The sequence below is a fragment of the Vogesella fluminis genome (assembly GCF_014652335.1).
GTDB classification, from domain to species: domain Bacteria; phylum Pseudomonadota; class Gammaproteobacteria; order Burkholderiales; family Chromobacteriaceae; genus Vogesella; species Vogesella fluminis.
Genome location: NZ_BMYP01000012.1, coordinates 55,690 through 96,162, shown reverse-complemented (window position 1 = coordinate 96,162; position 40,473 = coordinate 55,690). Strand labels below are relative to the sequence as shown.

General features: G+C 66.9%; 39 protein-coding genes and 1 pseudogene (1 of these 40 only partly in view). 24 read left to right on the top strand and 16 right to left on the bottom strand.

Annotation, left to right across the window (positions count from 1 at the left end):
• Positions 1–128 precede the first annotated feature (128 nt).
• Positions 129–1,388, bottom strand: coding sequence for a glutamate-5-semialdehyde dehydrogenase (locus tag IE083_RS06650; RefSeq protein ID WP_189352833.1), 1,260 nt, complete (start codon positions 1,386–1,388; stop codon positions 129–131).
• On the opposite strand from IE083_RS06650, the gene IE083_RS06645 reads away from it, so the two are divergent.
• Both IE083_RS06645 and IE083_RS06640 read left to right on the top strand, forming a co-directional pair.
• Positions 1,374–3,578 (top strand): propionate--CoA ligase, encoded by a 2,205-nt coding sequence (locus tag IE083_RS06645; RefSeq protein WP_268245117.1) that lies wholly within the window; start codon positions 1,374–1,376, stop codon positions 3,576–3,578. The genes IE083_RS06650 and IE083_RS06645 overlap by 15 nt on opposite strands.
• A gap of 306 nt (positions 3,579–3,884) precedes the next feature.
• Positions 3,885–4,619, top strand: a complete 735-nt coding sequence (locus tag IE083_RS06640; protein ID WP_189352831.1) for a pseudouridine synthase — start codon at positions 3,885–3,887, stop codon at positions 4,617–4,619.
• A 138-nt stretch (positions 4,620–4,757) separates the two neighbouring features.
• Here the strand turns inward: IE083_RS06640 and IE083_RS06635 are convergent, their stop codons facing one another.
• From IE083_RS06635 to IE083_RS06620, 4 genes are all read right to left on the bottom strand, one after another.
• The gene (locus IE083_RS06635) at positions 4,758–5,138 is read right to left on the bottom strand and encodes a cupin domain-containing protein (protein WP_189352830.1); all 381 of its coding nucleotides are present in this window, start codon (positions 5,136–5,138) and stop codon (positions 4,758–4,760) included.
• Positions 5,139–5,256: 118 nt separating this feature from the next.
• Positions 5,257–7,137 (bottom strand): MFS transporter, encoded by a 1,881-nt coding sequence (locus tag IE083_RS06630; RefSeq protein ID WP_189352829.1) that lies wholly within the window; start codon positions 7,135–7,137, stop codon positions 5,257–5,259.
• A gap of 88 nt (positions 7,138–7,225) precedes the next feature.
• Positions 7,226–8,482: a D-amino acid dehydrogenase gene (locus IE083_RS06625; RefSeq protein ID WP_189352828.1), complete on the bottom strand. Its 1,257-nt coding sequence runs from the start codon at positions 8,480–8,482 to the stop codon at positions 7,226–7,228.
• A gap of 274 nt (positions 8,483–8,756) precedes the next feature.
• Positions 8,757–10,793, bottom strand: a complete 2,037-nt coding sequence (locus IE083_RS06620) for a prolyl oligopeptidase family serine peptidase (protein WP_189352827.1) — start codon at positions 10,791–10,793, stop codon at positions 8,757–8,759.
• A gap of 188 nt (positions 10,794–10,981) precedes the next feature.
• On the opposite strand from IE083_RS06620, the gene IE083_RS06615 reads away from it, so the two are divergent.
• A complete protein-coding gene (locus IE083_RS06615; RefSeq protein ID WP_189352826.1) occupies positions 10,982–12,598 on the top strand; it encodes a methyl-accepting chemotaxis protein in 1,617 nt (538 codons plus the stop codon).
• Positions 12,599–12,660: 62 nt separating this feature from the next.
• On the opposite strand, the gene IE083_RS15955 is transcribed toward IE083_RS06615, so the two are convergent.
• On the bottom strand, positions 12,661–13,032 hold the full coding sequence (locus IE083_RS15955) for a LysR substrate-binding domain-containing protein (protein WP_268245118.1): 372 nt from the start codon (positions 13,030–13,032) through the stop codon (positions 12,661–12,663).
• An 80-nt stretch (positions 13,033–13,112) separates the two neighbouring features.
• Positions 13,113–13,601: pseudogene (locus IE083_RS15950) on the bottom strand (LysR family transcriptional regulator); the annotation flags it as partial.
• 120 nt (positions 13,602–13,721) lie between these two features.
• Here IE083_RS15950 and IE083_RS06605 point away from each other — a divergent pair.
• Positions 13,722–14,417 (top strand): carboxymuconolactone decarboxylase family protein, encoded by a 696-nt coding sequence (locus IE083_RS06605; protein ID WP_189352825.1) that lies wholly within the window; start codon positions 13,722–13,724, stop codon positions 14,415–14,417.
• A gap of 27 nt (positions 14,418–14,444) precedes the next feature.
• Here IE083_RS06605 and IE083_RS06600 read toward each other — a convergent pair whose 3' ends face one another.
• The 3 genes from IE083_RS06600 to IE083_RS06590 form a co-directional block, all read right to left on the bottom strand.
• Positions 14,445–15,203, bottom strand: coding sequence for a sulfite exporter TauE/SafE family protein (locus IE083_RS06600; RefSeq protein ID WP_189352824.1), 759 nt, complete (start codon positions 15,201–15,203; stop codon positions 14,445–14,447).
• Complete coding sequence (gene ltaE / locus IE083_RS06595; RefSeq protein WP_189352823.1) at positions 15,200–16,228, bottom strand: low-specificity L-threonine aldolase; 1,029 nt, start codon at positions 16,226–16,228, stop codon at positions 15,200–15,202. The genes IE083_RS06600 and ltaE overlap by 4 nt, the downstream gene beginning before the upstream one ends.
• Before the next feature lie 127 nt (positions 16,229–16,355).
• Entirely contained in the window at positions 16,356–16,580 is a 225-nt protein-coding gene (locus IE083_RS06590) for a hypothetical protein (protein ID WP_189352822.1), read from the bottom strand.
• Positions 16,581–16,751: 171 nt separating this feature from the next.
• Here IE083_RS06590 and tcdA point away from each other — a divergent pair, with 171 nt between their 5' ends.
• The gene (gene tcdA / locus IE083_RS06585; protein WP_189352821.1) at positions 16,752–17,528 is read left to right on the top strand and encodes a tRNA cyclic N6-threonylcarbamoyladenosine(37) synthase TcdA; all 777 of its coding nucleotides are present in this window, start codon (positions 16,752–16,754) and stop codon (positions 17,526–17,528) included.
• On the opposite strand, the gene IE083_RS06580 is transcribed toward tcdA, so the two are convergent.
• Positions 17,525–18,295, bottom strand: a complete 771-nt coding sequence (locus IE083_RS06580; protein ID WP_189352820.1) for a substrate-binding periplasmic protein — start codon at positions 18,293–18,295, stop codon at positions 17,525–17,527. The genes tcdA and IE083_RS06580 overlap by 4 nt on opposite strands.
• Before the next feature lie 142 nt (positions 18,296–18,437).
• Between IE083_RS06580 and IE083_RS06575 the strand changes: the two genes are divergently transcribed.
• From IE083_RS06575 to IE083_RS06485, 19 genes are all read left to right on the top strand, one after another.
• On the top strand, positions 18,438–19,034 hold the full coding sequence (locus tag IE083_RS06575; RefSeq protein WP_189352819.1) for a Maf family protein: 597 nt from the start codon (positions 18,438–18,440) through the stop codon (positions 19,032–19,034).
• Positions 19,035–19,049: 15 nt separating this feature from the next.
• Entirely contained in the window at positions 19,050–20,546 is a 1,497-nt protein-coding gene (gene rng / locus IE083_RS06570; protein WP_189352818.1) for a ribonuclease G, read from the top strand.
• A 44-nt stretch (positions 20,547–20,590) separates the two neighbouring features.
• Positions 20,591–21,373: a serine O-acetyltransferase gene (gene cysE / locus IE083_RS06565; protein WP_189352817.1), complete on the top strand. Its 783-nt coding sequence runs from the start codon at positions 20,591–20,593 to the stop codon at positions 21,371–21,373.
• Between the two features lie 200 nt (positions 21,374–21,573).
• Positions 21,574–21,804: a DUF2061 domain-containing protein gene (locus IE083_RS06560; protein WP_189352816.1), complete on the top strand. Its 231-nt coding sequence runs from the start codon at positions 21,574–21,576 to the stop codon at positions 21,802–21,804.
• Positions 21,805–21,910: 106 nt separating this feature from the next.
• On the top strand, positions 21,911–24,064 hold the full coding sequence (locus IE083_RS06555; protein WP_189352815.1) for a UvrD-helicase domain-containing protein: 2,154 nt from the start codon (positions 21,911–21,913) through the stop codon (positions 24,062–24,064).
• A 37-nt stretch (positions 24,065–24,101) separates the two neighbouring features.
• Positions 24,102–25,808, top strand: coding sequence for a tetratricopeptide repeat protein (locus tag IE083_RS06550; RefSeq protein WP_189352814.1), 1,707 nt, complete (start codon positions 24,102–24,104; stop codon positions 25,806–25,808).
• Positions 25,760–26,647 carry a hypothetical protein gene (locus IE083_RS06545; protein WP_189352813.1) on the top strand — a complete coding sequence of 296 codons (888 nt, stop codon included), beginning with the start codon at positions 25,760–25,762 and terminating at the stop codon, positions 26,645–26,647. The genes IE083_RS06550 and IE083_RS06545 overlap by 49 nt, the downstream gene beginning before the upstream one ends.
• A 52-nt stretch (positions 26,648–26,699) precedes the next feature.
• Positions 26,700–26,879 carry a DUF3460 family protein gene (locus IE083_RS06540; RefSeq protein WP_189352812.1) on the top strand — a complete coding sequence of 60 codons (180 nt, stop codon included), beginning with the start codon at positions 26,700–26,702 and terminating at the stop codon, positions 26,877–26,879.
• Positions 26,880–26,941: 62 nt separating this feature from the next.
• Complete coding sequence (locus tag IE083_RS06535; RefSeq protein ID WP_189352811.1) at positions 26,942–27,607, top strand: class I SAM-dependent methyltransferase; 666 nt, start codon at positions 26,942–26,944, stop codon at positions 27,605–27,607.
• A 103-nt stretch (positions 27,608–27,710) separates the two neighbouring features.
• On the top strand, positions 27,711–28,115 hold the full coding sequence (locus tag IE083_RS06530) for an ExbD/TolR family protein (RefSeq protein ID WP_189352810.1): 405 nt from the start codon (positions 27,711–27,713) through the stop codon (positions 28,113–28,115).
• The gene (gene tolA, locus IE083_RS06525) at positions 28,115–28,963 is read left to right on the top strand and encodes a cell envelope integrity protein TolA (protein ID WP_189352809.1); all 849 of its coding nucleotides are present in this window, start codon (positions 28,115–28,117) and stop codon (positions 28,961–28,963) included. The genes IE083_RS06530 and tolA overlap by 1 nt, the downstream gene beginning before the upstream one ends.
• A gap of 4 nt (positions 28,964–28,967) precedes the next feature.
• Positions 28,968–30,266: a Tol-Pal system beta propeller repeat protein TolB gene (gene tolB / locus IE083_RS06520; protein ID WP_229799637.1), complete on the top strand. Its 1,299-nt coding sequence runs from the start codon at positions 28,968–28,970 to the stop codon at positions 30,264–30,266.
• Positions 30,267–30,332: 66 nt separating this feature from the next.
• Entirely contained in the window at positions 30,333–30,896 is a 564-nt protein-coding gene (locus IE083_RS06515; RefSeq protein ID WP_189352808.1) for an OmpA family protein, read from the top strand.
• A gap of 60 nt (positions 30,897–30,956) precedes the next feature.
• The gene (locus IE083_RS06510; protein WP_189352807.1) at positions 30,957–31,709 is read left to right on the top strand and encodes a YbgF trimerization domain-containing protein; all 753 of its coding nucleotides are present in this window, start codon (positions 30,957–30,959) and stop codon (positions 31,707–31,709) included.
• Between the two features lie 156 nt (positions 31,710–31,865).
• Positions 31,866–32,354, top strand: coding sequence for a 5-(carboxyamino)imidazole ribonucleotide mutase (purE, locus tag IE083_RS06505; protein WP_189352806.1), 489 nt, complete (start codon positions 31,866–31,868; stop codon positions 32,352–32,354).
• The gene (locus IE083_RS06500) at positions 32,354–33,484 is read left to right on the top strand and encodes a 5-(carboxyamino)imidazole ribonucleotide synthase (RefSeq protein WP_189352805.1); all 1,131 of its coding nucleotides are present in this window, start codon (positions 32,354–32,356) and stop codon (positions 33,482–33,484) included. The genes purE and IE083_RS06500 overlap by 1 nt, the downstream gene beginning before the upstream one ends.
• Positions 33,485–33,537: 53 nt before the next feature.
• Positions 33,538–34,407 (top strand): phosphoribosylaminoimidazolesuccinocarboxamide synthase, encoded by an 870-nt coding sequence (locus IE083_RS06495; RefSeq protein ID WP_189352804.1) that lies wholly within the window; start codon positions 33,538–33,540, stop codon positions 34,405–34,407.
• A gap of 162 nt (positions 34,408–34,569) precedes the next feature.
• Entirely contained in the window at positions 34,570–35,151 is a 582-nt protein-coding gene (locus IE083_RS06490; RefSeq protein WP_189352803.1) for a GNAT family N-acetyltransferase, read from the top strand.
• 207 nt (positions 35,152–35,358) lie between these two features.
• Positions 35,359–36,231 (top strand): alpha/beta hydrolase, encoded by an 873-nt coding sequence (locus tag IE083_RS06485; protein ID WP_229799636.1) that lies wholly within the window; start codon positions 35,359–35,361, stop codon positions 36,229–36,231.
• On the opposite strand, the gene IE083_RS06480 is transcribed toward IE083_RS06485, so the two are convergent.
• The 5 genes from IE083_RS06480 to IE083_RS06460 form a co-directional block, all read right to left on the bottom strand.
• Positions 36,220–36,603 carry a diacylglycerol kinase gene (locus IE083_RS06480; protein ID WP_189352801.1) on the bottom strand — a complete coding sequence of 128 codons (384 nt, stop codon included), beginning with the start codon at positions 36,601–36,603 and terminating at the stop codon, positions 36,220–36,222. The genes IE083_RS06485 and IE083_RS06480 overlap by 12 nt on opposite strands.
• Positions 36,600–37,619 (bottom strand): FAD:protein FMN transferase, encoded by a 1,020-nt coding sequence (locus tag IE083_RS06475; RefSeq protein ID WP_229799635.1) that lies wholly within the window; start codon positions 37,617–37,619, stop codon positions 36,600–36,602. The genes IE083_RS06480 and IE083_RS06475 overlap by 4 nt, the downstream gene beginning before the upstream one ends.
• A 47-nt stretch (positions 37,620–37,666) precedes the next feature.
• On the bottom strand, positions 37,667–38,620 hold the full coding sequence (gene gshB / locus IE083_RS06470; RefSeq protein WP_189352799.1) for a glutathione synthase: 954 nt from the start codon (positions 38,618–38,620) through the stop codon (positions 37,667–37,669).
• Positions 38,621–38,627: 7 nt separating this feature from the next.
• Positions 38,628–39,911, bottom strand: coding sequence for a glutamate--cysteine ligase (gene gshA, locus IE083_RS06465; RefSeq protein WP_189352798.1), 1,284 nt, complete (start codon positions 39,909–39,911; stop codon positions 38,628–38,630).
• 174 nt (positions 39,912–40,085) lie between these two features.
• Positions 40,086–40,473: the 3' end of a carbohydrate kinase family protein gene (locus IE083_RS06460; protein ID WP_189352797.1), read on the bottom strand. It continues 557 nt past the right edge of the window; only the last 388 of its 945 coding nucleotides appear in the window; the start codon falls outside the window, past its right edge; its stop codon occupies positions 40,086–40,088.

Genomic DNA, 40,473 nt, shown 5'->3' with positions numbered 1-40,473 from the left:
CCTGGAAAACCGGACCGGAGTTCGGCCCTGAAATTTACACCACCTTGACGGACGCTATCGCGTGGGCGGCAAGACAATGCGCCGCGGGCAGGGCTGCCGGCGGCGCATCGGGGAGGGTAGGCCAGGGTTTACTGGCGGATCTGGCCGTCGCCGAGCACGATCCACTTCTGACTGGTGAGGCCGGTGAGCCCCACCGGGCCGCGGGCGTGGATCTTGTCGGTGGAGATGCCGATCTCGGCGCCGAGGCCGTACTCGAAGCCGTCGGCAAAGCGGGTGCTGGCGTTGACCATCACGCTGGCGGAATCCACCTCGCGCAGGAAGCGGCGCGCACGGCCGTAGTCGTCGGTGACGATGGCGTCGGTGTGGTGGCTGCCGTAGTGGTTGATGTGCTCGATGGCGTCGTCGATGCCGCCGACTACCTTGATCGCCAGGATAGGCGCCAGGTATTCGGTTTCCCAGTCGGCCTCGGTGGCGGCGACCACCTTGTCACCGAGGATGCCCTGGGTACGTTCGCAGCCGCGCAGCTCGACGCCTTTTTCCCAGTATGCCGCGGCCAACCTTGGCAGGATGAAACCGGCAAAGGCGGTGTGCACCAGCAGGGTTTCCATGGTGTTGCAGGTGCCGTAGCGGTGGGTCTTGGCGTTCAGCGCGATGTTGAACGCCTTGTCCGGGTTGGCGGTGTCGTCGATGTAGACGTGGCAGTTGCCGTCCAGATGCTTGATCACCGGCACCCGCGCCTCGCGGCTGATGCGCTCGATCAGGCCCTTGCCGCCGCGCGGCACGATCACGTCGACGAACTCGCTCATGGTGATCAGCTCGCCCACCGCGGCGCGGTCGGTGGTTTCCAGCACCTGCACCGCGTGCAGCGGCAGGTCGGCCACGCGCAGGCCCTCGTGCACGCAGGCGGCGATGGCCTGGTTGCTGTTGAACGCTTCCGAGCCGCCGCGCAGGATCACCGCGTTGCCCGATTTCAGGCACAGGCCGGCGGCGTCGGCGGTCACGTTCGGCCGCGCCTCGTAGATGATGCCGACCACGCCCAGCGGCACGCGCATCTTGCCCAGCTGGATGCCGGACGGGCGGTAGCTGAAGTCGTCCATTTCGCCAACCGGGTCCGGCAGCGCCGCGATCTGGCGCAGGCCGTCGGCCATGCCGTGCACGGTTTTTTCCGACAGCGTCAGGCGGTCGATCAGCGCTTCTTCCAGACCGTTCTGGCGCGCGTTTTCCAGATCCACCATGTTGGCCGCAACCAGTTGTTCCAGGTCGCGCTCGATCGCGTCGGCGATGGCCAGCAGCGCCTTGTTCTTCTGGTTGGTGTCGGCGCGGGCGATGGCGCGGCTGGCCTTGCGCGCGGCCTGGCCGACGACGTTCATGTAGTGTTTGATGTCCATGGCTTTGTCCTGTCCTGCGGGCGTTTTCCTATCGTGACAGCGTACCGCACTGCCCGGCTTTCGACCAGTGTCGCGCAAGGCCGGATAGCGCCGTGGCGGCAGGGAACGGGGCGGGCAGCGGCGCCGGCTCGGCATTTCCGCAACGTCCAATTTCACGACCACCGCCGGCAGCGGGCGTGCGCATTGACCTTGTCCGGCAAAGGGCTTAATTTGTCTGACAAGCAACCGCTTGGTTGTTTGGAAGCAGACCGCGCGCCAGATGCGGCAGACACAAGAGAGACCCCCGACATGACCTCGTACCATGACTTCTACCGTCGCTCCATCGATGACCCGGCCGGCTTCTGGGCAGAGCAGGCGCAACGCATCCACTGGCACAAGCCCTTCGATAAGGCGCTGCAGTACGACCAGCCGCCGTTCCGCGACTGGTTCGCCGGCGGCGAGACCAACCTCTGCTACAACGCCGTCGACCGCCACCTGGCCGCGCGCGGCGAGCAGCCGGCGCTGGCCTACGTGTCCAGCGAGACCGGCATCGAAACCAGCTACAGCTACCGCGAGCTGCACGCCGAAGTGACGCGCTTCGCCGCCATCCTGCAGGCGCAGGGCGTGGTCAAGGGCGACCGGGTGCTGATCTACATGCCGATGATCCCGGAGGCGGTGTTCGCGATGCTGGCCACGGTGCGCCTGGGCGCCATCCACTCGGTGGTGTTCGGCGGCTTCGCCTCCGCCAGCCTCGCCACCCGTATCGAGGACGCCACGCCCAAGGTGATGGTCACCGCCGACGCCGGCATTCGCGGCGGCAAGGTGATCGCCTACAAGCCGCTGGTGGACGAGGCACTGACGCTGGCCGGCAGCTGTGCGCCGGGCAAGGTGATCGTGGTCAACCGCGGTCTGACGGAAGCGCCGATGATGAAGCCGGGGCGCGATCTCGACTACGCCGCGCTGGTTGATGCGCACCGGGACGAGCGCGCCGAGGTGACGTGGGTGGAATCCAACCATCCCAGCTACATCCTGTACACCTCCGGCACCACCGGCAAACCGAAAGGCGTGCAGCGCGATACCGGCGGCTACGCGGTGGCGCTGGCGGCGAGCATGGACTACATCTATGGCGGCCAGCCGGGCGAATGCTACTTTTCCACCTCCGACATCGGCTGGGTGGTCGGCCACTCCTACATCGTGTACGGCCCGCTGCTGAACGGCATGACCACGCTGGTGTACGAAGGGCTGCCGATTCGCCCCGACGCCGGCATCTGGTGGCAGCTGGTGGAAAAATACAAGGTCACGGTGATGTTCTCGGCGCCGACCGCCATCCGTGTGCTGAAGAAGCAGGACCCGGCCTGGCTGCACAAGTACGACCTCTCCAGCCTGCGCGCGCTGTTCCTGGCGGGCGAGCCGCTGGACGAGCCGACCGCCAGCTGGATCGCCGCCGAATTGCAGGTGCCGGTGCTGGACAACTACTGGCAGACCGAGACCGGCTGGCCGATGCTGACGCTGTGCAACGGCGTGGAGCCGAAGGCGGTGAAGTACGGCAGTCCCGGCCTGCCGGTGTACGGCTTCAACGTCAAGCTGTTCAACGAGGCCACCGGCGAGGAAGTCGGCCCCGGCGAGAAGGGCGTGATCGGGGTGATCCCGCCGCTGCCGCCGGGCTGCATGAGCACCATCTGGCAGCAGGACCAGCGCTTTGTCGACACCTACTTCAGCCTGTTCCCGGACAAGCTGGTGTACTCCAGCTTCGACTGGGGCATCAAGGATCAGGACGGCTACTTCACCATCCTCGGCCGCACCGATGACGTGATCAACGTCGCCGGCCATCGCCTCGGCACCCGCGAGATCGAGGAAGCGGTCAGCAGCCATAGCGCCATCGCCGAGGTGGCGGTGGTAGGGGTGGAAGACAGCCTCAAGGGCCAGGTGCCGAAGGCGTTCGCGGTGGTGAAGAACCCGGCGCTGCTGGACGATCCGGCGCAGCGTGCGGCGCTGGAGAAGGAAGTCATCGCGCAGGTGGCGGCGCAGCTGGGCGCGATCGCCAACCCGGCGCGGGTGTACTTCGTGAACCAGCTGCCCAAGACCCGCTCCGGCAAGGTGCTGCGCCGCTCCATCCAGGCGCTGGCGGAGGGCCGCGACCCGGGCGACCTGACCACGCTGGACGACCCGGCCGGCATCGAGCAGATCCGGCAGAGCATAGCCCAGGCCTGAGAACCTGTTCAAAGTCTCGCGAGCTAGAGCGAGACAAGGCGAAAACGCCTGAGGAAGCGGAGTTGACATGGGGTCAATGAGCATTCCGAAGGCGTTTTTAACGCCGTATCGCCGAAGCGCAGCAGACATTGAACAGGTTCTGAGCCGGCGGAGCGGCGAGCCGCGACGAATGGCCATACCGGTCTCCGTCGCGGCTTTTTGCTGCCCGGCGCCGGCCGTTTCTGCTGCGTGCGGCCAACGTTGGCCGCACAGCGGCGGCAAAACAGCGGATAATCGCTGCCCGATTCCCTTACTCAGATTGCCGCCATGTCCGACGACACCATCCGCCTATCCAAACGCATGACCGAACTCGGCCTGTGCTCCCGCCGCGAGGCCGACGAATTCATCGAGCAGGGCCTGGTCACGGTCGATGGCGTGGTGGTCGACGTGCTCGGCAGCCGCGTGCGCCCGGATCAGCGCATCGAGCTGGCCGCGCGCGCGCTGAACGAGCAGGCCGAGCGCGTCACCCTGCTGCTGCACAAGCCGGTCGGCTATGTCAGCGGTGCGGCGGAGGTGTCCGGCGAACGCCCGGCGTGGCAGCTGATCAAGGCCGACACCCTGTCGCCGGCCGACCGCTCCGGCTACACCTTTTTGCGCAAGCACCAGCTGCATTTGGCCACGGCCGGTCGGCTGGACGTCGATGCCTCCGGCCTGCTGGTGCTGACCCAGGACGGGCGCGTGGCGCGCAAGCTGCTGGCCGGCGACTGCGAACAGGAACTGCTGGTGTGGATAGACCGGCCGCTGGACGACGCCGGCCTCGCCGCGCTGAAGGCCGGCGTCAACAGCGACGGCGACAAGCTGACCGCGCTGCGCGTCAGCCGCCAGAGCGACAGCCAGCTGTGCTTCGTGCTGCGCGAAGTGCAGCGCCGCCACATCCAGCGCATGTGCGCCGCGGCCGGGCTGCAGGTGAAGGCGGTGCGCCGCATCCGCATCGGCCGCGTGCGGCTGGGCGAGCTGCAGCAGGGGCAGTGGCGCTACCTGACCGAGAACGAGAAATTCTGACGCGGTGCCGCGCGCCGGCTGCATGACAAAACCCCCTGCCGTGGCAGGGGGTTTTTGCTGGGCGCTTCGCGGTGGCGGGTACCGGAAGCAGCAAGGTTGGCCGCATCGCCGCTGCGGCCAACCTTGCGCGCGATCAGCTCAGTCCTTGCGCGCCAGGCGGTCTTCCTCGAACACGGCGAAGGTCTTCTTCGCCGGCTCCACCACCTCCCAGATGCCCTCGAAGCCTTCCGGAATCACGAAGTGCTGGCCGGCGACGATTTCGACCATGCCGCCGTTATCGTCGTGCATGCGCACGCGGCCTTCCAGCAGGGTGCAGAACTCGCACTCGGTGTACTTCACCCGCCACGCGCCGACGCCGCCGGACCACAGCCCGGCGTGGAACTGGCCGGTCGGATCGCTGTAGTGCATCTCGACGGTCTGCTGGCACTCGCCGGCCAGGCGACGCTCCTGCGGTGCGGAAAACGAATCCGGGGTGATGTCCTGCTGATGGAACAGGACGATATCGTTGGCGATGGACATGGCACGCTCCTCTGTAGTCTTATTTTCTACAACGTGTTGATTATGTTTGACACTTTGGCACAGCCGCGCCGCGGCGGCAAGCCGCGGCGCCCGATTGTGATCAAATTTGCCGGGAGCCTCAGCGCCAGTCGCCGCGCAATTCCGCCACCGTCTGCTGCAGCACGGCGGCGCTGACCTCGCTGGCCGCCAGTGCCGGCGCCGCCTTCAGCGCGATGCACGACCAGAAGCGGCGCGGCCAGCTCAGCATCGCCTTGCCGTAGCGGCGCGAGAAGAAACTGCCCCACATGCCGCACAGCGCCAGCGGCACCACCGGCACCGGCGTGCGCGCCACGATCTCCTCAATGCTGGGGCGGAACGGGTTGATCTCGCCGTCGGCGGTGAGCTTGCCCTCCGGGAAGATGCACACCACCTCGCCCTCGGCCAGCGCGGCCGCCACCGCGTCGAAGGCGCGCGTCTTGGCCTGCGGGTCTTCCTTGGCCGGCGCGATCGGGATGGCGCGCGCGGTGCGGAACACGAAGCCGAGCAGCGGGGTGCGGAAGATGTAGTGATCCATCACGAAGCGGATCGGACGGCGCACCGCGCCGGCGAGGATCAGCGCATCCATGAAGCTGACGTGGTTGCACACCAGCACGCAGGGGCCGTGCTCCGGAATCTGCTCCAAGCCGTGGTGACGCACGCGGTACAGGGTGTGGGTCAGCAGCCAGATCACGAAGCGCATCAGGAATTCCGGCAGCAGGCTGTAGATGTAGGCGGCCACCACCAGGTTGAGCAGCGCCGCGATCAGCAGCACCGTCGGGATGCCGACGCCGTTCGCCGCCAGCACCGCGGCAAACGCCGCCGACACCACCATGAACAGCGAGTTGAGGATGTTGTTGGCAGCAATGGCGCGCGAGCGGAATTCCGGCGCCGAGCGCGACTGCACCAGCGCGTACAGCGGCACGATGTAGAAACCGCCGAACACGCCGATCAGCGCGAAATCGGCCATCAGCCGCCAGTTGCCGGCGCTGGCGATAAAGGCCAGCCAGTCCAGCGTGACGGCGGCCTGCGGCGGGGTGGCGAAGTAGAGGTCGATGCCGAACAGGCACAGCCCCAGCGAGCCGAACGGCACCAGCCCCAACTCCACCTTACGCCCGGACAGCTTCTCGCACAGCATCGAGCCGGTGCCGACGCCGAGCGAAAACAGCGTCATCAGCAGCGTGTACACCGTGGCGTCGCCGCCGAGCACGTCGGAGGCGTAGGTCGGCAGCTTGGACAGGTAGATGGCGCCGAGGAACCAGAACCAGGAGATGCCCAGCAGGCTCAGCCACACCGGCCGGCTCTGCTTGGCGTGGCGCACGATGCCCCAGGTCTGGCGCGCGAAGTTCCAGTCTATCGGCAGCGCGGCGGCGGTCGGCGCCGCCGGCGGCATCGCCCGCGCCGCGGCCAGGCCAGCCAGCGCGCAGGCCAAGAGCGCCAGCACGATGCTGATGCGGCTGTCGTCGGCATTGACCAGCACGGTGCCGGCCACCTGGCCGAGGATGATGGACACGAAGGTGCCCATCTCGATCAGGCCGTTACCGCCGACCAGCTCGCCGGGGCGCAGGTACTGCGGCAGCACGCTGAATTTCAGCGGCCCGAACAGGGTGGAGTGCATGCCCATTAAAAAAATGGTGGACATCAGGATCACGCCGTCGTGGCGCCAGAAACCCAGCGCCGCCAGCAGCATGATGGCGATTTCCGCCTGCTTCACCAGCCGCGCGATGGCGGCCTTGTCGTACTTCTCGCACAGCTGGCCGGCGGTGGCGGAAAACAGAAAGAAGGGCAGGATGAACAGCGCCGCCGCCAGCTGGATCATCAGCTCCGGCGCCAGCCCCAGCATTTTCATGCCGTGGAAGTTGATCAGCACGATCACCGCGTTCTTCAGCAGGTTGTCGTTGAAGGCGCCGAAAAACTGGGTGACGAACAGCGGCAGGAAGCGCCGGGTGCGGAACAGGTCGAACTGGTTGGGGTGGTGCGACATGGGGCGGCGGGTCTCGGGTAGGCGATGGCTGCATGGTAAGGCAGCGTGCGCGTTGCGGCCAACCTTTGCCGCCGCGCGCACCTTGTTCTTACAGCGCCGGGGCGGGGAAGGCGATATCCGGCGCCCGCCCGGCGATCAGGTCGGCCAGCAGCCGGCCGGAGCCGCAGGCCATGGTCCAGCCCAGCGTGCCGTGGCCGGTGTTCAGCCACAGGTTGCGGTAGCGGCTGGCGCCGATGAAGGGCACGCTCGACGGCGTCACCGGCCGCAGCCCGCACCAGAATTCTGGCGGCGCGCTGTCGCGCAATTGTGGGAACAGCTGGCGCGTGCGTCGCAGCAGCGCGTCGCAGCGCACTGGGTTGAGCGCGAGGTCGAAGCCGGCGAATTCGGCGGTGCCGGCGATGCGCAGCCGCTGCCCCAGCCGCGAGAACACCAGTTTGTACTGGTCGTCGGTGAGGCTGGTCACCGGCGCGACGCTGTCATCCGGTAGCGTCAGCGTGGCGGAGTAGCCCTTGGCCGGAATGACGGGTAAGGACAGCCCCAGTGGCCGCAGCAGCAGCGGGCTGTAGCTGCCCAGCGCCAGCACGAAGCCGTCGGCGACGATGCGCTCGCCGCTGGCGGTGTGCGCGGCGGCGATGCGGTCGCCGTCGCGCTCCAGGCGGCTGATGACGGTATCGAGGCGGAAGTTGACGCCGGCGCGGCGGCAGAATTCCGCCAGCTGGCTGCTGAAGCGCTGCGCGTCGCCGGATTCGTCCTCGGCGGAGAAATCGCCGCCCACCAGCTGGCTGCGGGCGCTGGCCAGCGCCGGCTCGATCGCCACGCACTCGTCCGCCGTCAGCGGGCGGCGGTCGCAGCCGTAGTCGCGCATGATGTCGGCGGCGTGCAGCGCCTGCTCGAATTCCTTCGCGTCGGTATACAGGTGCAGGATGCCGCGCTGCAGCTGGTCGTAGTGCAGGCCGCCCTGCGGCGCCAGCTCGGCGCGCAGCGCCTGCAGGCAGCTGCGGCTGTACTGCGCCAGGGTGGTGATCGGGCGGATGTTGGCGCGGGTGCGCCGTGCGCGGCATTCCAGCAGGAAGCGCCAGCTCCAGCGCCACAGCGCCGGATCGGCGCGCAGGCGCAGCAGCAGCGGCGCGTCCTCCTGCCCCAGCCACTGCCAGATCTTGCGCGGCGTGGCCGGGTTGGCCCACGGCTCGGCGTGCGACACCGCGATCTGGCCGCCGTTGGCAAAGCTGGTTTCCTGCGCGGCGGCACCCTGGCGGTCGATGACGGTGACCTCGTGCCCGGCGCGGGACAGATACCAGGCACTGGCGACGCCGACCACGCCGGCACCGAGGACGACGATCTTCATGAACGTTCCGGAGTGTAGAAGTGAGGGAAAGCCCGGCAAACGGGCCGGGCTTGGAGCGAGTTCACGATCTGCTGCGCTTCGGCGATACCGCGTTAAAAACGGTTTCGGAATGCTCATTTACCACTTGTAAATTCCGCTTCCTCAGCCGTTTTCGCCTTGTCTCGCTCTAGCTCGCTAGATCGTTAACACACTCCTATGGTAATGGCGCCGTGTGCTGGCGGCCAGTGCCTTGCGGCCAACCTTGGTGGTTTGCGCAAGGTTGGCCGCAGGCTGTTCAGTCCATCAGCTGGCGGTAAAGGTAAACCAGCACCCGCGCCAGCTCCTCGGCGGTCTGTTCCTGGCCGGTATTGCCGCCGTGGCCGCCGCCGCTGGTTTCGAGGAACAGCACCTCATGGCCGAAGGACTGCATGCGCGCCACCATCTTGCGCGCGTGCGCCGGGTGCACGCGGTCGTCCTTGCTGCTGGTGGTGAACAGCGCCAGCGGGTAGCGCGCGTCGGCGCGCACGTGATGGTAGGGCGAGTACGCCGCCAGCGCCGCGCGCTCGTCCTCGTCCTGCGGATCGCCGTACTCGTCGATCCAGCTGGCGCCGGCCAACAGCTCGGTGTAGCGCAGCATGTCCAGCAGCGGCACTTCGCATACCACCGCGTTGAACAGCTCCGGCCGCTGCACCATGCAGGCGCCGACCAGCAGGCCGCCGTTGCTGCCGCCTTCGATGCCGAGGCGCCGCGCGCTGGTGATGCCGCGCGCGATCAGGTCTTCCGCCACCGCGATGAAGTCGTCGAAGCTCACCTGGCGGTTGATGCCCTGCGCCGCCTGGTGCCAGGCGGGGCCGAACTCGCCGCCGCCGCGGATGTTGGCGACCACGAACACGCCGCCTTTTTCCAGCCACTGCGGGCCGAAGTTGTCCATGTAGTAGGGCATCATCGGCACTTCGAAGCCGCCGTAGCCGTACAGCAGCGTCGGCGCGCTGCCGTCACGGGCGAGGTTGCCGCGATGGACGATGAAGTAGGGGATCTCGGTGCCGTCTGCGGCGGTTGCGTGCAGCTGCTCGGCCACATAACCGGTGGCGTCGAAGGCCAGCGGTTGCGCGCGCAGCACTTCCGGCGCTGAACCAGCCAGCAGGTCCAGCCGGTACAGCGCGGCCGGGGTCAGGAAATCGCTGTAGCTGTAGTACAGCAGGTCGCTCTGCCACGGCTGGTCGGCGAACTCGATCACGCCGCCGGTCGGCAGCGGGTTGGCGTGCGGCAGCCAGTCGTCGCCTTGGCGGCGCAGGGTGACGAGGCGGCTCTTCACGTTGTCGATCACGATGATGGCCAAGAGGTGCAGCGTCGCCTCCACCATCTCCACCGACTGCCGCGCACCGGGCACGAACAGCGCGGCGATGCGGCCAACTGTGCCGCTGGCCGCGTCGCAGGCCACCGCCAGCAGGCTGCCGGCGGCGTAGCTCTGCCCGGCCACGTCCCAGTCCTCGGCCAGTTTCACGATCAGGTCGCCGTGGCTGTAGGCCTCGATTTCGCTGCGCGGCGGCAGCGGCAGCGCGGTGAGCGCAAGGTTGGCCGCAACGTGGTAATAGGTCTTGCTGTAGAAGCTGTCGGAGGCCTCGATCATGTCGAACGGCGTGCCGTCGGCATCGAGAAAACGCCACGCCGCCGCCATCATCGCCTCGTCGTTCAGCCGCAGCAGGCACCGCGCCTGTGCCCAATCCTGGCCGCGCGCTAGCAGCCACACCTCGCGCGGGTAGCCGGCGCGGGTCAGCTGCGCCTCCTCCCACGCCGGACACACGAACACGCTGTCCAGGTCGCGCCACGCGATGTGGTTCTTGCCGTAGGGGAAGCTGAAACCGCCGGCGACGAAGGCCTGCGCCTCGACGTCGTACTCACGGCTGACGGTGGCGTCGGAGCCGCCCGGCGTCAGGTTTAGCAGCACGCGCGCCGGCTGCTCGGTGTAGTGCGCAACGCCGTCCAGATACCAGTCCACCTCCTCGGCCGCCGCCAGCGCGTCGATGTCCAGCACTGTCTGCCACTCCTGCGTATTGGCACGGTAGGCGTCCAGCGTGCAGCGGCGGTAGATGCCGCGCGGATGCTCGCCGTCCTGGTGGAAGTTGTACAGCCAGCCGTCGTACTCGGCAAAAAACGGAATCTGCCGCGTATCGCGCAGGTTGGCGAGGATGCTGTCTTTCAGCGCGCCAAAGCGCGGGTCGCTGTCGAGCAGGGTCTGGGTGGCGGCGTTCTGGCGCGCCACCCACTCCAGCGCGGCGTCGTCGTCGAGGCTTTCCAGCCACTGGAAGTCATCGGAAGTGTGATCGGTCATGTCGGGGCAGGCAAAGGTTGGCCGCAAGGGCGGTTAGGCGTGAGGTGCGGTAAATGATTGATCGGGATGCGTTTTTTGTAAATGAAGCCGGCGGGTCGATGCATCTGCCGTGGCTCCGATTCGGGTTGACAGTACGGTTCGGGCAGCTATAACAGCACAGTCGTATGTGCTATCGAGAGGACAAATGTATGTTACATCGCATTTCGCATCGGCTATTGTTTCTGATCACGATCGCCATTCTGGCCTTAAGCGGCGTAGGCGTAAACGCACTCTGGCAATTGAGCGCCAGCAAGCAGGATTTTGTGACCATCAGCCAGGACACCCTGCCTGGCGTCATGGATGTGGCCGGCATGCGCTTCAGTGCCACCAAGTACCGGGCCATGCTGCGGGACCATATCCTGTCAAACACGGAGGACAAGAAGCAGTTCGAACAGAGCCTGGGTACGGCCAGGTCGAATTTCGAGCAGCATCTGGCAAAGTACATCGAAACAGGGCATGGCAGCAGTGAGGATCGTGGACTGACCGACGCCGTCAGCCGTGCGGCAAGCGCCTATTTCTCGGCGGCGAATGAAATCATGCAGCTGTCGCAGGCCGGCCAGATGGTGGAAGCGACGGCGGCGCTGCCCAGGCTGATCCCGCTGAACAACGCCCTCATGGCCACCATTGATGCCCTGTTCAATTCCAACCTGGAAAAAACCAGCGCCTTTGTCGCGGAAAGCGAACACCGCGAAGCCCAGGCGCGGATGCTGACGCTTGCCCTGGTGCTGGGCAGCTCGGCCTTGCTGATCGTGGTGGCGTGGACGACCTATCGTGGCATTATCGGTAAAACCCGGCAGGCGCAGCTGGAGATCGACAGGGTTGTCAGCACCCGCGATTTCTCCCGGCCGGTCTCGGCGGAAGGCAACGATGAAATATCCTTGCTGCTGCAGAAGCTCAACGAGCTGATTGCCGGCCTGCGTGGCGGGCTGACCGAGATTCGCCACGGCGCGGAGCAGGTTGCCGCCGTGTCCGAATCAATGGCCGAGGCGGCAAGCCAGGTAACTGCCAGCTCCCGCACCCAGGCCGACTCGGCCGTTACCATGGCGGCCAACGTCGAGCAGGTCGTGGTCAGCATCAACCATGTTTCCGACCGTACCGGCGAGGCCAGTACGCTGGTATCGATGGCGGGTGACGAGGCCAGGGGCGGCAGGGATGCCGTGATGCTGGTGGTGGAGCGGATCGAGGAAATGGCAAACATGATGCAGGATACCTCCTCCGAGCTGACGCTACTGGACGAGAGCGGCCAGTCAATCAGCACGGTGATGGGGGTAATCAAGGATGTTGCCGACCAGACGAACCTGCTGGCCCTGAATGCCGCCATCGAGGCGGCACGGGCCGGAGAGCAGGGCCGCGGTTTTGCGGTGGTGGCCGATGAAGTCCGCAAGCTGGCCGAACGTACCGCGGCATCCACGGTGCAGATCGCGGACATGGTGACCGATATCCAGACACGCTCGGCATCCGTTGTCGCCCGCATGAAGGCGGCGAGCGAATCGGTGGCGCACGGCATCACGGAAGGCCGCGAAACACGCGATACCATCCAGCGGATTGCGGACGCATCGTCGACCAGCCGGTCGCTGGTGACCGAAATCGCCAACGCCCTGCGTGAGCAGAGCGTGGCCAGCGACACCATCGCCACTCAGGTCGAGCGGGTGGCCCAGATGTCCGAGGAAAATAACCGGGTTGCCGAAAGCAGCAAGAAGCTGGCGGAAGAATTGCAGAAGCTGTCCGGCACGATGCGGCACGTCGTGGGCTCTTATACCCTGTGATGGCGGGGTAGGTGGTGTGTGGGTGACCATCCCATGCCAGGTTGTACGGCAGAATGGAATGGTCATCCATCACCGCATGTTTCCAGCGCCGCCCTGAGATGGTCGATCCAAAGCCGCATCGCCAGCGGCAGGTGGCGACCGCTGGGGTAATACAGATGCAGCCCCGGCATCGCCGGACACCAGTCGGCCAGAATGCGCGTCACCCGGCCGTCTGCCAATGCCGTTGCGGCATAGCCTTCAAACACCAGGGCAATGCCCAGCCCGGCGGCAGCCGCCTCCACCATCAGCGGCTGTTCGCCCAGTGTCAGCTGNCCACCATCAGCGGCTGTTCGCCCAGTGTCAGCTGGCCGTCGGGCTGGATCTGCAGCGCCTCGCCATCCTTTGCCAGTTCCCACGCATACAGCGCGCCATCGTCGAAGCGGTGACGGATGCAGTTGTGCTGCGCTAGCTCGGCCGGGTGCTGCGGCGTACCGTGCCGAGCTAGATAGCCGGGGCTGGCAATCACGGCAAAGCGCATCGGCGGGCCGACGCGTACGGCCACCATGTCGGCCGCCAGGGTCTCGCCAAAGCGCATGCCGGCGTCGAAGCCGCTGCTGACGATGTCCACCAGCTTGTCATCGCATACCAGATCCAGCCTGATGTGCGGATAGCGCTGCAGGAAGGCCGGCAGCAGCGGCATCAGCAGCAGGTAGGCGGCGGTGCGCGGCACGTTCAGTCGCAGCTGGCCCTGCGGCTGGGCGCGGTAATCGTTGACCGACTCCAGCGCGCCGCCGATCTGCGCCAGCGCCGGTATCAGCTGCGCCAGCAGGGCCTCGCCGGCCTCGGTGGCGGTGACGCTGCGCGTGGTCCGGTGCAGCAGCCGCACCTGCAGCCGCGTCTCCAGCTGGCGCAGGCTGTGACTGAGGGCGGATGGTGTCACGCCCAGCTCCAGCGCCGCCGCGCGGAAGCTGCGGTGGCGCGCCACACAGGCAAAGGCAAACAGTTCGGCAAGCGGCGGTGTCATTGGTGAATAAAGCTCATCAAACCATGAAAGATAAGGTGGATTGTTGCATGGAATCCGGCGCCGTAGGCTGCGTGTTCCCGCTGCCCAAGGCAGCCAGACCCCTTGCCAAGGAATATCGTGATGCCGCCACTTGCCTATCAAGTCATTGCCCAGCTGGAAACCAATCCGGAGGTCACACCGCACGACGCGCTGCAGGCGTTGCAGCAGCTGTGCTGGCATGCGCGGCGCGAGCCCGGCTGCCTGCGCTTCGAGCTGCAGCAGGATCGCAAGCAGCCGCAGCAGTTTTTTCTGATCGAAAGCTTTCGTGACGAGGCGGCTTTCGCCGCCCATCACGCTGCCGAACATAGCTGCGCCTATCAGGCGCGGGGGCTGACGCGGTTGGTGCAGCACTGGGTGACACATGTGGTACCGCCGATGCCGCCTGCCGTGGAGGCGGATTCGGCGTACCGGCGCGGTTGGGCGCGCTTGCAGCAGGTGGACGGCCAGGCCGGCGAGCGTGTGATCGCGGCCCTGCAGGACGTGGCGCCTGACCTGGCGCAGTACACCATCGCCTTCCCGTTCGGCGAGGTATACCAGGACGAGGTGCTGACGTTGAAGGAGCGCGAGATCGCCACCGTGGCCGCGCTGGCGGCACTGGGCAATGCCACGCCGCAGCTGAAGGTGCACCTGCATGGCGCGCTGAATGTGGGTTGCAGCCGCGACGAGGTGATCGCCATCCTGACGCAGATGGCGGTGTACGCCGGCTTCCCGGCCGCCATCAACGGCGTGCTGGCGGCCAAGGAGGTGTTTGCCGAGCGTGACGCGGCTAACGCGTGATGGTTGCGGCCAACGTTGGCCGCAGCCTCAGCCGTACACCTTCCAGAAAAACGCCAGCGTCAGCGCGCTGCCCAGCGCCACCACCACGCGCTTGAGCCAGATCGCTGGCAGGCGGCGGGCGAGGCGGGCGCCGGCCACGCCGCCGGCGATGGTGCCTGCCAGCATCACCAGCGCGGCAGGCCAGTCGACGATGCCGGCGACGATGAAGGTCACCACCGCCACGCCGGAGATCACGACCGACAGCCAGGTTTTCAGCGCATTCATGCGCGTCAGCGTGTCCAGCGCGAACAGGCTGTACAGCGCCAGCATCATGATGCCCATGCCGCCGCCGAAGAAGCCGCCATACACCGATACCAGCAGCTGCCCGGCCAGTAGCCCGTTGCGGCTGCGGTGGGCGTTGGCCGCGTGCCGGCCCATCCAGCGGGTGAGGGTGGCACTGCAGGCGAACATGGCGGTGGCGAGCAGGATCAGCCACGGGATCAGCACGTCGAACAGCCGCGGCGACACCACCGTCACCAGCCAGGCGCCGGCCAGCCCGCCGGCGAGGCTGGCCACGCTCATGCCGGCAAACTGGCGCTGGCCGCGCAGCTCGCGGCGAAAGGCGAGGCTGCTGGCGACGTAGCCCGGCCACTGCGACACCGAGCTGGTGGCGTTGGCGACGATGGGTGGCAGGCCGGCGGCAACCAGTGCCGGGAAGGTGAGCAGCGTGCCGCCGCCAGCGACGGCGTTGAGCGCGCCGGCGGCGAACGCGGCTGCAAACAGCGCCAGCGCGAGGGTGAGCGTCATGCCGCCAGCACGCTGGCGAATACGGCGACGATGCGGTCGATGTCGGCGCGGCCGATCTGCCAGTGTGTCACCAGCCGCATCAGGCCGTGCTCGGGGCCGTTGGCCTTGATGCCGGCATCGGCCAGCGCCGCCATCAGCGTACCGCTGTCCAGCGTGTCCGGCAGGCGGAACCACACCATGTTGATGTGCACGTCATCCAGATTGACGCTGATGCCGGGCAGGGCAGCCAGCTGTTCGGCCAGATAGCGGGCGTTGGCGTGGTCTTCCGGCAGGCGGGTCACCATCTCGGTCAGTGCCAGGATGCCCGGCGCGGCCAGCACGCCGGCCTGGCGCAGGCCGCCGCCCAGCAGTTTGCGGTTCTTGCGGGCGCGGGCGATGAAGGCGGCCGGGCCAGCCAGGATGGAGCCGATGGGTGCGGCCAAGCCTTTGGACAGGCAGCACATCACCGTGTCGCTGTAGCGGGTGATGTCGCGCACCTCGCAGCCCAGGTGCACGGCGGCGTTGAACACGCGCGCGCCGTCCAGGTGCACCGGCACGCCGTGCTGCTGCGCGACATTCCACACTGCCGCCATGTCGGCCAGCGGAATGACGCGGCCGTTGCTGTGCGCGTTTTCGACGCAGATCAGGCCGGTGCGCGGCCAGTGGATGTCGTCACCGACACGGATGCGTTTTTTCACCTCGTCGGCGCGCAACATGCCGTCGGCGCTGGCGATGGTGCGCAGCTGCACGCCGGCGATCACCGCGGCGCCGCCGGTTTCGTGCCACACGATGTGGCAGTCGTCGCCGAGGATCACTTCGTCGCCGCGCTGGCAGTGGGTGTACAGCGCCAGCTGGTTGCCGAAGTTGCCGGACGGCACGAACAGCGCGGCTTCCTTGCCGAGAATGCCTGCGGCCAACGTTTCCAGCTCGCGCACGGTGGGGTCGTCGCCGTAGACGTCGTCGCCGACCACGGCGTCGAACATGGCCTGGCGCATGGCGAGGGTGGGCTGGGTGACGGTGTCGCTGCGGACGTCAAGCACGGGCATGGCGGGCTCCAATGACACACGGCAGCCGTGGGGCTGCCGTGTCGGGGTTGATCGGCAATGACACGATTGTGCCAGCCGTCATCGAGCCTGTAGAGGGCTATTTCGGATCAGTGTGTTCCGCGCGGGGTCAGCGAACGTGGTAGGCGGCCTTGATGGCATCGGCCTGTTGCCGGGCGGCAGCCAGTGTGCTGCCGGGCATGCTGATGTCGGCGCCGCAGCTGCAGCGCAGCGGCTGGTCGGGGACCAGGCTGGCCAGGTGCTGGCGGGTCTGGTGGCTGCACTGCGGGCAGGCAATGACCACTGTGGGTTTGTAGTGCTTGTCCAGATCGATGTCAAAACGCGGCAACTTCATGCGCAATCTCCCGGTTGTCGGCGCCGCCCACAGGATGCGGGTGGCAGAATTTTCATGGTAGATCAATGTCTTGTCCTGGCAAGGACGGATTGCGGCGGCGGCTGCCGCCTTGGCAGCCGGGGGGTGTTTTCGGTATGCTTGGCCGTTTTTCCTGATGATTGTCGAGCGAAGATGAGTGCCGATCTGGAACGCCGCTTTGGCGGTATTGCCCGTTTGTATGGTGACGCGGCCTTGCAGCGTTTTGCTGCGGCCAACGTCTGCGTGATCGGCGTCGGCGGCGTCGGCTCGTGGGCGGTGGAGGCGCTGGCGCGCAGCGGCATCGGCCAGCTGACGCTGATCGACCTCGACAATATCGCCGAATCCAACACCAACCGCCAGCTGCCGGCGCTGGACCCGTACTACGGCATGGCCAAGGTCACTGCGCTGGCCGAGCGCGTGCGCGCCATCAACCCGGCCTGCGTGGTGACCGAGGTGGAAGACTTCGTCACCGAGGACAATCTGGAACAGCTGCTGGGGCAGGGCTACGACTACATCATCGACTGCATCGACAGCCTGAAGATCAAGACCGCGATCGCGGCCTGGTGCGTGCGGCGACGGCAGAAGTTCGTGGTTTCCGGCGGCGCCGGCGGCCAGATGGACCCGTCGCGCATCGCGCTGGCGGATCTGTCGCAGGTGACGGAAGACCCGCTGCTGTCCAAGCTGCGCTACAACCTGCGCCGCAACCATGGTTTCACGCGCGAGCCGGGCAAGAAGCTGGGGGTGCCGTGCGTGTACTCCACCGAGCCGCTGGTGTATCCGCAGGCGGCGGCCTGCGACATGGACGCGGCGCGCGGGCCGCAGGGGCTGTCCTGCGCCGGCTTTGGCGCCAGCATGGTGGTGACCGCCAGCTTCGGCCTGTTTGCCGCGTCGCAGGTGCTGAACCAGCTGGCGCGCGCCGCCAAACGCTAATTGCGCGGCAGCCGGTACTTGTCGCGGTAGGACTGCTGGATGCGTTCGTACTCGCCGCTGCCTTTCAGCTGCAGCAGCGCACGGTCGAAATCCCGGCACAGCCGTTCGCTGCGAAAGCCGACATGGCGCGGCGAGCTGGGAAACAGCGCGTAGCTGATGACGGGCTGGCTGCGGTTGTTGAGATCGCGCTGTGTCGGGTTGGCGTGGAAGATCAGCTCGTCGCCGACCACCACATCGGTGCGGCGATTGAACAGCATCCTGTTCTGGATGTCCTGGTCGCCCAGTTCGGTATAGCCGGGCGAGCGTGCCACGGCCTGGCGGAACCCGTCGCCCAGCAGCTGGCGCGCATTCTGGAATGCCGCCACCCGGTATTGCGCCAGCTGCGACAATTGCGTCAGCACGATGCCGCTGCCCTGCAGCACGATGGCGCGGTTGCGGTAGTACAGCAGCGGCTGCGAGTAGCAGATCCCGGCCAGTACTCCCGGCACCAGCGTCAGCATGGCATCGACGTAGCCACGATCCAGCATCGCCAGTCCGCGTGCCTGCGGCAACTGCACCACCTGTGGCTGGTGGCCGGCCAGCCGCAGCGTGGCCAGCGCCAGCGTTACCTCCAGCCCGCTCCTGCCCCCCGCCTCGATGTACGGCGGTTTGGCAAGGCCGACGGCCAGCCGTACCGTGTCGGCATGGACTCCGGCGGCGAACAGGCAGCAGATCAGGAACAGGCGCAGCATGTCGTAGCGTTCTGTCATCAGCAGGGCAAAAGCCAAGATTAGACCATTAAAGCGGCATGGCATGTAGCTGATGATCGCCTGTATCGGATGGCGTTCTGCTTGCGGCCAACATATCCGGCGCAGGCCTGCTCTGGTAATCTTGTGTTCATTGCGTTTCCCTCTTGCAGATTGCCCGTTCATGAATTCCCGAAAGATCCGTCTTTATCTGGCCTCCGGCAGCCCGCGTCGCCGCGAGATCCTCGAACAACTTGGTTTCCAGCTGGAGCGCGTGCATGCCGACGTCGACGAGACGGTGCTGCCGGGCGAGGACGCCGCCGCCTATACCCGGCGTCTGGCTGCGGAAAAGGCCGCCGCCGGCTGGAGCGTGGCGCTGGCACTGGGGCTGCCGTCGCGGCCGCTGCTGGCCGCCGATACCACCGTGGTGCTGGACGGCGAGATCTTCGGCAAGCCGACCGATGCCGACGATGCCTTCCGCATGTTGCGTGCCTTTTCCGGGCGTACCCATCAGGTGCTGACCAGCGTGGCGATCCGCGAGGGCGAGCGCACCGAAATCGCCACCAGCAGCACCGACGTCACCTTCAAGCCGCTGAGCGACGCCGAGATCGAGCGCTACCTCGATACCGGCGAACCATTCGACAAGGCCGGTGCCTATGGTATTCAGGGCAAGGCCTCGGTGTTCGTGCAGCACATCTCCGGCAGTTTCACCGGCGTCGTCGGTCTGCCCGTCTTTGAAACCGCGCAACTGCTGGCGGCCTTTGACATCACCCTGCCCTGAGCGCGAAAGGCCACCATGCTGCAACAACCGATTCCCCTGCCACGCGATCTGCCGCGCCCGAAAGAGCAGATCCTGGTCAACATCACACCGCAGGAAACCCGGGTCGCGGTGCTGGAAGACGCCATCGTGCAGGAGCTGCACATCGAGCGTTCCGCCAGCCGCGGCATTGTCGGCAACATCTATCTGGGTCAGGTCAAGCGCGTGCTGCCGGGCATGCAGAGCGCCTTCATCGAGATCGGCCTGGAGCGCGCCGCCTTCCTGCACATCGCCGACGTGCTGGAACAGCGCCAGCACCCGTCCGAGCCGCAGCGCATCGAGAAGATGCTGTTCGAGGGCCAGACCGTGCTGGTGCAGGTGATCAAGGACCCGATCGGCACCAAGGGCGCGCGGCTGTCCACCCAGATCAGCCTGGCCGGGCGCTTCCTGGTGCACCTGCCGCAGGAAGAGCATATCGGCATCTCGCAGAAGATCGAGCAGGACGCCGACCGCCAGAGCCTGAAAGCGCGGCTGGAAAAGCTGCTGCCGGAGGGTGCGCCACGGGGCTACATCATCCGCACCAGCGCCGAAACCGCTACCGATGAAGAGCTGGGCGCCGACATCGGCTACCTGTCCAAGCTGTGGGCCGACATCCGCCACAAGTCGCAGCACCTGCCGGCGCAAAGCCTGCTGTACGAAGACCTGCCACTGGCGGTGCGCGTGCTGCGCGACATGGTCAGTGATCACACCGAAAAGGTGATCGTCGACTCCACCGAGAATTACGGCAAGATGGTGGAATTCGCCGAAGCCTATGTGCAGTCGGCGGTGGCCAAGATCGAGCGCTACAGCGGCGAGCGGCCATTGTTCGAGCTGCACGGCATCGAGACCGAGATCGAGAAGGCGCTGTCGCGCCGCGTCAACCTGAAGTTCGGCGGCTATCTGATCATCGACCAGACCGAGGCGATGACCACCATCGACGTCAACACCGGCGGTTTCGTCGGCAACCGCAACTTCGACGAGACCATCTACAAGACCAACCTGGAGGCGACGCTGGCGCTGGCGCGCCAGCTGCGGCTGCGCAACCTCGGCGGCATCATCATCGTCGATTTCATCGACATGGACAGCGAGGAGCACCGCAATGCGGTGCTGGCCGAGCTGGCCAAGGCGCTGGCGCGCGACCGCACCCGCGTGACGCTGAACGGCTTTACCAGCCTGGGGCTGGTGGAGGTGACGCGCAAGCGCACCCGCGAGAGCCTGGCGCACGTGCTGTGCGAGTCGTGTCCGGTGTGTCAGGGCCGCGGCGAGATCAAGACCGCGCAGACGGTGTGTTACGAGATCCAGCGCGAGATCGTGCGCGAGACGCGCCGCTTTGAGGCCAAGGGCTTCCGCATCCTGGCGTCGCAGAGCGTGATCGACATGCTGCTGGACGAGGAATCGCAGAGCCTGGCCATGCTGATCGACTTCATCGGCAAGCCGATCTCGCTGTCGGTGGAGGCCACCTACAGCCAGGAACAGTTCGACGTGGTACTGCTGTAGGCACGTACGGAACCGCGGTCAGGGTTGGCCGCAAGGAGCAATGAATGTCTGAAGCAAACGGCGATGCCCTGTGGCTCGCCATCCTGCAGGAAACCGAACAGGCGGTGCGTGACGAACCGCTGCTGGCCAGCTTCCTGCACATGACGGTATTGCGGCACGGCACGCTGGAAGACGTGCTGGCCTTCCACCTGTCCAGCAAGCTGGCCAGCCCGGTGATGGACGCCCGCGCGCTGCTGGAGCTGTTCCGCGAGGCGCTGGCCGCCGATCCGCAGATCAGCCGCGCGATGCGCGCCGACATCAGCGCCTGCTACGAGCGTGATCCGGCCTGCGACCGCTATTCCACGCCGCTCTTGTATTTCAAGGGTTTCCATGCGCTGCAGAGCCAGCGCATCACCCACTGGCTGTGGCAGCAGGACAGAAAGACACTGGCGTATTTCCTGCAAAACCGCATCTCCGAAGTCATGAGTGCCGATATCCACCCGGCGGCGCGCATCGGCCACGGCGTGATGCTGGATCACGGTACCGGCGTGGTGGTCGGTGAAACGGCGGTGATCGGTAACAACGTGTCCATCCTGCACGGCGTGACGCTGGGCGGCTCCGGCAAGGAGCGCGGCGACCGCCACCCGAAAATCGGCGACGGCGTGATGCTGGGCACCGGCGCCTCGGTGCTGGGCAACATCCGCGTCGGCGACTGTGCCAAGGTCGGCGCCGGCAGCGTGGTACTGGACGACGTGCCGGCGCACACCACGGTGGCCGGTGTGCCGGCCAAGGTGGTGGCGCAGCTTTGTCCGGGCACCCCGGCGCTAGACATGGATCAGCGCGTGTAGCGGCAGCGCGTCCCCGCAGGTCACAACGGCAAGCCGGCGGCTTGCCGTTTTTTCTGGCGGGTGACGGGGGACGCCTGTCCGGCGGCATGCCCTTTGCTGCAAGGGACTATCAGCGTGCTAAAAACATTCAATTTTGCACACAAAATGAGAATGACTATCATGTACACTGTATTCCATAGTCAGCCCGCCGGGAGGCCGTCATGCTCAAGACCATCACTTTCGCCATTTGCCACTTCAGCGTGGCGTTCACGGTCGCCTGGCTGCTGACCGGCAGTTTCGGCATTGCCAGCCTGTTGGCCCTGGTGGAGCCGCTGGTGAATACCGTTGCCTACTACTTCCACGAAAAGGTATGGGACGGCATCCGCAACCGGCGGCAGGGCGTACCGGATACCGCCGCCGCCGGTCATGACGGCTTTTTCCATACCCATTGAGCAGGGCTGCAGCCACAAGGTTGGCCGCAATGCGTTGCGGCCAACCTTGCGGTAGCGGGTGCTGGTGTAGAATCGGCGTTTTGCGCGTCACCTCGAAGCCTGCCCCATGAATAACGATCTGCTCGCCGGTCTCAATCCCGAACAACTCTCCGCCGTCACCTGGCCCGCCAAGAGCGCGCTGGTGCTGGCCGGCGCCGGCAGCGGCAAGACGCGGGTGCTGACCACGCGCATCGCCTGGCTGCTGCAGACCGGGCAGGCCAGCCCGGCCGGCGTGCTGGCAGTGACCTTTACCAACAAGGCGGCGCGCGAGATGCAGACGCGGCTGGCGGCGATGATCCCGGTCAACGTCAAGACGATGTGGATCGGCACCTTCCACGGCCTGTGCAACCGCTTCCTGCGCGTGCACTACCGCGACGCCGGCCTGCCGCAGACCTTCCAGATTCTCGACTCCGGCGACCAGTCGTCGGCGATCAAGCGCCTGCTGAAAAGCCTGGACATCTCCGACGAAAAATTCCCGCCCAAGGCGGTGCAGCAGTTCATCAACAGCCAGAAGGAATCCGGCGTGCGCGCCGGCGAGCTGTCGGCGCACGACCCCTACACCCGCAAGCTGATCGAGCTGTACGCCGCCTACGACGCGCAGTGCCAGCGCGAGGGGGTGGTCGATTTCGCCGAGCTGCTGCTGCGCAGCTACGAGGTGCTCAGCCGCAATGCGGCGCTGTCCGAGCACTACCGCAACCGCTTCCGCTTCGTGCTGGTGGACGAGTTCCAGGACACCAACCGCCTGCAGTACGCGTGGCTGAAGCTCTTGGCCGGGCCGGACAACGCGCTGTTCGCGGTCGGCGACGACGACCAGTCGATCTACGCCTTCCGCGGCGCCGAGGTCGGCAATATGCGCGCGCTGCTGTCCGATTACGGTGTGACTGGCCCGATCCGGCTGGAGCAGAACTACCGCTCCGCCGGCACCATCCTGGATGCCGCCAACGCGCTGATCGAGCGCAACGACGGCCGCCTCGGCAAGAGCCTGTGGACCGACGCCGGCCCCGGCGACAAGATCCGCCTGTACGAGGCCTACTCCGACGGCGAAGAGGCGCAGTTCATCGTCGACGAGGTCAGGGCGCTGGCGCGCGACGGCTGGAACCTGGCCGACATGGCGGTGCTGTACCGCTCCAACGCGCAGTCGCGCATCCTGGAACACGTGCTGGTGCAAAGTGGCGTCGCCTACCGCATCTACGGCGGGCTGCGCTTCTTCGAGCGACAGGAGATCAAGCACGCGCTGGCCTATCTGCGGCTGGTGGCCAATCCGGAGGACGACAACGCGCTGTTGCGCGTGATCAACGTGCCGGCGCGCGGCATCGGTGCGCGCAGCGTGGAAAACCTGCAGACCGCCAGCCGCGAGCAGGGTGTCAGCCTGTGGCAGGCGCTGTGCGGCGCCGGCGGCGGCCGCACCGCCGGCAAGCTGGCCGAGTTCGTGCGCCTGATCGACAGCCTGCGCCAGCGCTGCGAGGCGCTGAGCCTGGCGGAAACCATCAGCCTGATCATCGACGCCTCTGGCCTGCGCGCGATGTACGAAGCCGACAAGAAGGATGGCGAGGAACGCCTCGCCAACCTCGACGAACTGGTCAACGCGGCGCTGGGCTTCCTGCCGCAGGAGCCGGCGATGGCGGTGATCGAATTCCTGACCCAGGCCAGCCTGGAAGCCGGCGACCACCAGGCCGACGCCGGCGCCGACGCGCTGCAGCTGATGACGGTGCACGCGGCCAAGGGGCTGGAGTTCGACGCCGTGTTCGTCGGCGGGCTGGAAGAGGGCTTGTTCCCGCACGAGAACAGCATGAACGACGGCAAGGGACTGGAGGAGGAGCGGCGGCTGATGTATGTGGCGATGACGCGCGCGCGCAAGCGGCTGTACCTGTCCTGCGCGCAAAGCCGCATGCTGCACGGCCAGAGCCGCTACCCGATCCGCTCGCGCTTTGTCGACGAACTGCCCGCCGAGCTGTTACAAGTATTGTCTGCTACCGTTAAAACAGCGGCGGCGCCGGTGCGCAACGCGTACGCACAGGGCCGCATCGCAGCGGCGCCGCTTGCGGCCAACCTTGGCGGCTGGAAGATGGGGCAGGGTCTGCATCACACCAAGTTCGGCGACGGCGTGGTGATCAATGCCGAGGGCGCCGGTGATGATGTGCGCCTGCAGATCAATTTTGCCGAGCACGGCATCAAGTGGCTGGATTTGCGCTACGCCAAAGACAAACTCAGCGCGCAGTAAGCGCGCTCCGCCACGGCGGCAAAAGGGAATTCAGAGCATGAGCGAGCAGCCGATCCACACCTCGACCTTCAACGCCATTTCCGGCGTGCAGAAAAGCGGGCACCGCAAGGAGTACAACAATCCCTACGCCAAGAAGCAGTTCCTGGTCGTCGACAGCGTGCCGGAGATGCAGCGTGCGCTGGCGATGACGCTGGCCTCGTTCGGTGCCGAGAAGGTGGAATACGCCGGCAAGGCCGGTGACGCACTGGTGAAGCTGATGCGCTACGACTTCGACGTGGTGTTGTGCGATTTCGACCTCGGCAACGGCAACGACGGCCTGTACCTGCTGGAGGAGGCGAAGGAGCGCAACCTGCTGAAGCAGTCCTGCGTGTTCATGATCGTCAGCGGCGAGCGCCGTGCGGCCAAGGTGATCTCCGCCGCCGAGCTGGTGCCGGACGACTACCTGCTGAAGCCGTTCACCGGCGAGGTGCTGGCCGAGCGGCTGGAACGCGCGATGCGCCGCCGCGACGCCTTCCGTTTCGTCGACGAGGCGCTGATGAACCACGAGTACCTGGCCGCCATCGACGCCTGCAACAAGAAGATCGGCGAGCGCAGCGAGTTCACCCTCGACTTCATGAAGCTGAAGGGCAGCCTGAGCCTGAAGATCGGCGACTACGACACCGCCCGCGCGCTGTACCAGCAGGTGCTGAAGATCCGCGAGCTGCCGTGGGCACAGCTGGGGATGGCCAAGTCGCTGGCCTCGCTGAAACAGGTGGAGCCGGCGCTGGCGATGTTCCACCACATCGTGACGGAAAACGAGCACGTGATGGAGGCCTATGATTGGCTGGCCAGGCTGTACCAGGACAACCACGAGCTGGACAAGGCACAGGAAACCCTCAAGCGCGCCACCGAGCTGTCGCCGGCGACCGTGCGCCGCCACAAGGCGCTGGCCGAGGTGGCGCTGGAAAACGGCGATCTGGCGCAGGCGAAGGACGCCTACGGCACCACGCTGGAGCTGTCCAAGGCCAGCTGGCACCGCAACCCGGTGCTGTACGCGACGCTGGCGCGCACGCAGCTGGCCTGCGGCGACAAGGGCGAGGCGATGAAGACGCTGGCCTCGCTGCGCCGCGACTACAAGTACAAGCCGGAAGGCGAGTGGATGGCCGATGTGCTCGACAGCCAGATCCAGCAGCACAGCGGCAACAAGCAGCAGGCGGAAAAACTGCTGCAGTCCGCCGCCGAGCGCCTGCCACAGCTGGACAAGCTGTCGGCCGAGGAAAAGATGGAATTCGCGCGCACCTGTTACGCGCAGGGGCAGAAGGCGATGGGCGACGGCGTCGCCGGCCAGCTGATCCGCAACAACCACGACAATGAGCAGCTGCTGCAGCGGCTGTCGAGCATGTTCGACCAGCTGGGCATGGCCGACGCCGGCGCCGACCTGATCATGCACAACGTGCAGGGCATGGTCGACCTCAACAACAAGGCGGTGCGCGAGGCGCAGGCCGGCGAGCACGACAAGGCGATCGCCATGTTCCGGCAGGCGCTGCAGGAGATGCCGGACAGCATCCAGCTGATGCTGAACCTGGTCAACGCCGTCATTGCCCAGGTGCACCTCAAGGGCTGGCATGAAAGCCACGTGCGCCAGGCCTACGACTACCTGCAAAAAGTGCGGCAGATGGCGCCGGCCAACAACAAACTGCAGAAGCTGATGCAGGCGTGGCGGCTGCTGATCGAGCAGCACGACAAGCGGGAGTTCCTGCTCTGAGCGCGCCGCTGGCCAGGGTTGGCCGCAGCGTGCAGCTGGCCCTGCTGCTGCTGGGCTGGCTGGTACTGGTACTCGGCAGCGGCTTCCTGGCACTGGAGGCCAGCCGCGCCGACGCCGAGCAGGCGCTGCAGCGGCAGGCGCAGCAGCAGTCGGCGCTGCTGACGCGCGACCTGTTACAGCTGCACCAGCACTTGCTGGAGCTGGCGCAGCAGTTCGCCGACACGCCCGGCGAGCAGATCCCGGCCTGGCAGGCGGGCATGGTGCTGCAGCGCTTTCCGGCGCTGGAGCGGGTGGCGCTGCTGCGCGACAGCGAGGACGGCCTGCTGGTGACGCAGGTGGTGCCGCTGCGCCTCGGTGCCGATGTGGTGCCGGAGCCGGATCTGGCACGGCAGCCTGCGGTTGCGGCCAACCTTGGCCGCCTGCGCCAGGGCCAGCCGCAGGTGCAGCTGTGGCAGGACGAGGACGGGCAGGCACAATTGCTGAGCATCTATCCGCTGGCGCGCGCCGGTGACCGGCGCTTCATCGCGCTGTGGCTGCGGCCGCAGCGCTGGCTGTCGCCACAGACGGAGGAGGAGTCGGACACCGGCCGCGCACTGCAGCTGATGGGCAACCCGCATCCGGCGGTGGCGTGGCCGGCGATGCTGCAGGTGCGCGAGGTGGTGATTGTCGGCGAACAGCGCTACTGGCTCGGCCTGCAGCGGCCGCTGCGCGGCAGCGATTGCCGCCTTTCGCTGTGGCTGCCGCTGCTGCTGGTATGGCTGCTGCTGCTGGGTCTGCTGCTGACCGGCACGGTGTTCCGCTGGCGGCTGGCAGATGGTCACCATGTCGCCGGCAGCTGAACACGGCGCCGTTTTGCAGTACAATCGACGCCATTATTTCCGGGGGCATACCATGTACCAGTCCGAATTCACCCGTTTCATGAATGATTTCCTGGCGAAAAACCCGCAGGTAGAGAGCGAACGCCGCGAGCTGCGCCTGACCTGGTGGGATCGCAAGCTGGATCTGGAGGACCTGCGTCGCTGGAACGCGTCCAAGGTGCCGCAGAAGCCGTACGTGTACCAGCCGGACTGAGCGGCCCTTGCCGCATCGCAGACCAACGCCCGCAAGGGCGTTGTGCTTTTCTGGAGTAAAGCATGACCCGCACGACCATCGCCGTTGACGACCGGCTTGCCGCCTACCTGCTGCAGATCGGCGTCACCGAGCACCCGGTGCAGACCGCGCTGCGCGAGTTCACCGCCACCCACCGCATGGCCAAGATGCAGATTTCCCCGGAACAGGGGCAGTTCCTCGCCTGGCTGGTCAAGCTGCTCGGCGTGCGCCGCTATCTGGAGATCGGCGTGTTCACCGGCTACAGCGCGCTGACCGTGGCGCTGGCCATGGGCGAGCAGGGCCGTACCGTGGCCTGCGACATGAGCGTCGAATTCACCACCATCGCCCGCGACTACTGGCGCCAGGCCGGGGTCGAGGACAGCATCGCGCTCTACGTGCAGCCGGCGGTGCAGACACTGCAGATGCTGCTGGACGACGGCCAGGCCGGCAGCTTCGATCTCGCCTTCATCGACGCCGACAAGACCAGCTACCCGCAGTACTATGAAGCCTGCCTGCAGCTGGTGCGCCCCGGTGGCGTGATCGCGGTCGACAATATTTTCCTGAACGGTCGTGTGGTCAGTCCCAAGCCGGGAGACCCGCCGGCAGTACGGGCGATGCAGGACTTCAATGCCAGCCTGAAACACGACCCGCGGGTGGTGATGTCGGTGCTGCCGATCGGCGACGGCATGACCCTGCTCACCCGCCGCTGATGCCGGCGCCGCGGAACTGTTGCCGTGCCGCGGCGGTCTGTTGTTACCCGTTTCTCCGGCGACCGGCCGTACCGGCTGCCCCTTCTAGCCACAGGAATGTCCAATGCTGCAGCGACGCCCGCGCCGAATGATGAACCAGATGAACGTGGTGCCCTATATCGACGTGATGTTGGTGCTGCTGGTGATCTTCATGGTGACGGCGCCGATGTTCACCCCCGGTGTGATCGAGGTGCCCAGCGTCACCCGCGCGGCGCAGGTGGACAGCACGCCGCTGGAAATCAGCATCGAGGCCGACGGCCGCTACCTGCTGGGCGAGGGCGGCAAGCGCGCGCCTGCGGCCAACCTTGACGCGCTGGTGGCCGAGGTCAAGGCGCGGCTGCGCGACAACCGCCCGGTGGTGGTCACCGCGCACCGCGATCTCAAGTACAGCGAAGTGGTGAAGGTGGCCGACCGCCTGCACCAGGCCGGCATCACCCGCGTCGCGCTGACGGTACGGCAGGGCAACTGATGTCGCCGCAGACGGGCGCCATCGGTTACGGCGCGTGGGGCATGTCGTTGCTGCTGCATCTGGTGGTGCTGCTGCCGCTGTGGTGGCTGTACGCGCCGGCGCCGGTGTACACGCCGCCACCGCTGGCGGTGGAATTGTGGGCCGGCGGTGCGCCGGCGGCGCCGACCCCGGCGCCGAAAGTGCGTGCCGCCCCGCCGGCTGCGACGGTGGCGCAGGCCGCCACCCCCTTGCTGGCCGATGCCGACATCAAGCTGAAGGCCAGCCGCCCGCTGCCGCAGCACAAAGCGCCGCCTCCGGTGGCCGCGGAAAAGCCACCGTCCAGGCCCAAGCCGGCGGAAAAAGTGCCGGAGAAGGTGACGGCCAAGACCGCCAAGGCGGTGCCTGCGCCGGCCAAGACCAGCGTGCCCGCCGCCAAACCGGCCGCCAAACCCGCAGCCAAGCCGGCGCCTGCCGCGGATAAGGACCTGCTGGCGGAGCTGGACCTGCCGCCCGGCCCCGGTAACGCCAAGCAGAGTCAGCGTGGCGGCCAGGGCGGCGTCGCCGGCGGCAGCAGCCACGGCGTGGCCGATGCCAAGGCGCTGTACGCGCAGACGCTGAGCAACCGCGTGCGCCCCTACGTGGCCATCCCCGACGCGCTGAAAGGCAATCCGGAGGTGGTGCTGCAGATCGAGATCCTGCCGTCGCTGGAAGTGCGCCAGATCCGCCTGCTGCGCAGCAGCGGCAACCCGCAGTACGATGAGGCGGTGCAGGCCGCCGTGCGCGAGATGCGCCGCTTCCCGCCGCTGCCCAAGGGCGCGGCGTTTGCCGACTACCGGCGCGTGACCATGTCTTTCCGTCCTAAGGAGTAATGCCTTGTCCGCCACCGTTTCCGGCTTCTGGCCGCGCCTGTTTGCCCTGCTGCTGCTGAGCATGACCGCTGCGGCCAACCTTGCCCGCGCCGACCTCAGCGTGGAAGTGATCGGTGGCGGCAGCAACCGCTACCCGGTGGCGATCGTGCCGCTGCAGGGCGAGAGCCTGCTGCCGGAGGCGATCACCGCGACGGTGAAGAGCGATCTGGCGATGACCGGCGCCTTCAGCCTGCTGGAGGCGGGTGCCGGCGACGCGCTGGCAGCGCCGGCGCAGCTGAACGCGGCGGCGTGGCAGCAGCGCGGCGCGCGCGCCGTGGTGTACGGCAAGCTGGTCAGTCTCGGTGGTGGGCGGGTGCGGCTGACGTTCTGGGTCGACACCGTCAGCCCGCGCGAGCAGAAGCTGAGCGCGGAATTCGATCTGGCGCCGGAGCAGCTGCGCGACATGGCGCACCGCATGGCGGACATGGTGTACGAGGCGCTGCTGGGCGAGAAGAGCCTGTTCTCCAGCCGCATCGCCTACATCACCCAGAGCGGCAAGGAATACCGGCTGCAGATCGCCGACATGGACGGCCGCCGCGCGCAGACGGTGCTGCGCTCGCGCCAGCCCATCATGTCGCCGGCGTGGAGCCCGGACGGCACGCGCCTGGCCTACGTTTCCTTCGAGCAGCAAAAGCCGGTGATCTACGTGCAGGATCTGGTCAGCGGCCAGCGTCGCGTGCTGGCCAATTTCCGCGGCAGCAACTCGGCGCCGGTGTGGAGCCCGGACGGGCGGCGCCTGGCGGTGGTGCTGACCACCAGCGGCAACTCGCAGGTGTACCTGATCAATGCCGACGGCGGCGGCGTGCAGCGCTTTTCCTATAGTGACGCCATCGACACCGAGCCGGCGTTCAGCCCGGACGGGCGCCAGATCGTGTTCGTGTCCGACCGCAGCGGCAGCCCGCAGCTGTATGTGCAGGCGCTGGACGGCGGCCGTAACGCCCGCCGCGTCACCTTCGAGGGGAACTATAACGTGTCGCCGACGTTCTCTCCGGATGGGCGCCAGATCGCCTATGTCCGGCGCGAAGGCGGCCGTTTCAAGGTGATGCTGCTCGATCTGGCCAGCGGCGACAACCGCCTGATCAGCAATAGCGCCTTCGACGAATCGCCCAGCTTCGCCCCCAACGGCAAGATGGTGCTGTACGCCAGCGAGGAGGGTGGTCGCAGCGTGCTGTACGCCGCCGCCACCGCCTATCCCGGCCGCGTGCGGCTGGGCACCCTCGGCGGCCAGGTGCAGGATCCGGCCTGGGGACCATTCAATCCTTGATGCCGCGCCGGCGCTGCGTGCATCATGTTGCCAGTCTGTCCATCCCTTCCGAAACAGGAGAGCCGAATGAAGAAATCACCGTTTATCGCCGTTATCGCGGCGGCGCTGCTGGCCGCATGCGCCAGCAACCAGGCGCCGGTCGCCGGCAATGCCCCGGCCGCCACCGCGCCGAGCGCACCAAGCGTCGCCACCGTCGATGTCACCGGCAGCGAGCCGGCACTGCAGGGCGGCCGTGTCAGTGCTGCGCAACTGGCGGCGGCGGTGAAGGCGGCGCCGGACCAGCGCAGCGCGCAGGCGCTGCTCAACGGCCACAGCGTGTACTTCGACTTCGACCAGTCGGTGGTCAAGGACGACCAGCGCGGCGTGGTGGAAGGCAATGCCGCCTTCCTCAACCGCTTCAGCAGCAAGGTGCTGGTGCAGGGTAATACCGACGCCCGCGGCAGCCGCGAGTACAACCTGGCGCTGGGCCAGCGCCGTGCCGAAAGCGTGAAGCAGTCGCTGGAAGTGCTGGGCGTGAAGCCGGCACAGATCGAGGCGGTCAGCTTCGGCAAGGAAAAACCGCGCGCCGAGGGGGATAGCGAAGCGGCCCATGCCGAAAACCGCCGTGCCGACTTCGCCTACCCGCAGTAATGTGTTGACCGTCTGCGGGATGGCGCCACGCCGTCCCGCGCTGTTTTTCAGGATGCCACCATGAATTTGCCCCGCCTGTTGCCCGTTACCGCCGCCAGCCTGCTGCTGGCCGCCTGCGCCACCACCAGTGATATCGAACAGACCCGCCGCGAACTGGATGCCGCCAAACAGCAGACCAGCGCGCGCCTGAGCGAGGTCGAGGCGCGGCTGTCCAACGAGCGGCTGCTGGACCTGGTCAAGGAAGTGGCCTCCCTGCGCAGCGAAATGGCGGCACTGCGCGGCCAGAACGAGATGCTGCAGCACCAGCAGGGCGAAGTGCTGAAGCGGCAGAACGACCTGTACACCGATCTCGACCTGCGCCTGGGCAAGCTGGAGCAGGCGGCCAGCAGCCCGGCGGCGAGCGAGGCGGAGTCCGGCGCCAGCCCGGCGGCGCCGCTGGTCAGCCCGGCGCAGGACGCGCTGAACAAGGCGCTGGCGACGCTGCGCAACCGCGACTTCGCCCGCGCGGTGCCGGAGCTGAAGGCGGTGATGGACAAGTTCCCGGCCAACAGCGAGGCGCAGGAAGCCAGCTACTGGCTGGGCGTGGCGCACACCTACCTCAAGCAGTACGACGCCGCCATCGACATCCACCGCCGCTTTGCCGAGCAGTCTCCGGCGCATGTGCGGGCGCCGGAGGCGCTGCGACTGATGGCGGAAAACCAGATCGAGCTGCAGCAGAAGGACCAGGCCAGGGTTACCCTGCGCAAGCTGATCAAGCTGTACCCGAACAGCGCGGCGGCGACCAAGGCGCGCGAGCGGCTGGCAAAACTGTAACGCGGCGGCCTGCCGGCATGCCGAAAACGTCAAAAGCGGCCGCCGGCCGCTTTTTTTTATGGCAACGGTGCGGGCATGGGCTGCAAGTCAGCTCGGCAAGCCCTTGCCGAATCAGGTAAAATCGTGCTTTCCCCTCCCTAGATGGAACCCACCTCCATGATCGAAGTTGGCATCGTGATGGGTAGCAACAGCGACTGGGAAGTCATGCAGAACGCCGCGCGCGTGCTGAAGGACTTCGGTGTCGCGTTCGAAACCCGCGTCGTTTCCGCGCACCGCACCCCTGACCTGCTGTTCCAGTACGCCGAACAAGCCGAAGCGCGTGGTCTTACGGCCATCATCGCCGGCGCCGGCGGTGCCGCGCACCTGCCGGGCATGCTGGCCGCCAAGACCCACGTGCCGGTGCTGGGCGTGCCGGTACCGTCCAAATACCTGCGCGGCGAGGATTCGCTGCTGTCCATCGTGCAGATGCCCAAGGGCATTCCGGTGGCTACCTTCGCCATCGGCGAAGCCGGCGCCGCCAACGCCGCACTGTTCGCGGTGGCGATGCTGGCTAACGGCAATCCGCAGCTGGCCGAGCAGCTGAAGGCCTTCCGCAAGCAACAGGAACAGGCCGTGCTGGCGATGACGCTGCCGGAGGTGGAGTGATGCGAGCCATCCTGCCCCCGGCGATGCTGGGCATCCTCGGTGGCGGCCAACTGGGCCGCATGTTCGTCACCGCCGCCAAGCGCATGGGCTACCGCGTCACCGTGCTGGACCCGGACGCCAACGCGCCGGCCGCCGACTTTGCCGACGTGCACCTCATCGCGCCGTTCAATGACGCCGCCGCGCTGCAAACGTTGGCCGCAAGCTGTGCCGCGGTGACCACCGAATTCGAGAACGTCAACGCCGACGCCATGCGCCAGCTGGCGAAGAGCACCCGCGTGTCGCCGTCCGGCGATTGCGTGGCCATCGCCCAGGACCGCATCGCCGAGAAGGGCTGGGTGGGCAAGGCCGGCCTGCCGACCGCGCCGTATCTGGCCATCGAAAGCGTCGCCGACATCCAGGTCGAGCTGGCGCCCTACCTGCCGGGGATCCTCAAGACCGCGCGTCTCGGTTACGACGGCAAGGGCCAGGTGCGGGTCAGGACCGCCGACGAAGCCCGCGCCGCCTACGCCGACCTCGGCGGCCAGGCCTGCGTGCTGGAAAAGATGCTGGACCTGAAGCTGGAAGTGTCCGCCATCGTCACCCGCGTGAGCAGCGCGCAGGTAGCGGTGTTCCCGGTGGCCGAGAACATCCACAAGCACGGCATCCTCGACGAATCCATCGTGCCGGCGCGCATCAGCCCGACCCTGGCCGCACAGGCACAGGATTACGCGGTAAAACTGGCCGAAGCGCTGGACTACGTCGGCGTGCTGGCGGTGGAATTCTTCGTGCTCGCCGACGACAGCCTGGTGGTCAACGAGATCGCACCGCGGCCGCACAACTCCGGCCACTACACCATCGACGCCTGCGTCACCGACCAGTACCAGCAGCAGGTGCGCGCCATGTGCGGACTGTTGCCGGGCAAGACCGGGCTGCTGTCGCCGGTGGTGATGGTCAACTTGCTGGGCGACGCGTGGCCGGACGCCGGCGGCGAGCCGCTGTGGGACGTGCTGATGGAAGCACCGAACGCCCACCTGCACCTGTACGGCAAGAAACAGGCGCGTGCCGGTCGCAAGATGGGGCACTTCACCGTGCTCGCGGCCAACGTTGACGACGCGCTGGAGCAGGCGCGTGCGCTGAAGGATACCCTGTAAGAATCCAGGCGACGCCCACAAGGCGTCGCCGTTTGCATTGTGAAGGAAGTCTCATGACCCAACTGACCAGCCTGAAGAAAATCTACTCCGGCAAGGTGCGCGATCTGTACGAGATCGACGACAAGCGCATGCTGATGATCGCCTCCGACCGCCTGTCGGCGTTCGACGTGATCCTGGACGACCCGATCCCGGGCAAGGGCCAGATACTCACCGCCATCTCCAACTTCTGGTTCGAGACGCTGAAGGACGTGGTGCCCAACCACCTCACCGGCGACAAGCCGGAAGACGTGGTATCGGCGGAAGACCTGCCGCTGGTGGCCGGTCGTGGCGTGGTGGCCCGCCGCCTGAAGCCGGTGATGATCGAAGCCGTGGTACGTGGCTACCTGGCCGGTTCCGGCTGGAAGGAATACCAGAAGTCCGGCACCGTGTGCGGCATCGCGCTGCCGGCCGGGCTGAAGGAATCCGGCAAGCTGCCTGAGCCGATTTTCACGCCGTCGACCAAGGCGGCGGTGGGCGATCACGACGAGAACATCACCTTCGCGCAGTGCGAGGCCATCGTCGGCGCCGAGCTGGCGGCCAAGGTGCGCGACACCGCCATCCTGCTGTACCAGACCGCGTCCGAATTCGCGGCCCGCCGCGGCATCATCATCTGCGACACCAAGTTCGAGTTCGGCCTCGACGAAGACGGCACCCTGACGCTGATGGACGAGGCGCTGACGCCGGATTCCAGCCGCTTCTGGCCGGCCGACAGCTATGCCGAAGGCAGCAATCCGCCGTCCTTCGACAAGCAGTTCGTGCGCGACTGGCTGGAAGCCTCCGGCTGGAACAAGCAGGCGCCGGCCCCGGCCGTGCCGCTGGAGGTGCGCGAGAAGACCGCCGCCAAGTACCGCGAAGCGCTGGAAAAACTGACCGGCCAAGCCTGAGCCTGACCGCTTGCCGCCAAACGCCCGTACCCCGGTACGGGCGTTTGTCCATGTCGTCTGCGCCACGGATGCGGGGCGGCGCCGGCAATGGCATACTGACGCACTTTCGGCGGCCTGCGGCCAACCTTGTTCCCCATTCCTTGCGTTTTCCGGAGTACTGACATGCCAACCACCCAGCCATCGCTCAGCACCGCGCGTCTGCACCTGTTGCCGGCGGAAAGTGCGTGGGCGCGTGCCATGCTGGATTACCAGGTGCGCAACCGCGAGCACTTCGCACCCTGGGACCCGACCCCGGGCGGGATGTTCTACACCGAGCTGTTCTGGGCGATGCGCATGCGCCAGCGCGAGATGGACTGGAAGGATAGCCGCGGCGCGCTGTTCCTGGTGATGCCGGAGAAGGAAGCCGGCCGCGTGATCGGCACCGTCAGCCTGTCCAATATCAACCGCGGCGTGTTCCAGGGCTGCCACCTGGGCTACAACATCGACCACGCGCACCAGGGCCAGGGCCTGATGCGCGAGGCGGTGGAGGCGGTGATCGCCTTTGCCTTCGGCACGCTGAAGCTGCACCGGGTGCAGGCCAACTACCAGCCGGAGAACGAGCGCAGTGCCGCGCTCCTGAAGCGGCTGGGCTTCCAGATCGAGGGCCACGCCCGCGACTACCTGTTCCTCAACGGCGCCTGGCGCGACCACGTGCTGACCTCGCTGATCAACCGCAATTACGACCACACCCCGCTACAGGCCTGAGCCGCGACATTGCGGCCGCACTGGCTGCGGATGCCGACACGATGGCATAGTAGGTATGGTCCGGCCGCATGGCGCGGGTGACGGGCAAGGATGCGGCCAACCCTGGCCATTTTCCTTGCCGGCCCGTACGCCGGATGTTTCCTATTTGCAGGGGGTGCGATGAAGCCTTTTCAGCTGACAGCCAGCGATGGCCACGTAATCCATGGCATGTCATGGCCGACGCAGCAGGCGCCGCGCGGCGTGCTGGTGATTGCCCACGGCATGAGCGAGCACGCCGAGCGTTACGACGTGCTGGCCGGGCGGCTGGCCGCCGCCGGCTACCAGGTCTACGCCCACAACCATCGCGGTCATGGCCGCGAGGCGCCGCTGCCGGGCTGGTTCGCCGCGCGCGACGGCTGGGCGCTGGTGGTCGACGACCTGCGCGAGGTGGTCGATCATGCTGCGGCGGCGCATCCGCAGACGCCGCTGGTGCTGTACGGCCACAGCATGGGCAGCTTCGTGGTGCGCGCCTTTTTCCTGCGCTACGGCCAGCGCCTGTCCGGCATGGTGCTGTCCGCCACCGGCTATCGCCAGCGCCTGCTGGCCCGGCTGATGCGCGGCGTGGCAAGGTTGGCCGCAAGGCTGGGCGGCGCTGCCAGTCCCAGCCGGCTGATGACGGCGCTGGTATTCGGCAGCTTCAATCTCGGCTTCATGCCGACGCGCACCACGCTGGACTGGCTGTCGCGCGATGCGGCGCAGGTGGATGCCTATATCGCCGATCCGCTGTGCGGCCAGTTTCCGACGCCGCAGCTGTGGATCGACCTGTTCGGCGGCATCATCGCGCTGGAGCAGGGCGAGGCCGCCGCGCGCGGCCTGCACGATTGCCCGGTGTGGCTGCAGGCCGGCAGCCGCGATCCGGTCAGCCTCGGCAAGTTCGGCCTCGGCCAGCTGGCGCGGCGCTACCGCAAGGCCGGGCTGCACGACGTGACGGTGACGGTGTATCCCGGCGCCCGCCACGAGATGCACCACGAGACCAACCGCACCGAGTTTGAGGCCGACCTGCTGGCCTGGCTTAACCGCGTCTGCCGTTCAGCCAAATAGCACCAGCCCCCACACCAGCAGCAGGTTGACGAGGCCGAGCAGCTGCGCCGCGCTGCCCATGTCCTTGGCGCGCTTGGCCAGCGGGTGGCGTTCCAGCGAGGTGTGGTCCACCGCCGCCTCGATCGCAGAATTGAGCAGCTCGATGATCAGCGTGGCGATGGAGCTGGCCACCAGCAGCGCGCGCGCCGGCGCGCTGGCGTCGACCACGAACAGCGCCAGCGGTACCAGCAGCAGCGCCAGCAGCGATAGCTGGCGGAAGGCGTCCTCGTGGCGGAAGGCGGCGCGCAGGCCGTCCAGCGAGTAGCCGAAGGCGTTCAGCAGGCGGCGTACGCCGGTCTTGCCCTTGAACGGGCTTTCTTGATGCGGTGTCATCCGTTTCCTGTTTCGGTAATGCTGTCCGGCGCCACGCGCCAGTGCAGCCGGACAGCCAGCACGGGGTTCAGCCACGCGCGGCCCTGCCCGTCGATCAGCAGCCAGCCGGCCACGCCCAGCGCGCGCGCATGGCGTGCGGCCAACCCCGGCCCGTCCAGATACAGCGGTTTGCTGGCGACGTCGGAGCGCAGCCCGGCGTCGCTTGCCGGCGCGATCAGCACCGTCGCCGACTGCAACTTGCAGTCGCTGTTGCCGTCGCGCGGGTCGATCAGGTGGCAGTGGCGGCGGCCGTCGCGCAGCACATAGCGCTGGTAGTCGCCGGAGGTGCCGATCGCCTCGCCGTCGTGCAGCGGCAGCGTCGCCATCGCCTCGTTGCGGCGCGGGTGGCGGATACCGACCTGCCACGGCGTGCCGTCGGCTTTCTGCCCCAGCGCCATGATATTGCCGCCAATATTAAGCAAGGCTGAACGGATGCCGGCGGCCTGCAATTGTCGCCGCGCGCGATCCAGCGCCCAGCCCTTGGCCATGCCGCCGACGTCGACCTGCACCGTAGTCTTGTCGCTGCGTACCTCGCCGTCGGCGCCGATGGTGAGGTCGCGCAGCCGCGGCCGGTTCGCCACCAGCGCCTGCAGCGCCGTCATGTCCACGGCGGTGCTCGCCGGCGTGTCCTGGTGAAAGCCCCACAGCGCCACCAGCCGGCCGATCGCCGGCGAGAACAGCCCGTCGCTGCGCGCCTCCAGCGCCTGTCCGCTGCGCAGCAGTGCCAGCAGCTCCGGTGACGGCCGGTAGGGCTGGCCACTGGCGAGGGCGCGGTTCAGGCGGCCGGCGTCGCTGTCCGGCTGCCACGGGTGCAGCAGCCGGTGCAGGCGGTCCAGCTCGGCCAGCACCGCAGCGGCGGCCTGCTGTGCCTGCTGCGGCGTGGCGGCATTGAGCTTCAGTTCGACGCGGGTGCCGAACACGTAGCTTTCCTGCTGCCACGGCGCTGGCGGCTCGCTGCAGGCGGCAAGGCCGGACATGACAAGGGCGGCCAGCGCCGCCCTTGTACTGCAAAAGGTTGGCCGCATCAGCGCCGTACCGCTACAGCGCGCTCCAGCGCATCGATGAACAGGCCGGCGGCGTCGATATCGCTGTGGTTCATGATTTCACGGAAACATGTCGGGCTGGTGACGTTGACCTCGGTCAGGTAGTTGCCGATCACGTCCAGCCCGGCCAGCAGGATGCCGCGCCGTTTCAGCTCCGGCGCCAGCCCTTCCGCGATCTCGCGGTCGCGCGCGCTCAGCGGCCGCACTTCGCCGCGGCCGCCGGCGGCGAGGTTGCCGCGGTTGTCGCCGCCCTGCGGGATGCGCGCCAGGCAGTAGTCGACCGGCACGCCGTCGATCACCAGGATGCGCTTGTCGCCGTCGCGGATTTCCGGGATGTAGCGCTGCGCCATGATGGTGCGCTGGCCCTGTTCGGACAGGGTTTCGATGATCACGTTCAGGTTCGGATCATCCGGGCGCGCGCGGAAGATGCTGCTGCCGCCCATGCCGTCCAGCGGCTTGAGGATGGCATCGTGGTGCTGGCGCACGAAGGCCAGCAGCCGCGACGGCTGCGAGGTGACCAGCGTCGGCGCGGTGAATTCGGCGAAGTTGAGGATGGCCAGCTTCTCGTTGAAATCGCGCAGTGCCTGGCCCTTGTTGAACACGCGTGCGCCGTCGGCCTCGGCCAGCGTCAGCAGCTGGGTGGCGTACAGGTATTCCAGGTCGAACGGCGGGTCCTTGCGCATCACCACCGCGCTGAACGCGTTCAGCGGCAGGCGCTGGCCGTCGCTGGCGCGGAACCAGTCCTTGCCGTCCTTGCCGGTGAGGCTGACGCTGACGGTGTCGGCCAGGATGCGGCCGCCCTCGATGGCGATGTCGCGCGCCTCGCAGAAGTAGATCGCGTGCTGGCGTGCCGCCGCCGCCTCCATCATCGCGAAGGTGCTGTCTTTCTTGATCTTGAAGCCGGCCAGCGGGTCGGCAATGAACAGGATTTTCATACGGGCCTCACTCGGCGTCGGGGTCGGTGTCTTCCAGCTCCAGCGCGGCGGCCAGCATCGCCAGCCGTGCGATCACGCCGTAGGCGTAGAAGCGGTTGGGGGCGTCATTCGGCGCCGCCTTGTGGTCTGGCAGGCAGTGCTGTTCGAACGACAGCGGCACGAACTGCATGCCGGGGGCGTTGAGGTTTTCGTCGATACCGCGCCCGGTGTGCACGCGGTAGAAGCCGCCGATCACGTAGCGGTCCATCATGTACACCACCGGCTCGGCGACGCCGTCGTTGACGCATTCGAAGGTGTACACCCCTTCCTGCACGATGACTTCGGATACTTCCAGCCCTTCCTTCACCACCGCCATCTTGTTGCGCGCCTTGCGGTTGAGGCCGCGGACCTCGTCGCCGCTCTTCACGCTCATGATACCCATGCCGTAGGTGCCGGCGTCGGCCTTCACGATCACGTAGGGCTCGTGGCTGATGCCGTACTCGCGGTACTTGACGCGGATTTTTTCCAGCATCTGTTCCACCAGCTCGGCCAGCGTGTCCTCGCCCTGGCGCGACTGGAAGTCGAGGCCCTTGGCGGCGAAGAAGTAGGGGTTGATCAGCCACGGGTCGATCGACAGCATCTGCGCGAAGTCGGCGACCACCTTGTCGTAGGCGGCAAAGTGCTTGGTCTTGCGCCGCACCGCCCAGCCGGCGTGCAGCGGTGGCAGCAGGTTCTGTTCGATGTTCTTCAGGATGTCGGGCAGGCCGGCGGAGAGGTCGTTGTTGAGCAGCACGATGCAGGGACTGAAGCCGTCGGCCAGCACCACGCGGTTGCCGCGCCGCTGCAGCGGCTCGACGGTGATGATGTCGCCACCCGCGGCGGTCAGCTGCGTCGGTGCGGTGATTTCCGGGTTCAACGAGCCCAGGCGCACCTTCAGTCCGGCCTGCTCGAAGATGTGTACAAGGCTGGCCACGTTCTGCAGGTAGTAGCTGTTGCGGGTGTGGTTTTCCGGGATCAGCAGGATGCTCTTCGCCTCGGGGCAGGCGCGTTCCACCGCGCTCTGCGCCGCCTGCACCGCCAGCGGCAGGAAGTCCGGATTCAGGTTGTTGAAACCGCCGGGAAAGAGGTTCATGTCCACCGGCGCCAGCTTGAAACCGCTGTTGCGCAGGTCCACCGAGCCGTAGAACGGGGCGGCATGATTGTTCCACTGCTTGCGGAACCAGTGTTCGATGTGCGGCTGTGCCGCCAGGATGCGGCTCTCCAGTTCCAGTAACGGTCCGGTGAGTGCCGTGGTCAGGTGCGGTACAGTCATGAATCCCCCTCTTGCCCGTCAATCGAATGAGTGTCAGTTTAACTGCAGGATGGTGGGGTCGTGGTATGCCTTATTCAAGTCGCAACGGCAACAGGCCGGCAAATGTCGCGGTCTGCGACAGTTGCCGGCCTGTGTGCGTACTGATGCTGGCCGCGGCTGTTTAGTGCTGGCGGCTTACAGCGGCCACGGTTCGTCATAGGCCTGCTGGTACAGCGCGCGCAGTTTTTCCCAGTCGAAAAAGTGGTTCTGCGGGCCGTGGCTGGTGACCTTGATCGCGCCGATGACGTTGGCGAGGCGGCCGGTGGTTTTCCAGTCCAGCCCCTGCTTGATGCCGTACAGCAGGCCGGCGCGGAAGGCGTCGCCGCAGCCCATCGGGTCCAGCGGCTTGATCGGCATCTGCACCCGCGGAATCAGGTGGATGGTGTCGTCGGCGTAGATCTCGGCGCCCTTGGAGCCGCGGGTGACGATCAGCGCCTCGACCTTGCCGGCCAGCACCTCCACCGGCAGCCCGGCGCGTTCGCGCATCAGCTCGCTCTCGTAGTCGTTGATCGCCACATAGCTG

What these genes read in the sequence shown, in the direction of transcription:
- IE083_RS06650 (WP_189352833.1), bottom strand. Translation starts at nt 1,388, where the DNA reads ATGGACATCAAACACTACATGAACGTCGTCGGCCAGGCCGCGCGCAAG.
- IE083_RS06640 (WP_189352831.1), top strand. Translation starts at nt 3,885, where the DNA reads ATGTCCGACGACACCATCCGCCTATCCAAACGCATGACCGAACTCGGC.
- IE083_RS06635 (WP_189352830.1), bottom strand. Translation starts at nt 5,138, where the DNA reads ATGTCCATCGCCAACGATATCGTCCTGTTCCATCAGCAGGACATCACC.
- IE083_RS06630 (WP_189352829.1), bottom strand. Translation starts at nt 7,137, where the DNA reads ATGTCGCACCACCCCAACCAGTTCGACCTGTTCCGCACCCGGCGCTTC.
- IE083_RS06625 (WP_189352828.1), bottom strand. Translation starts at nt 8,482, where the DNA reads ATGAAGATCGTCGTCCTCGGTGCCGGCGTGGTCGGCGTCGCCAGTGCC.
- IE083_RS06620 (WP_189352827.1), bottom strand. Translation starts at nt 10,793, where the DNA reads ATGACCGATCACACTTCCGATGACTTCCAGTGGCTGGAAAGCCTCGAC.
- IE083_RS06615 (WP_189352826.1), top strand. Translation starts at nt 10,982, where the DNA reads ATGTTACATCGCATTTCGCATCGGCTATTGTTTCTGATCACGATCGCC.
- IE083_RS06605 (WP_189352825.1), top strand. Translation starts at nt 13,722, where the DNA reads ATGCCGCCACTTGCCTATCAAGTCATTGCCCAGCTGGAAACCAATCCG.
- IE083_RS06600 (WP_189352824.1), bottom strand. Translation starts at nt 15,203, where the DNA reads ATGACGCTCACCCTCGCGCTGGCGCTGTTTGCAGCCGCGTTCGCCGCC.
- ltaE (WP_189352823.1), bottom strand. Translation starts at nt 16,228, where the DNA reads ATGCCCGTGCTTGACGTCCGCAGCGACACCGTCACCCAGCCCACCCTC.
- IE083_RS06590 (WP_189352822.1), bottom strand. Translation starts at nt 16,580, where the DNA reads ATGAAGTTGCCGCGTTTTGACATCGATCTGGACAAGCACTACAAACCC.
- tcdA (WP_189352821.1), top strand. Translation starts at nt 16,752, where the DNA reads ATGAGTGCCGATCTGGAACGCCGCTTTGGCGGTATTGCCCGTTTGTAT.
- IE083_RS06575 (WP_189352819.1), top strand. Translation starts at nt 18,438, where the DNA reads ATGAATTCCCGAAAGATCCGTCTTTATCTGGCCTCCGGCAGCCCGCGT.
- rng (WP_189352818.1), top strand. Translation starts at nt 19,050, where the DNA reads ATGCTGCAACAACCGATTCCCCTGCCACGCGATCTGCCGCGCCCGAAA.
- cysE (WP_189352817.1), top strand. Translation starts at nt 20,591, where the DNA reads ATGTCTGAAGCAAACGGCGATGCCCTGTGGCTCGCCATCCTGCAGGAA.
- IE083_RS06560 (WP_189352816.1), top strand. Translation starts at nt 21,574, where the DNA reads ATGCTCAAGACCATCACTTTCGCCATTTGCCACTTCAGCGTGGCGTTC.
- IE083_RS06555 (WP_189352815.1), top strand. Translation starts at nt 21,911, where the DNA reads ATGAATAACGATCTGCTCGCCGGTCTCAATCCCGAACAACTCTCCGCC.
- IE083_RS06550 (WP_189352814.1), top strand. Translation starts at nt 24,102, where the DNA reads ATGAGCGAGCAGCCGATCCACACCTCGACCTTCAACGCCATTTCCGGC.
- IE083_RS06540 (WP_189352812.1), top strand. Translation starts at nt 26,700, where the DNA reads ATGTACCAGTCCGAATTCACCCGTTTCATGAATGATTTCCTGGCGAAA.
- IE083_RS06535 (WP_189352811.1), top strand. Translation starts at nt 26,942, where the DNA reads ATGACCCGCACGACCATCGCCGTTGACGACCGGCTTGCCGCCTACCTG.
- IE083_RS06530 (WP_189352810.1), top strand. Translation starts at nt 27,711, where the DNA reads ATGCTGCAGCGACGCCCGCGCCGAATGATGAACCAGATGAACGTGGTG.
- tolA (WP_189352809.1), top strand. Translation starts at nt 28,115, where the DNA reads ATGTCGCCGCAGACGGGCGCCATCGGTTACGGCGCGTGGGGCATGTCG.
- IE083_RS06515 (WP_189352808.1), top strand. Translation starts at nt 30,333, where the DNA reads ATGAAGAAATCACCGTTTATCGCCGTTATCGCGGCGGCGCTGCTGGCC.
- IE083_RS06510 (WP_189352807.1), top strand. Translation starts at nt 30,957, where the DNA reads ATGAATTTGCCCCGCCTGTTGCCCGTTACCGCCGCCAGCCTGCTGCTG.
- purE (WP_189352806.1), top strand. Translation starts at nt 31,866, where the DNA reads ATGATCGAAGTTGGCATCGTGATGGGTAGCAACAGCGACTGGGAAGTC.
- IE083_RS06500 (WP_189352805.1), top strand. Translation starts at nt 32,354, where the DNA reads ATGCGAGCCATCCTGCCCCCGGCGATGCTGGGCATCCTCGGTGGCGGC.
- IE083_RS06495 (WP_189352804.1), top strand. Translation starts at nt 33,538, where the DNA reads ATGACCCAACTGACCAGCCTGAAGAAAATCTACTCCGGCAAGGTGCGC.
- IE083_RS06490 (WP_189352803.1), top strand. Translation starts at nt 34,570, where the DNA reads ATGCCAACCACCCAGCCATCGCTCAGCACCGCGCGTCTGCACCTGTTG.
- IE083_RS06485 (WP_229799636.1), top strand. Translation starts at nt 35,359, where the DNA reads ATGTCATGGCCGACGCAGCAGGCGCCGCGCGGCGTGCTGGTGATTGCC.
- IE083_RS06480 (WP_189352801.1), bottom strand. Translation starts at nt 36,603, where the DNA reads ATGACACCGCATCAAGAAAGCCCGTTCAAGGGCAAGACCGGCGTACGC.
- IE083_RS06475 (WP_229799635.1), bottom strand. Translation starts at nt 37,619, where the DNA reads ATGTCCGGCCTTGCCGCCTGCAGCGAGCCGCCAGCGCCGTGGCAGCAG.
- gshB (WP_189352799.1), bottom strand. Translation starts at nt 38,620, where the DNA reads ATGAAAATCCTGTTCATTGCCGACCCGCTGGCCGGCTTCAAGATCAAG.
- gshA (WP_189352798.1), bottom strand. Translation starts at nt 39,911, where the DNA reads ATGACTGTACCGCACCTGACCACGGCACTCACCGGACCGTTACTGGAA.